52 protein-coding genes and 2 tRNA genes are annotated in these 57,671 nt (G+C 40.2%); 21 read left to right on the top strand and 33 right to left on the bottom strand.

Going from position 1 to position 57,671, the window contains the following annotated elements; translation table 11 throughout:
* Positions 1-3 precede the first annotated feature (3 nt).
* Both H5163_RS16830 and H5163_RS16825 read right to left on the bottom strand, forming a co-directional pair.
* Positions 4-88 (bottom strand) — tRNA-Tyr (locus H5163_RS16830).
* 49 nt (positions 89-137) lie between these two features.
* Positions 138-222: transfer RNA gene (locus H5163_RS16825), tRNA-Tyr, on the bottom strand.
* Between the two features lie 112 nt (positions 223-334).
* On the opposite strand from H5163_RS16825, the gene H5163_RS16820 reads away from it, so the two are divergent.
* From H5163_RS16820 to H5163_RS16810, 3 genes are all read left to right on the top strand, one after another.
* Entirely contained in the window at positions 335-856 is a 522-nt protein-coding gene (locus H5163_RS16820; protein WP_145241410.1) for a VC2046/SO_2500 family protein, read from the top strand.
* Positions 857-1,015: 159 nt separating this feature from the next.
* Positions 1,016-1,318: a DUF6172 family protein gene (locus H5163_RS16815; protein ID WP_145241408.1), complete on the top strand. Its 303-nt coding sequence runs from the start codon at positions 1,016-1,018 to the stop codon at positions 1,316-1,318.
* A 206-nt stretch (positions 1,319-1,524) separates the two neighbouring features.
* Positions 1,525-2,469: a general glycosylation pathway protein gene (locus H5163_RS16810; RefSeq protein ID WP_145241406.1), complete on the top strand. Its 945-nt coding sequence runs from the start codon at positions 1,525-1,527 to the stop codon at positions 2,467-2,469.
* Between the two features lie 45 nt (positions 2,470-2,514).
* On the opposite strand, the gene H5163_RS16805 is transcribed toward H5163_RS16810, so the two are convergent.
* Positions 2,515-4,134 (bottom strand): M28 family metallopeptidase, encoded by a 1,620-nt coding sequence (locus tag H5163_RS16805; RefSeq protein ID WP_182735576.1) that lies wholly within the window; start codon positions 4,132-4,134, stop codon positions 2,515-2,517.
* A gap of 233 nt (positions 4,135-4,367) precedes the next feature.
* On the bottom strand, positions 4,368-4,607 hold the full coding sequence (locus tag H5163_RS16800) for an RNA-binding protein (RefSeq protein ID WP_145241401.1): 240 nt from the start codon (positions 4,605-4,607) through the stop codon (positions 4,368-4,370).
* A 133-nt stretch (positions 4,608-4,740) separates the two neighbouring features.
* On the opposite strand from H5163_RS16800, the gene H5163_RS16795 reads away from it, so the two are divergent.
* From H5163_RS16795 to H5163_RS21195, 3 genes are all read left to right on the top strand, one after another.
* Entirely contained in the window at positions 4,741-5,268 is a 528-nt protein-coding gene (locus tag H5163_RS16795) for a YdcF family protein (protein WP_220493068.1), read from the top strand.
* Positions 5,269-5,455: 187 nt separating this feature from the next.
* The gene (locus H5163_RS16790; protein ID WP_310736653.1) at positions 5,456-7,120 is read left to right on the top strand and encodes an esterase-like activity of phytase family protein; all 1,665 of its coding nucleotides are present in this window, start codon (positions 5,456-5,458) and stop codon (positions 7,118-7,120) included.
* A 623-nt stretch (positions 7,121-7,743) separates the two neighbouring features.
* Positions 7,744-8,055 (top strand): hypothetical protein, encoded by a 312-nt coding sequence (locus tag H5163_RS21195; protein WP_220493532.1) that lies wholly within the window; start codon positions 7,744-7,746, stop codon positions 8,053-8,055.
* A gap of 112 nt (positions 8,056-8,167) precedes the next feature.
* Here H5163_RS21195 and lipA read toward each other — a convergent pair whose 3' ends face one another.
* The 13 genes from lipA to leuS all read right to left on the bottom strand — a co-directional run bounded on the left by lipA (position 8,168) and on the right by leuS (position 20,924).
* On the bottom strand, positions 8,168-9,133 hold the full coding sequence (gene lipA / locus H5163_RS16780; RefSeq protein WP_145240533.1) for a lipoyl synthase: 966 nt from the start codon (positions 9,131-9,133) through the stop codon (positions 8,168-8,170).
* A complete protein-coding gene (lipB, locus tag H5163_RS16775; protein WP_145240535.1) occupies positions 9,130-9,783 on the bottom strand; it encodes a lipoyl(octanoyl) transferase LipB in 654 nt (217 codons plus the stop codon). The genes lipA and lipB overlap by 4 nt, the downstream gene beginning before the upstream one ends.
* 19 nt (positions 9,784-9,802) lie before the next feature.
* Entirely contained in the window at positions 9,803-10,081 is a 279-nt protein-coding gene (gene ybeD, locus H5163_RS16770; RefSeq protein WP_145240537.1) for a DUF493 family protein YbeD, read from the bottom strand.
* Positions 10,082-10,302: 221 nt separating this feature from the next.
* Positions 10,303-11,463 (bottom strand): serine hydrolase, encoded by a 1,161-nt coding sequence (locus H5163_RS16765; RefSeq protein ID WP_145240539.1) that lies wholly within the window; start codon positions 11,461-11,463, stop codon positions 10,303-10,305.
* A 54-nt stretch (positions 11,464-11,517) separates the two neighbouring features.
* Positions 11,518-12,291, bottom strand: coding sequence for a septal ring lytic transglycosylase RlpA family protein (locus H5163_RS16760; RefSeq protein WP_145240541.1), 774 nt, complete (start codon positions 12,289-12,291; stop codon positions 11,518-11,520).
* Positions 12,291-13,397 (bottom strand): rod shape-determining protein RodA, encoded by a 1,107-nt coding sequence (rodA, locus tag H5163_RS16755; protein WP_145240543.1) that lies wholly within the window; start codon positions 13,395-13,397, stop codon positions 12,291-12,293. Before rodA ends, H5163_RS16760 begins: the two co-directional genes overlap by 1 nt.
* A complete protein-coding gene (gene mrdA / locus H5163_RS16750) occupies positions 13,394-15,262 on the bottom strand; it encodes a penicillin-binding protein 2 (protein ID WP_145240545.1) in 1,869 nt (622 codons plus the stop codon). The genes rodA and mrdA overlap by 4 nt, the downstream gene beginning before the upstream one ends.
* 9 nt (positions 15,263-15,271) lie before the next feature.
* Positions 15,272-15,742 carry a 23S rRNA (pseudouridine(1915)-N(3))-methyltransferase RlmH gene (gene rlmH, locus H5163_RS16745; RefSeq protein WP_145240546.1) on the bottom strand — a complete coding sequence of 157 codons (471 nt, stop codon included), beginning with the start codon at positions 15,740-15,742 and terminating at the stop codon, positions 15,272-15,274.
* 36 nt (positions 15,743-15,778) lie between these two features.
* The gene (gene rsfS, locus H5163_RS16740; RefSeq protein ID WP_145240548.1) at positions 15,779-16,096 is read right to left on the bottom strand and encodes a ribosome silencing factor; all 318 of its coding nucleotides are present in this window, start codon (positions 16,094-16,096) and stop codon (positions 15,779-15,781) included.
* Positions 16,097-16,149: 53 nt separating this feature from the next.
* Positions 16,150-16,785 (bottom strand): nicotinate-nucleotide adenylyltransferase, encoded by a 636-nt coding sequence (nadD, locus tag H5163_RS16735; protein WP_182732179.1) that lies wholly within the window; start codon positions 16,783-16,785, stop codon positions 16,150-16,152.
* Positions 16,786-16,801: 16 nt separating this feature from the next.
* Complete coding sequence (gene holA, locus H5163_RS16730; protein WP_145240552.1) at positions 16,802-17,839, bottom strand: DNA polymerase III subunit delta; 1,038 nt, start codon at positions 17,837-17,839, stop codon at positions 16,802-16,804.
* Complete coding sequence (gene lptE, locus H5163_RS16725; protein ID WP_145240554.1) at positions 17,839-18,333, bottom strand: LPS assembly lipoprotein LptE; 495 nt, start codon at positions 18,331-18,333, stop codon at positions 17,839-17,841. The genes holA and lptE overlap by 1 nt, the downstream gene beginning before the upstream one ends.
* A gap of 2 nt (positions 18,334-18,335) precedes the next feature.
* Positions 18,336-20,924, bottom strand: coding sequence for a leucine--tRNA ligase (leuS, locus tag H5163_RS16720; protein WP_145240556.1), 2,589 nt, complete (start codon positions 20,922-20,924; stop codon positions 18,336-18,338).
* Between the two features lie 175 nt (positions 20,925-21,099).
* On the opposite strand from leuS, the gene H5163_RS16715 reads away from it, so the two are divergent.
* The 3 genes from H5163_RS16715 (at position 21,100) to H5163_RS16705 (ending at position 24,527) form a co-directional block, all read left to right on the top strand.
* Positions 21,100-21,558, top strand: coding sequence for a zinc ribbon-containing protein (locus H5163_RS16715; RefSeq protein ID WP_145240558.1), 459 nt, complete (start codon positions 21,100-21,102; stop codon positions 21,556-21,558).
* Between the two features lie 81 nt (positions 21,559-21,639).
* On the top strand, positions 21,640-24,048 hold the full coding sequence (locus H5163_RS16710; RefSeq protein WP_145240561.1) for a Lon protease family protein: 2,409 nt from the start codon (positions 21,640-21,642) through the stop codon (positions 24,046-24,048).
* Positions 24,049-24,050: 2 nt separating this feature from the next.
* Positions 24,051-24,527: an FKBP-type peptidyl-prolyl cis-trans isomerase gene (locus H5163_RS16705; protein ID WP_182735574.1), complete on the top strand. Its 477-nt coding sequence runs from the start codon at positions 24,051-24,053 to the stop codon at positions 24,525-24,527.
* 45 nt (positions 24,528-24,572) lie between these two features.
* Here H5163_RS16705 and H5163_RS16700 read toward each other — a convergent pair whose 3' ends face one another.
* Genes H5163_RS16700 through H5163_RS16690 form a run of 3 tightly spaced genes read right to left on the bottom strand, consistent with a single transcriptional unit; the run spans position 24,573 to position 27,717 of the window.
* Complete coding sequence (locus H5163_RS16700; RefSeq protein WP_220493069.1) at positions 24,573-26,012, bottom strand: sugar porter family MFS transporter; 1,440 nt, start codon at positions 26,010-26,012, stop codon at positions 24,573-24,575.
* A 30-nt stretch (positions 26,013-26,042) separates the two neighbouring features.
* On the bottom strand, positions 26,043-27,152 hold the full coding sequence (locus H5163_RS16695; RefSeq protein WP_145240565.1) for a FecR family protein: 1,110 nt from the start codon (positions 27,150-27,152) through the stop codon (positions 26,043-26,045).
* Positions 27,145-27,717 (bottom strand): RNA polymerase sigma factor, encoded by a 573-nt coding sequence (locus H5163_RS16690; protein WP_145240567.1) that lies wholly within the window; start codon positions 27,715-27,717, stop codon positions 27,145-27,147. Before H5163_RS16690 ends, H5163_RS16695 begins: the two co-directional genes overlap by 8 nt.
* A 516-nt stretch (positions 27,718-28,233) precedes the next feature.
* Between H5163_RS16690 and H5163_RS16685 the strand changes: the two genes are divergently transcribed.
* The 4 genes from H5163_RS16685 to H5163_RS16670 all read left to right on the top strand — a co-directional run bounded on the left by H5163_RS16685 (position 28,234) and on the right by H5163_RS16670 (position 34,656).
* Positions 28,234-31,524, top strand: coding sequence for a TonB-dependent receptor (locus H5163_RS16685; RefSeq protein ID WP_182735573.1), 3,291 nt, complete (start codon positions 28,234-28,236; stop codon positions 31,522-31,524).
* Between the two features lie 78 nt (positions 31,525-31,602).
* Complete coding sequence (locus H5163_RS16680) at positions 31,603-33,159, top strand: tryptophan halogenase family protein (RefSeq protein ID WP_182735572.1); 1,557 nt, start codon at positions 31,603-31,605, stop codon at positions 33,157-33,159.
* Positions 33,160-33,194: 35 nt separating this feature from the next.
* Positions 33,195-33,941, top strand: a complete 747-nt coding sequence (locus H5163_RS16675) for a SapC family protein (RefSeq protein WP_182735571.1) — start codon at positions 33,195-33,197, stop codon at positions 33,939-33,941.
* Complete coding sequence (locus H5163_RS16670; RefSeq protein ID WP_259399830.1) at positions 33,934-34,656, top strand: DUF6445 family protein; 723 nt, start codon at positions 33,934-33,936, stop codon at positions 34,654-34,656. The genes H5163_RS16675 and H5163_RS16670 overlap by 8 nt, the downstream gene beginning before the upstream one ends.
* Positions 34,657-34,821: 165 nt before the next feature.
* Here H5163_RS16670 and H5163_RS16665 read toward each other — a convergent pair whose 3' ends face one another.
* Entirely contained in the window at positions 34,822-35,451 is a 630-nt protein-coding gene (locus H5163_RS16665; protein ID WP_145240576.1) for a response regulator transcription factor, read from the bottom strand.
* A complete protein-coding gene (locus H5163_RS16660; RefSeq protein WP_182735570.1) occupies positions 35,448-36,611 on the bottom strand; it encodes a sensor histidine kinase in 1,164 nt (387 codons plus the stop codon). Before H5163_RS16660 ends, H5163_RS16665 begins: the two co-directional genes overlap by 4 nt.
* 267 nt (positions 36,612-36,878) lie before the next feature.
* Between H5163_RS16660 and H5163_RS16655 the strand changes: the two genes are divergently transcribed.
* The 3 genes from H5163_RS16655 (at position 36,879) to H5163_RS16645 (ending at position 39,551) form a co-directional block, all read left to right on the top strand.
* Complete coding sequence (locus H5163_RS16655) at positions 36,879-37,292, top strand: DUF2141 domain-containing protein (protein WP_145240580.1); 414 nt, start codon at positions 36,879-36,881, stop codon at positions 37,290-37,292.
* Positions 37,293-37,302: 10 nt separating this feature from the next.
* On the top strand, positions 37,303-38,799 hold the full coding sequence (locus H5163_RS16650) for a carotenoid oxygenase family protein (RefSeq protein ID WP_182735569.1): 1,497 nt from the start codon (positions 37,303-37,305) through the stop codon (positions 38,797-38,799).
* A 224-nt stretch (positions 38,800-39,023) separates the two neighbouring features.
* Complete coding sequence (locus tag H5163_RS16645; protein WP_182735568.1) at positions 39,024-39,551, top strand: hypothetical protein; 528 nt, start codon at positions 39,024-39,026, stop codon at positions 39,549-39,551.
* 34 nt (positions 39,552-39,585) lie between these two features.
* On the opposite strand, the gene H5163_RS16640 is transcribed toward H5163_RS16645, so the two are convergent.
* On the bottom strand, positions 39,586-40,098 hold the full coding sequence (locus H5163_RS16640; RefSeq protein ID WP_182735567.1) for a CIA30 family protein: 513 nt from the start codon (positions 40,096-40,098) through the stop codon (positions 39,586-39,588).
* An 87-nt stretch (positions 40,099-40,185) separates the two neighbouring features.
* Here H5163_RS16640 and H5163_RS16635 point away from each other — a divergent pair, with 87 nt between their 5' ends.
* Entirely contained in the window at positions 40,186-40,908 is a 723-nt protein-coding gene (locus H5163_RS16635; protein ID WP_182735566.1) for a hypothetical protein, read from the top strand.
* Between the two features lie 234 nt (positions 40,909-41,142).
* Positions 41,143-44,325: a PDZ domain-containing protein gene (locus H5163_RS16630; protein WP_404936317.1), complete on the top strand. Its 3,183-nt coding sequence runs from the start codon at positions 41,143-41,145 to the stop codon at positions 44,323-44,325.
* Between the two features lie 132 nt (positions 44,326-44,457).
* On the opposite strand, the gene H5163_RS16625 is transcribed toward H5163_RS16630, so the two are convergent.
* From H5163_RS16625 to H5163_RS16610, 4 genes are all read right to left on the bottom strand, one after another.
* A complete protein-coding gene (locus H5163_RS16625; RefSeq protein ID WP_182735564.1) occupies positions 44,458-45,111 on the bottom strand; it encodes an NAD-dependent epimerase/dehydratase family protein in 654 nt (217 codons plus the stop codon).
* A gap of 111 nt (positions 45,112-45,222) precedes the next feature.
* The gene (locus tag H5163_RS16620; RefSeq protein ID WP_182735563.1) at positions 45,223-45,894 is read right to left on the bottom strand and encodes a hypothetical protein; all 672 of its coding nucleotides are present in this window, start codon (positions 45,892-45,894) and stop codon (positions 45,223-45,225) included.
* Entirely contained in the window at positions 45,891-46,634 is a 744-nt protein-coding gene (locus H5163_RS16615; RefSeq protein ID WP_259397362.1) for a hypothetical protein, read from the bottom strand. The genes H5163_RS16620 and H5163_RS16615 overlap by 4 nt, the downstream gene beginning before the upstream one ends.
* A gap of 26 nt (positions 46,635-46,660) precedes the next feature.
* A complete protein-coding gene (locus H5163_RS16610) occupies positions 46,661-47,245 on the bottom strand; it encodes a hypothetical protein (protein WP_145240596.1) in 585 nt (194 codons plus the stop codon).
* Between the two features lie 227 nt (positions 47,246-47,472).
* On the opposite strand from H5163_RS16610, the gene H5163_RS16605 reads away from it, so the two are divergent.
* The gene (locus tag H5163_RS16605) at positions 47,473-48,189 is read left to right on the top strand and encodes an enoyl-CoA hydratase/isomerase family protein (RefSeq protein ID WP_145240598.1); all 717 of its coding nucleotides are present in this window, start codon (positions 47,473-47,475) and stop codon (positions 48,187-48,189) included.
* A 67-nt stretch (positions 48,190-48,256) separates the two neighbouring features.
* Positions 48,257-49,243 (top strand): RDD family protein, encoded by a 987-nt coding sequence (locus tag H5163_RS16600; RefSeq protein ID WP_182735562.1) that lies wholly within the window; start codon positions 48,257-48,259, stop codon positions 49,241-49,243.
* An 85-nt stretch (positions 49,244-49,328) separates the two neighbouring features.
* On the opposite strand, the gene H5163_RS16595 is transcribed toward H5163_RS16600, so the two are convergent.
* The 6 genes from H5163_RS16595 to miaB all read right to left on the bottom strand — a co-directional run bounded on the left by H5163_RS16595 (position 49,329) and on the right by miaB (position 56,122).
* The gene (locus tag H5163_RS16595; RefSeq protein ID WP_182735561.1) at positions 49,329-50,555 is read right to left on the bottom strand and encodes a hypothetical protein; all 1,227 of its coding nucleotides are present in this window, start codon (positions 50,553-50,555) and stop codon (positions 49,329-49,331) included.
* 81 nt (positions 50,556-50,636) lie between these two features.
* Positions 50,637-52,217 (bottom strand): apolipoprotein N-acyltransferase, encoded by a 1,581-nt coding sequence (gene lnt / locus H5163_RS16590; protein WP_145240604.1) that lies wholly within the window; start codon positions 52,215-52,217, stop codon positions 50,637-50,639.
* A complete protein-coding gene (gene corC, locus H5163_RS16585; RefSeq protein ID WP_149980717.1) occupies positions 52,198-53,079 on the bottom strand; it encodes a CNNM family magnesium/cobalt transport protein CorC in 882 nt (293 codons plus the stop codon). The genes lnt and corC overlap by 20 nt, the downstream gene beginning before the upstream one ends.
* Positions 53,080-53,101: 22 nt before the next feature.
* The gene (gene ybeY / locus H5163_RS16580) at positions 53,102-53,560 is read right to left on the bottom strand and encodes an rRNA maturation RNase YbeY (RefSeq protein WP_145240621.1); all 459 of its coding nucleotides are present in this window, start codon (positions 53,558-53,560) and stop codon (positions 53,102-53,104) included.
* A 4-nt stretch (positions 53,561-53,564) separates the two neighbouring features.
* Positions 53,565-54,626 carry a PhoH family protein gene (locus H5163_RS16575; protein WP_145240623.1) on the bottom strand — a complete coding sequence of 354 codons (1,062 nt, stop codon included), beginning with the start codon at positions 54,624-54,626 and terminating at the stop codon, positions 53,565-53,567.
* A gap of 50 nt (positions 54,627-54,676) precedes the next feature.
* Positions 54,677-56,122, bottom strand: a complete 1,446-nt coding sequence (gene miaB / locus H5163_RS16570) for a tRNA (N6-isopentenyl adenosine(37)-C2)-methylthiotransferase MiaB (RefSeq protein WP_145240625.1) — start codon at positions 56,120-56,122, stop codon at positions 54,677-54,679.
* Between the two features lie 253 nt (positions 56,123-56,375).
* Here miaB and H5163_RS16565 point away from each other — a divergent pair, with 253 nt between their 5' ends.
* Complete coding sequence (locus H5163_RS16565; protein WP_182735560.1) at positions 56,376-57,545, top strand: FAD-dependent oxidoreductase; 1,170 nt, start codon at positions 56,376-56,378, stop codon at positions 57,543-57,545.
* The last annotated feature ends 126 nt before the right edge of the window (positions 57,546-57,671 follow it).

The following is a 57,671-nucleotide window of genomic DNA, read 5'->3' as shown; positions in this document are numbered from 1 at the left end:
AAGTGGTGGAGGGAGCTGGATTCGAACCAGCGAAGGCTGAGCCGTCAGATTTACAGTCTGATCCCTTTGGCCGCTCGGGAACCCCTCCACACTAATTTTGTCGCATTTGGCCCCACTTAACTTAGCGGTAAGAAAAGTGGTGGAGGGAGCTGGATTCGAACCAGCGAAGGCTGAGCCGTCAGATTTACAGTCTGATCCCTTTGGCCGCTCGGGAACCCCTCCAATGCAACGGCGCTGATAATAGCAAAGTGAGCATTTAAGTAAAGAAAAAAGCTAAAGAAATATTAAATAAAGCCGATAAATATCTATTACTAACTGCAATCGGCTAAAGTCTATGCAAATCGATGATTTGTTAATCACAGAGAGTCAACTTAACAATCGTCTTGCCAAAAGTGTCTCAGAACACCGTCGTGGCGAGTTTGCATTATTATTGGCAATGCTTTCTCATGACGTGTTAGATTTTAGTCAATTTCATCTCCCTAAAACCCCATTTGATGCACATGCTTCAACACCAACTGAAGCGCAATTACGTGAACAATTAGGGGCAGGGCCTGAGCAAGCATTGGCTCCAGATGAATTTGATATGCTCATTGGTCAACATAATGCACAGCTATTACAACAAGGCAGCATGGCAGATATTCGTTTACGCTCGTGCCTTGCGCCGGAACCATTAGTGATCAGAGATGATAAAAACCATATTCCACTAATGGTGATTGATAATTGCGAACTTGTCGTGCGAAAGCGTCATTTAGATAAAGAAACACAGCTGGATCATCCGCAAATGGATGCGGCTGCATTTTACGATAGCCTTAATAATGCTGAGCTTCATCAACCCTTACACCTTGCCCAAGCGTGATATTAAGCTGTAATAATTATCGGTAAAAATATTTTATTTATTTTAGTGTAAAAAAAGCATCCACAAACTAAATGCAATTGCTATAATGACCCCAAATGGCATTTCCAATTTACTTGGTATTATTGTCATCATCATTAAATCAAGGTAATTAGGAACGTAATGAAGAAAACATTCACGCTGAATCACGAGAAAATCAAATACCCTCGCATGGTAGATGCTGCAAAGCATGAAGTAAAAAAGTATTTGAAAAGAGAGCGTAACAAAACGTTGCCAATTGATGCTGATTACTGGGCATTTGATTGTAAATTTGGTAACACTGCTGAAGATGCACAAGTGGTGCACGTTGCTGAAATTAGCAACTCAATCAGCGAAATTGAAAAACAAGGCTTAGAGTCGTTTTATGTTGAAATCATTGCTAGAGCTGCACAACGTCAAGTGCAAGACTCTGATGATGAAATTTAAAAGTAATTGATTTAATGAAAGAATGGGCTAAGTAGCCCATTTTTTGTGCTTGCAAAAAAGTAAGTCCAGCACTTTATTTTGCACCTGGTTGGTGCGAAATAGATTATTTATTTTATTTAAATAATACAACTAATTGATTTATAAGTTTTTGTAAAGTTGGTTCTGTAATTGCTATTACTTTTAATTATGCAGTTAGGAGCAAACACATGGCAAGAATGAGTTATATCAGTAGCGTCGAACGTTACCAAGAATACCAAACCGTGATCCACGACTTACTTGACTCAGTGCTAGCAAGCTTAGAAGACGGTGTTAAAAAACAACAAGATAATCGTTACTTAATCGCTCAATACCCATTTTTAGAATTACAATACTGTTTAGATAAAAATGGCGTGCAGCTAGGTAATAATGTCTGCTTTAAACGTCAGTATATGAAAACCTTAAATAATCGTGGCGATTCACAGGATTTGAGTGAACGGCCGTATTTTCAAGGTATCCAACAGCAGCAACATACTCGTTTTACGCCGCCCTATATTTCGATCGCGACCAATCACTTATGTATTTCAGCAATAAAATCGTTACATGCTTCATATGGCGAAAATCGCTATTTAGTGATTGATGTATGTCTAACGCAATTAATCGAATTTATTATGGGGGATCGTACTCGCGCCACGATGACGCCATTTTTTAAAGCGGGTTATGGCATTATTGTCAGTTGCTTATTTATCTTAGTGTTATTTTTACTTGGTAGGGTGTTTGGTGATATTTATAGCTTACTGTTTGTCCGCTCTATAGAAAATGATCCGCTCGAACCGTTTACGATCATCATTTTTATCACCCTCGCGTTAGCAATATTTGATTTAGGTAAAACGATTCTCGAAGAAGAAATTTTAATGCATAAAGATATCTTTAGGCACAGTTCAACGCGGCGCACTATCACACGGTTTATTTCAACTATTTTAATTGCAGTGTCTATTGAAGCGTTATTAACGATGTTTAAGGCAGCGCTGGGGCAGTCGCAGTATTTATTACCGGCAATTTATATGATGTTGGCGGTTGTAGGGCTATTGATTGCGCTGGCTATTTATGTGTATTTAGGGGCAAAAGCCGAAACCTTATTATTGAGCGCACAACGCAATAAGAAAGGGCATTAATAAAAATGGGGTAGGCGATGAATGCCTACCCCAACTCAACTTAGTTTATTCTGCGCGGTCTTGGGCGCGACGAGTTTTAAAATCTGAATCGGCTTGCCATTTTGGCCAATCACCGTTGTTTGCCAATTGTGATGCGATATCAACAATTAACTCGATGTCTTGTTTTACACCACCTAATGACCACTGAGCAGAGTAATCATCAGCTTCTTTATGGTATTTATGAGCAATATAATCTGGATCTGTATCACCTAAACTCATAAACAGTAAACCAGGTACGCCTTGTTTAGCTAGTGAGAAGTGATCTGATCGGAAGAATAGGCCGTTTTGTGGCACGGGATCCATTTTTACATGACGGCCTTGTTTGCTTGCGGCTTTGCTAAGGTAGTCTTCCATTTGTGATAAACCTTTACCGTATTGCAGTATGTAATCGGTGCCATCTAGCACATTCATACCATCAATATTTAACAGAGCGACCATCTGCTTGGTAGGGATAAGTTCGCCACTGGCAAATTGCTCTGAGCCAATTAACCCTGTTTCTTCGGCGGTAAAGTTTGCAAAAATAATCGAGCGCTTAAACGGTTTTTGTTTATGCATGTTACTTAATATACGAGCGATTTCAATTGTGGCAGCACTGCCTGAGGCATTATCAACTGCACCATTATAAATTTTTGGCCCGCTATCAGTTTGCTTAGTGCCAAAATGATCCCAATGTGCGCTGACCACAATATATTCATCAGGCGCTTCACTGCCCGTTAATTGCGCAACAACATTGTGTGATTTAGCGTGTGACACTTCGTTTTTAAATGCAAGGTTTGCTGTTAAATTAAGCGCAGTAGCTTTAAAGTCGTCGTTAAGTGCTTGTTGCTTTAATTGTTGATAGCTCAAGTTTGCTGATTTAAATAGCTGCTCGGTTGCATCGAGTGTTAGCCAACCCATTACCGGTAGTTCTGATGCGTTTAGGTTGTTATCCATCAAGGTATATTTTGTGCCTGTATTTGAGCTTTCAACTACGCCCCAAGGATATGCAGCTGGCGCTGTTTCGTGCACAATAAATACTGCGGCTGCGCCTTGGCGAGCGGCTTCTTCGTATTTGTAAGTCCAGCGACCGTAGTAGGTCATGGCGTTGCCGGTAAATAGCGCATCGTTTTGCGTTGCAAACCCAGGATCATTTACTAACACAACAACCGTTTTACCCGTTACATCAATATTTTTATAATCATTCCAATTATACTCGGGCGCATTAATGCCATAACCAACAAATACTACCTCTGAATTACGAACATCAATAAGTGGCTGTAATTGTTTCGTTCGCGCCGTAAAATCTTTTCCAGCGGTAAAGCTCAAGTCGCCAATTTTTAATTGCATGTTTTGATCAGCGGTTACCATCGCCATTTTTACCGGCTGTAAAAACTTATTATTATATGCGCCAGTTAATCCAAGCGCTTGGTATTGGTCACTTAAGTAACCCACAGTTTTTACTTCACCGCGCGTTAATGGACCGCGTCCTTCAAATTCGTCTGAGGCAAGGGTTTTAATATGTTGTTTAATATTGCTTAAATTTACACTGGTTGTATTGTCAAGCGTTGCCTGTTCTTGAGTAGGCTCTGAACAGCCAGTTAAGCCCAATAATAAAGTTATACTGAGTGATTTAAAAAGAGGAGACATAATTGCAGGTTTTTAAGGATACATACTGTGACTATATGGGGTGTCGGTTTTGCTGTCTAGTTTTTTGCCATGAAGCGCAGATATTTTTATAAAATACAATTAGTTGATTTTGGGTACTATGATTTAGTGATTGAATTAAATTTCGTTGGGTGAAAGGGACTGGCGCAGAAGTTGTGTGGGGAAAAGCTAAAAGCCAGCGAAGAGTGCTGGCCTTTTGCAACAAAATAACACGTTTAAGCGTCAGCTTTCTTTACGCGGATCTTGCTTTTATCAACAGTACTTTGATTCAATGCTTTTATTGCTACAGCAGCTTCTGCATCGTTTGGCATTTCTACAAAGGCAAAGCCTTTCGATTGGCCGGTTTCTTTATCTAGTACTAAATTACAATCGGCTACTTTACCGTGTTCAGTAAAAAGTACGCGGATCTCATGTTCAGTGATAGTACGTGATAAGTTTCTAACTAATAGTTTCATAAAGAACCATGTTTTAAAAATAACAGTGTGGATTGTCTCAAGGAAAAGCCGTTTGACCTAATGATTAATTGCAAACCGCAAAAATAGTTTTAAGCTGATAGCCAAAGAATAAAAAACAATTGAGAATCGCGTAATGAGAGCAGCGACGAATAGCGAAATTAAAACGGCACTGATTGTTTTAGGTGGGCCAAATAACAACGATGGTAGTTTATCAGTAATAGCAAAAAGCCGTTGTCAGCGAGCTTATCAAATATACCAAGCAAACCCCTCTGTTAAGGTATTGTGCACCGGCGGGTTTGGCGCACATTTTAATACCACTAACCACGCCCATGGTGAATATACTAAAAGTTACTTAATTGAACTTGGCATACCCGAATCTGCTTTTTTACCGGTGGCACTAAGCCGCTTTACCTTTGAGGATGCGTTACTCACTAAGCCAATACTTATAGCGGAACATATAACCGAAGCCATTTTAGTCAGTTCAGAATTTCATATTGCGCGAGTTCATTATGTATTTAGTCATGTGCAGCCTAATTTAGAGCTAACTCTGGTAAGTGCTAAAACGCCATTGTCAGAGATTAAATTAGCGCAGTTGTATGCCCATGAACGTCAGGCAATGCAGCGTGAGGAAGCGAATGTGCTTAAGCTGCTCAGCGCTTAAATAAGTCCGTTAGTTACTTGTAATCGATTGAAGAGCCTCTTTATTTGATGTTTATTCATAATCAACTATGAATTTGTCATGCAAGTTTCATTGAAAGTTCAAGTTAGTAATTATTAGGCATTAATTGCTGTCATTTTTACTGCTTACTATGACCACTCTAATTATAAAAAGTATAAATGGAGTTGTTGTGAAAAAATTTAAACTAAACCTATCGTTCGTTTTAGTAACAGTATTACTAGGCGCATGTAGTGATGGTAAAGACGGTGCTAATGGGACAGATGGCACGAATGGTAATGGCGGTATAGACGGTGCTGTTGGATTAAACAGCTTAGTTATGCAAACAGAGTTGAATATGGGCGATAGCAACTGTTGGATGGGCGGCATAAAAATTGATTCGGGTTTGGATGCCGACCGCAATGGTGCTTTAGCCACAACAGAGGTTACAAGTACGTCCTTTCTTTGTAACCCTGATAATTTTGGGACTACCGGTGAGCGTCTATCTTATACCGTAATGCGCAACGAACTAGAAAATTATTATTACCCAGGATCTACTTTTGAGGTACGCAATGGTGGTTACGGCTCTGATATGGATGGTCACCCGATGAATACGACACAATTTTATGCTTTAACTGATCGTGGTCCTAATTCTAATTATCGAACCTCTCAAGAGGGCGCACCTCACGGTAATGGTAAGAAGTTCCTAACACCTGACTACACGCCGCGTATTGGTTTATTTGCAGTTCAGTCAACGGGTGATATCGCTAAGATTAAAGATATTTTGCTCAAAGATCGTGATGGTAACAATATTAGTGGCCTACCAAATTCAGCTGCATTAGGTGGAACAGGTGAAGTACCGTATACGACTGATGGCGAAGTTATTCGCGCAGATATGACGCAGCCGTATGACGAAGTTACTAACCCTGCAGTTTATGATGATTATGGTTTGGATGCCGAAGGTTTAGCTGCTTTAAAAGATGGTACTTTCTGGGTTAGCGATGAGTATGGTCCACACATGGTGCATTATGATGCTAACGGTAAAGAAATTGGCCGTATTAATGCATTTACCGCAGACATACGTACAGATGCTATTAATACTGATTACGGTTTGAAGATTAACTTACCAGCAGAGTTTGCTAATCGATGGGCTAACCGTGGTATGGAGGGGTTAGCGATCACACCTGATCAGAAAACATTAGTCGGCATTATGCAATCAAGCTTGGATAATCCGAGTAAAAACCGTACAGATTTAACTCGTATTGTCACTGTTGATTTAGAAACTGGCAATATTTCGCAATATTTGTATCGACAGGTTAAAGGGTCGAATTCTAACTCAGCAATTAAAGCGCTGAGCAACACGAGCTTCTTAGTACTTGAACGTGACGGTGCTTTTTATAACAAAGGTGATGAGACAGCACAAAAGCATGTTTATAAGATTGATATCAGCGGTGCGACCGATTTAGAAGCAGTTGCAGCAATGGGGGATATTGAACAAAATAGCAATTTAGGTTTAATCATTGCAGGTAAAACAATAGAGCAAGTTATAAATGATGCAGTTGATTATGATGCAGGTTGGGCTGAACTAGCTGCAAAGAATATCTTACCAGTGACAAAAAGCACATCGCCAGTTGTTGATATGGTTAACGAAGTTTCTTACCCACATGACAAGATGGAAGGTTTATGGCTTATCGATAATACGCGTTTGGGGGTGATTAATGATGATGACTTTGCTACTTGGTCTGAAGCCACTATTGGAGGGCCGTTAGGGCAAAAGTATTTAGATACTAATAATACTGTCGTTGATGGTAATACCTTGTATATAGTTGATGGTCTGGATTTATCACCTATTCAATAATCATAATGAATTCAAGCCGATTCACGTCGGCTTTTTTTATTACAATTTATAAAGGTTAGTGATGAAACATAAAAGCGAATTTGTCAGTGGTTTGTCATTATTATTAATTTGTAGCGCTGTTAGTGCCGATAATCCTGATGTGATTTCTCGATAGTATAAGGGTTTACTCGAGCCTAGCAAACTCACTTATAGTAATGAGTCGGCTAACGTAGACAGTTATTTTAGTGCATTTAAAGCCATAGTAGAGACGGCAATCTTACGATGTAAATGGCTCATTATCACTTGATAAGAACCGTACAGTTAAGTTTTTCGATACTCTAGGTAGCTGTCAGCTGCAAAATTTAGGTTATTCGTTTCGTGAACGAATCGAAAATGGTAATTCAGAAGTGACATTGAAATTTCGCAGTCGGGATCGCTATACCGCTAATTTCGAAGATTTATCATCAGCGACTAACGGCACCAAGACTAAGCTAGAGGCTGACTGAGGAATAACCAATTCTGATTACCAAGTAGTTTATAGTCATTCAACTAAAGCACCAAATACTCGTAAAATCAATGGCTTTAAAGATATAAATACGCATGACTCTGGCTTTGAATTAGAGTTTAGTTTTAATGATAATTTGATGCTGGCACAAGTCGGCAACTTAACTATTTACGAGCGTGTTTATAAAGGAGCACAAATTGACTTAGGCTCAATTGATGCACAAGTCAGTGTAACACTATGGTACAGCGGTATTCCCTCGGCTGGTCAACAGCTAATCATCGCGCAGCCATCGTTTAAATATGAAGACTTCATGGCTAATTATACGCAAAAAGTAGTGCAACGAGCTTTGATTGCGTTCGATGGTATGAATAGTTTAAGTAGTTGGAACCTCACAGGGGGGCTGACTAAATCACAAGCCGTTTATCAATATAATCCTAGCTTTAGTAATTAAAGACATGCGAGATGAGTGTCGGTATCGATATAAATTGCACGTGATTAAGAAAACAAAAAGCCGTTAGTGATTTAATCCATTACTAACGGCTTTTTCAATTCTGTAAAAATGATTACTTCACTTCTTTACCCGCAGCTTGTTGATCAGCATGGTAGCTTGAACGAACAAATGGACCTGATGCGGCATGAGTAAAGCCAATTTCATCAGCGTACTCTTTAAGCGCGTCAAACTCTGCTGGTGGCACGTAGCGTTTTACAGGTAAGTGATGCTTTGATGGCTGTAGGTATTGGCCAACCGTTAGCATATCGACATTATGCGCGCGTAAATCACGCAGTACTTCTTCGATTTCGCTAATTTCTTCGCCAAGACCAACCATTAGGCCTGATTTAGTTTTCACTTCAGGGTGTGCTTCTTTAAAGCGACGCAGTAATTCTAATGACCATTTGTAGTCAGCACCTGGGCGCGCAAGTTTATATAAACGCGGTGCAGTTTCAAGGTTATGATTGAATACATCTGGTGGCGTTTCTATTAAGATTTCAAGCGCTCGGTCCATGCGACCACGAAAATCAGGCACTAAAATTTCGATGGTGATTTTTGGGTTATACTTGCGAATTTCACGAATACAATCAGCAAAATGTTGTGCGCCGCCATCACGTAAATCATCACGATCCACAGAGGTGATCACCACATAGCTTAACTTCATATCGCGAATAGTAAGAGCCAACTTTTCAGGCTCTGCGGCGTCTGGTGTTAACGGACGGCCATGGGCAACATCACAAAATGGGCAACGACGAGTACAAATTGCGCCTAAAATCATAAAAGTTGCTGTACCGTGATTAAAGCATTCTGATAAGTTAGGGCAAGAGGCTTCTTCACACACTGAATGCAGTCCGTGCTTACGCATGGCTTGTTTAATGCCGTCGATCCGCTCGGTTGATTTAGGTAAGCGAATTTTTAGCCACTCTGGCTTGCGTAACATTTCGTTTTTTTCAGTGGGTAATACTTTTACTGGGATCAACGCCATTTTTTCAGCGTCGCGTAGTTTTACCCCTGGTTCCATCTTGACTGGTTTATTCATTCGTTTTCAAACCCTTCAGTATACTTAACCTGTGTCGCATTAAGTTTTTTAATCATATGTTTTACGAGACCAGCACCTGCTTGCGCAAGGTTTTCTGGGCCGTTCAAGTCGGTTGTTTGCACCATGTTCATACCGGCGTAACCACATGGGTTGATACGTAAAAACGGACTCATGTCCATGTTTACATTCAATGCTAGACCATGAAAAGAGCAGCCACGGCGAACACGAAGTCCTAATGATGCTATTTTGCTATCGTTAACATAAACCCCTGGGGCATCTGCTTTTGCGTAGGCTTTAATACCGTAATCATTGAGTGTATCGATAATACACTCTTCAAGCCATGTGACCAATTCTCGTACGCCAATTTTCAAGCGACGTAAGTTAAATAATACGTACATCATTTGCTGGCCCGGTCCGTGATAGGTTACTTGACCACCTCGGTCAACCTTGATCACTTCAATGTCGCCAGGGGCAAGTAGGTGTTCATCTTTACCTGCTTGGCCTTGCGTGAATACTGGCTCATGTTCAACGAGCCATATTTCATCCGCATCATGCTCAGTTCGAACATCAGTATAGTTTTGCATTTGTTGCCAAATTGGCATGTAACGCTGTTTACCAAGTTGACGGACGATTAAGGTATTTTCGCTCACAGCTTACTCCGCTTAGCGTTTAAAGCATGTGTCGTACGTCATCAATCGCACTTATCACGTTATAAATTTCTTCAATATGAGTGCCGCTGGTCACGGTAACGACTAAGCTAACTGACTCATAATTACCTTTGCTGCTAGGTTTAACTTTTGGAGCATAATCGCCAGGAGCAATAGGTTGTAACTTAGTTAGAATTTGGTCAGTTAAGTTGACGTTTGCCAACCCCATTACTCTAAATGTAAAAGGGCAAGGGTATTCTAAATATTCATCAAATTTAGTATTTTTTACCGGTGTAGCCACGACGTTGACTCCTCATACTTATGTGCGTTTAGTACTATTTTACTAAACAATAAACCGATTAGATAACCTGTTCTCGACCTTTATAGCAATTGAATTAATCGCTTACGTAAGACAATTGGTATTCTGGTTATTTGCGGGTTAGATATGGGGCGCATTCTACCATCTTTAAAGCAAAAAAAAACGCCTTGCTTTGCAAGGCGCTTATATTATTTGGTAGCGTTTTACATTATTTGTAAACGTAGGTAATCATAAATTTTACTAAAGAAGCTACCTTCTTCAACTTCTTCAAGCGTTACCAGAGGATACTGAGCAATTACTTCGCCTTCAAGTTGTAAAGATAAAGTACCTACGGTAGAGCCTTTCGCTAATGGCGCCTCTAAAACTTTATCAAGTTTAAAGTCGGCTTTTAAATTTTTACGTTGGCCACGCGGAATAGTGATCGGCGTATCAACTAAAATGCCTAACGATACATTTTCTTTGTTACCCATCCAAATACGTTGCTCGGCAAAACTGTCGCCGGCTTTGTAAGGTGTGATTGTTTCAAAAAAACGAAAACCATAGTTAAGTAATTTTTTACTTTCTACTTTACGTGCACGTTCACTCGAAGTACCCATAACCACGGCGATTAAACGCATATCATCTTTAGTCGCTGAACTTACTAAGCTGTAACCGGCTTCCGATGTATGACCGGTTTTTATACCATCAACGTTTAAGCTTTCATCCCATAACAGTGAGTTACGGTTGTATTGCTTAATGCCGTTAAAAGTAAATGATTTTTGTGCGTAAACTGCATACTCGTCAGGCACATCACGAATAAGTGCTGCACCTAAGGTGGCCATATCTCGAGGGGTTGTGAAGTGTTCGTTGGTATCTAAGCCATGGCTGTTAATGAAGTGGCTGTTACTCATACCTAATTTCTCAGCATGGGCATTCATTAAGTCTGCAAATGCGCTTTCGCTACCGGCAATATGTTCTGCCATAGCCACACAGGCATCATTACCTGATTGAATAATTATACCGTGGTTTAAATCATCGACAGTGACCTGCTTACCGACTTCGATAAACATTTTTGATGATTCAGGAAAGTTTTTAGCCCACGCTTTTTCGCTCACTGTGACCATATCGGTTGGGGCAATGTTACCCGCTTTGATTTCGGTACCAATGACATAGCTGGTCATCATTTTAGTTAAACTGGCAGGTGCTAGGCGAGTATCAGGTTCACCTTCAGCTATAATTTTACCTGTAGTAAAATCAACAAGAAAATAACCTTTTGCATTAACTTGAGGTGGGGCTGGGATGATTTGGGCGGTCGCAGAAAAAACGGCAGCAGAGCAAACAACGCTACACACACCGCTAATAATTTTGGATTTAATAGATTTCATCATACTCATTAATGGTTAAAGTTAAAGATTCGCGTTTACCTCATTCTAAAGGTGTTATTCACTATAAAGCAAGAACGCGTTTTGAAATTGATCCTGTTTTAATTTTTCAAGTACTTGCTGAGCTTGCTCAGCATTTTTAATTGGCCCTAAACGCAGCCTATAAATAGCATCTTTTTCCACAATATTAGTGGGTAATTGATATTGCTGGCGTAGGGTGTACGCTAATGCTTCAATATTTTCTAAGGTACTGCCTGCAGCGACTTGAATATAACTCAAACGCGCAGTCGAATCGGGCATTGTGATAGCCTCAAGCTTAACCTTGGCTGTACCATGATGATAGTAACCAAGTTTATACGCTGCTGCATAGGATAAATCGATTAAGCGGTCATCATGAAATGGGCCACGATCATTTACACGGACAATCACAGACTTGCCATTACTGGTGTTGGTTACTTTTACAAAGCTTGGTAAGGGTAACGTTTTATGAGCGGCAGTCATCGCGAACATATCATATATTTCGCCATTTGAGGTGTGGTAACCATGAAATTTGCGCCCATACCATGAGGCGATACCTTCTTCGCTATAGCCAGTTTCATCCAGCATCGGAGTATAGTTTTTGCCATTAACGGTGTAAGCGCGGCCAGCACTGGCACTTTTGGTAACTTTAGTGACTATGGCATCTTGCATTTCTAATTCAGTTGGCGCGCGAAGTGGTGCAGAATCATGGCGCATACTATACCGGTCACTGTGATTTATGCCTGAGGAACTACAAGCGCTTAAAACAATCATTAACCATGAACAACTGAACAACTTTAGACAGTAACGCATTACTTTAATAGCATCCTTTTATCAGTTGCGATAGACATAATAATGCCAAATCCAGCCATTAAGGTAACCATCGATGTACCGCCATAACTTATTAATGGCAATGGTACACCCACTACAGGCAGTAACCCTGATACCATGCCAATATTTACAAATACATAAACAAAAAAAGTCAGGGTCAGTGCACCTGCCAGTAATTTACCAAATGCATCTTGGGCATTAACCGCGATATATAAACCGCGACCAATGATGAATAGATACATGCATAATAAAACACATACACCAAAAAGACCAAACTCCTCACTAAGTACAGAGAAGATAAAATCAGTATGGCGTTCGGGTAAAAATTCTAATTGTGATTGGGTGCCTTGCAACCAACCTTTACCTTCAATACCACCGGAGCCGATAGCTATTTTTGATTGAATAATATGGTAACCAGAGCCAAGAGGATCGCTTTCTGGATTGAACAAAGTTAGTACCCGCTGTTTTTGATAGTCATGCATACCGTAATGCCAAAAAGGCCACGCAGCTAAAGCAACCAAAGCGCTCAAAAAGCCGATTAATCGCCAGCTTAGACCAGACAAAAATAATACAAATATCCCTGAACTGGCGATTAAGATAGATGTGCCTAAGTCGGGCTGCTCTTTGATCAGGAGTGTGGGAACCATAACAATGGTAAAACCAACAACTAAGTGTAGTGCTCTAGGCGGTAAATGATTACGGCCAATATACCAAGCCACCATCATAGGCACGGCTATTTTCATTAATTCAGCAGGTTGAAAACGGGTAATACCTAAATCTAACCAGCGCTGAGCGCCTTTGGAGCTGACGCCAAATAACAGCACCGCAACTAGCATCAGTAATCCAGCACAATATAAAGGAATAACTAAACGCTTTAAGGTCGCTGGTGAAAATTGCGCCAAAATAAGCATGCCTAAAATTGCACCGCCCATCCTGGTAATATGGCGGATCATCATTGCCGGGTCTTGACCACTGGCGCTATAAACAACGGTTACACTGCCTGCCATCATTAATAGCAATGCCAGTAGTAGCGGCAAGTCAAGATGCATACGCACCCAGATTGAACGACCATCATGTAGAGTAGTCATGGTGTGTTATTCCTGGCAAGATTAACGGGATTTGCAGCAAAGTAGTAATCCATTAGTTGGCGAGCAATTTGCACACCGCCATGATTGTTTTCTAGAACAACAGAAACAACGATTCTGGGATCCTCATAAGGTGCAAAGCCTACATAGATAGTGTTATCACGTTGACGCTCTTTGAGGGATTTTGCATCGTAGCGTTCACCTTGAGCAATACTGACTATTTGTGCGGTGCCTGTTTTACCTGCTGAATCGTAATTTGTTCCTTTAAATGCTTTGTGAGCGGTACCAGAGGCTTTTTGTACTGTGTTATGCATAGCATCTAAAGCGATTTGCCAATGGTGAGGTTCTTTTAAAAAAATCGGGGGTTTTTCTTCATTATTGATTTGTGTAACTTCATCGTCTTTTTTCACAACTTGTACTAAGTGTGGTGGGTGGTTAATTCCACGGTTCACTAATATATTCATCGCGTTTGCGATTTGTAGGGGGGTTGCGGTCCAATAACCTTGGCCAATGCCAACTGAGATTGTATCGCCACGCCACCATGATTCTTTAAAACGGCCTTCTTTCCATTCTTTTGAGGGCAAAATAGCCGTGGTTTCTTCATGAATATCAATGCCGGTTAAATCACCGTAGCCAAACTGTGCCATAAAATCACTGATTTTTGTGATCCCTAATCGATAAGAGACATCATAAAAGTAGGTATCGCACGACTCTTCAATGGCTTTGTAAACATCAACATGACCATGGCCCCAACGTTTCCAATCTCGCCATTTATGATCAACATTCGGAATTTGAAAGAAGCCAGGATCCCACATTGACGTTTGCTCGGTAACGAGACCTTCTTCAAGAGCAAGAACTGCCATGTGAGGTTTTACCGTCGATGCTGGTGCATAACGTCCTTGTGTGGTTCTATTTATAAGAGGTCGGTCAGGGTTTAATAGGGCTTTATAGTTTTTACTGCTAATACCGTGAACAAATAAGTTCGGATCATAACTGGGATTAGAATACAGCGCTAACACGCCACCGTCTTTAGCGTCCATGACGACTACAGCGCCACGCATATCTTTAAGTGCATGTTGGGCAATCTGCTGCAAGCCAACATCAAGGGTGAGCACTAAATCATTACCTGGTTGCGGAGGAGTCATGCTTAAGGTACGAATGACACGACCACGATTATTGACTTCAACCCGCTGCGAGCCTACTTGGCCATGCAGCAGTTGTTCATAATATTTCTCAATACCGAGTTTACCAATATCATGGGTTGCACGGTAATTAGTACCTTGCTCTTGTGATTCGAGCTGAGCCAGTTCTTTTTTATTGAGTTTAGCGACGTAACCTAACGCATGAGTTAGGGTGTCTGCAAACGGGTAGTAGCGTGCCAAACGTGCTTCGATACTAAACCCAGGGAATTTATACTGATTAACTGAAAAACGCGCTACTTCTTGTTCGTTTAAACGTGCTTTTAATACTTGGCTCTTAAAGCGACGGTTATGCTTTATATCATCAAGAAAATCGTTTTTTTGTTGCTCTGAGATATCAATAAATTGTGTCAGTGCTGACAGTGATGCATCAAGATCGTCAACTTCTTCAGGAATGACTTCTAAATTATAAACCGGTTTATTTTCAGCAAGCAACACACCATTGCGGTCATAAATAAGGCCTCGGTTAGGAGCAATAGGAATAACTTTAATGCGATTGTCGTTAGAACGTGTTTGATAATCTTGGTGATCATCAACTTGAATGGTATATAAATTGGAAAGTAAAACCGCGACTAAAATAGTAACAAATACAAACCCCACAAAGGCGCGACGAGCAAATAGGTTAGCTTCTGCTGAGTGGTCTCTAATTGTGGGTCTGTGTTTGCGCATGAGTAAATGTTACTCGCGATGATACGGGTGGTTATTGTTTAAGCTCCAGCCTCTATATAGACTTTCAGCAACAATAATACGCACCAATGGATGTGGTAGGGTCAAATTTGATAATGACCATTTTTGCTCTGAGGCAGCAATACATTCTGGTGCTAAGCCTTCAGGGCCGCCAATTAGCAAACTTACATCGCGGCCATCCAGTTGCCACTTCTCCATGTCTTTTGCTAATTGGTGAGTATCAAGCGCTTTGCCTGTTACCTCAAGCGTAACAATACGATTGCCTTTAGGGATAGCGGCTAAGGTTTTTTCGCCTTCAATATGCAAAATACGTTTAATATCTGCATTTTTACCACGTTTACCTGCGGGAATTTCAATTAACTCCAGCGCCATATCTTTTGGAAAGCGGCGCTGATATTGTGCAAAACCCGTTTCTACCCACGCTGGCATTTTGGTGCCAACGGCAATCATCTGTATTTTCACGTGTTACATCCAAGCTCTAGTAAAATTAGTGAGCAATTAGCTCCATAGTTTTTCGAGGTCGTAATAGCTACGTGCTTGATCTTGCATTACGTGTACGATTACATCGCCTAAATCAACCAGTGCCCATTCACCATCGCTTTGGCCTTCATAACCTAGAGGCTCTTGACCTGCGTGACGAGCTTCTTTTGCTAAATGATCAGCAATTGACAATACATGACGTTTCGAAGTACCAGAGCACACGACCATAAAATCGGTGATGTCTGAGCTTGCGCTTACATCAATATTAACCACATCACGTGCTTTCATATCGTCAATTTTGTCTATTGCAAAGGCGAGTAGTTGTTTCGTATCCAAGGTGTTATCTCATTTAAAAGTGAATAGCTGTTATTTTATCACGCAACTGGTATTTATTCATCACTTAGATAAAGTTGCTGTGATTGAATATACTGACTCACGCCAGTAGGAAGAAGTTCATTGTAATCTATGGCATTTTTAATCGCCTTGCGAATATCGCTTGAGGCAATAGCCATTTCTTCGCCAGCTAAAAAATATAATTTTCCACCAGCTTGCGTTGTAAGCTCTGCGCTATTACTACATTCTGCGGCTTGTTGGTATGCGAGTAACTCGCCATGGGCAGTGCATTTTAGGCCCGGGCGTTGAAATACCACAATATGACAAAGCTGAGTAATTGTTTGCCACTCAAACCATTTATCTAAGTTATTAAACGAATCCATGCCAATTAAAAATAATAATGGTTGATCTGGAAATTGTATGCGGATCTCTTGCAGGCTTAATAATGAATATGACGGGCCACTGCGATTGAGTTCGCGTAAATCGAGTTGAAAATATGGGTAAGGTGCAATCGCTGCATTGAGCATTGCGATGCGATGCTGCGTACTTATCCCAGGTGCAGTCTTATGAGCTGGAATAGCACAAGGCATAAAGTATAAAGTCGCTAAATTAAAGTGTTTTACACAGTGCTTCGCCATATTTATATGGCCTAAGTGAACAGGGTCGAAGGTGCCACCAAACAGTGCAATCATTATAAACGCCTAATAATTAGTTAAGTGGGTGCGCAGGCAGTGGGATCACCAATGGCTGACAAAACACCAAACAAATATGTGCCAAAGCCTGATAAGGCTTGATTAAATTACCTTGTTTATAGCTGGCATCAAATTGTGCGAGCAACTGGGTGATTTGCTCTAAAGTATGTATCGACAAACGATTAAGTGCTTGTTGAATCGGCCCTTGCTGATTTTTCCAGATGGCTTTTTGTTTAAATAGCGTTGCCAGTTGTTCACCTTGTTGTAAGCCTAATTGTAGGCTTAGTAAGGTATTTGCTTCTTTAGTAATGGTCCATAAGATACTCACAGCTTCAGTGTTATCGCCAGCGAGTTTATTTAATACTTTAATTGCTTGGCGACTATTACCTTGTAGCAGTGCATCACTTAAATCAAAAATATCAAACTTGGCTTGATTAAGTAGGCCTTGTAAAACCTGCTGTTGATCGATCATAGCAGTGCCATGCAATAACGACAGCTTTTCGAGCTCTTGAAAACACGCTAACAAATTACCTTCAGTAGCATCAATTAGGGTGCGTTTGGCATCTGCTTGCATATTGATTTTTAAGCGCTGGCACTGCTCATCAAGCCAACGGCTTAAATGATTGCCGGTCAGGGGGTAGCAGGGTACAAATACGCCCAGTTTATCTAACGACTTAAACCAAGCACTGCGCTGAATATCTTGACTGGCCTTGGCCCCTTTTACAATAAGTACGGTGTCGGGGTTGTTTAGTGCTACGAGCTGTTTAAACGTTTGGCTACCAACAATACCTGGCTTTTGAAAATTAAGGTCTAGCTCGATTAAAGTACGAGCACTAAATAACGACATACTTTGATATTGCGCTATTAGCTCTTGCCAATCAAAACCGGGCATTAAGGTAAATTTAACAACCTCATCAAAACCTTGCTGTTTCGCAATCTGACGAATTTGTTGAGCGCATTGTGCTACTTGAAAGGGTTCTTCACCAAATACTAAATAAAAAGGCTGTAAGCCTTTTTTTAATTCATTGGGTAATTGATTCGCATAACAGCGCATTATAGTTGCGACAGCTCTCTAACAATACGACGACTAGCTTGCATGCGAATTTCATTCAGTAGCAACTCTAACTCTTTTGCTTTTGCTAAAGCGTTATCTGGGTCGTCTTGATAATTACGATAAAGCTCAAAACGTTGTTCAATTGCTTCTTTGCCTGGGCGCTTGAGTAAGTAGCGAACACTATAAGCTAACTCGTACTCGGCAACCTGACCATTTTTAAATAATGATAAGGTTTGGCGTTCAAGACGATCTTTATATAAATACAGCTGAGCGACGTTTTTCTTAGGCGTGTCGAGTAACTCAACTTTGCTCAATGTGAGTTCTTTGCCAAGCATCGCAAATAACGCTGATTTTTCATCATCACCGTTTAAAGTTAAGGTGGCCAAGTCATCAGGCAGACTTGAGGCTTTTTTAAGGTGAAAGCCGCAGCTAGATAACAAAAAACAGACTAGCGCTAAGGCTAGTCCGTTTTTAATGGCATGAATAGCAGCCATAATTAGTTAGCAACCACGTTAAGTAGTTTACCTGGTACGTAAATAACCTTACGGATTGTTACGCCATCAGTGAACTTAGATACGTTAGGTTCAGCAAATGCTAGTGCTTCTACTTGCTCTTTAGTAGCATCAGCTGGCACCGTTAATTTTGCGCGTAGTTTACCGTTAACTTGCACGATGATCAGTTTTTCATCTTCAACAAGGGCAGACTCATCAACTACGGGCCAAGACGCATCTAAAATATCGCCTTCTTTACCCAATTCTTGCCACAATTGATGTGACAAATGCGGCGTAATTGGTGCAAGCATAATTAGCAGCGCTTCAAGCGCTTCGTTGGCAATCGCTACATCTTGTTTGTCAGCTAAAGGTGCTTTTAACAATTTGTTTGAGATTTCCATGATTGCCGCAATGGCAGTGTTGAATGTTTGACGACGTTCAACATCATCAGTCACTTTTGCAATTGCTTTGTGCAGCTCACGACGAAGCACTTTTTGCTCGTTGTTTAATGCTGATTTGTCTAATGCTTGGAAACCAACAGTGTTCACATCAACCGCATATTTCCATACACGTTTAATGAAACGATGTGCCCCTTCAACACCTGAATCAGACCATTCAAGCGTTTGCTCTGGCGGTGCGGTAAACATCATAAATAAACGTACCGTATCAGCGCCGTATTGAGCGATAACTTGTTGCGGGTCGATACCGTTATTTTTTGATTTAGACATTTTGCTCATGCCTGATGAGAATACTGGCTCGCCGTCAACTTTATGCCATGCTTTAGTCACGCGGCCTTTGTCGTCTGTTTCAGTATTTACATCACTAGGGGAAATCCAAATGTCGCCACCTTTTTCATCTTTACGATAAAATGTTTCGGCAAGTACCATGCCTTGGCATAATAAGCGGTCAAATGGCTCATCTGAATTAACTAAGCCAAAATCACGTAATAATTTATGGAAAAAGCGCGAATACAATAAATGTAAAATAGCGTGCTCAATACCACCAATGTATTGGTTTACTGGTAACCAGTAGTTTGCCGCAGCTGGATCTAGCATACCTTTGTCATGGCGTGGACTACAGTAACGTGCGTAGTACCAAGATGATTCCATAAACGTATCAAAAGTGTCAGTTTCATGAAACGCAGGTGCGCCATTAACTGTGGTTTTAGCCCATTGTGGATCTGCTTTGATTGGCGATGTTACACCGTTCATTACCACGTCTTCTGGTAAGCGCACCGGCAGCATATCTTCAGTCGCAGCAAGTTCGTTACCGTTTTCATCGCTTAACATTGGGATTGGTGAACCCCAATAACGCTGACGGCTAACACCCCAATCACGTAAACGGAAGTTTACTTTACGCTCACCAACACCCAGTGCTTCAAGTTTGTCAGCAATAGCCTTAAATGCGCCATCAAAATCAAGGCCATCAAATTCAGCTGAATTTACCAGCACACCTTTTTCAGTGAATGCCGCTTCATTTAGGTTTACTTCAAGATCTGAACCTGCGACAGGTGCAATGACTTGTTTGATGTCTAAACCGTAAGCGGTAGCAAATTCAAAGTCCCGTTGGTCGTGCGCGGGTACGGCCATTACAGCACCTGAGCCATAATGCATTAATACAAAGTTGGCAACCCAAATTGGTACTTGCTCACCGGTAAGTGGGTGAGTAGCAAAAAAGCCCGTTGCGATGCCTTTTTTCTCCATCGTCGCCATATCAGCTTCAGCTACTTTGGTGTTTTTGCATTCATCAACAAAGCGTGCCACAGCGTCGCTATTTTTAGCTGCTTCTTGTGCGATAGGGTGTCCGCCTGCAACAGCAACATAAGTCACACCCATAAAGGTATCAGGGCGAGTGGTATAAACGCTGAATGTTTCGTTGTTATCGGTGCGTTTAAACTCAATATCTAACCCTTCAGAGCGACCAATCCAGTTGCGCTGCATGGTTTTAACTTGCTCTGGCCAATCTTCTAACTTGTCTAAGTCGTCAAGTAGCTCTTGCGCGTAGTCAGTGATTTTAATAAACCACTGTGGAATTTCTTTTTGTTCAACTACAGCACCTGAACGCCAACCGCGACCATCAATAACTTGCTCGTTAGCAAGTACTGTTTGGTCTACTGGATCCCAGTTTACCGTTGACATTTTTTTGTACACTAGGCCTTTTTCGTAAAGCTTAGTGAAGAACCACTGTTCCCATTTGTAATATTCTGGATGGCAAGTTGCGATCTCACGATCCCAGTCATAACCAAAACCTAATTGCTTAAGTTGGGTACGCATGTAATCGATGTTCTCGTAGGTCCATTTTGCTGGCGCAGTTTTATTTTTAATTGCCGCATTTTCAGCCGGTAGACCAAACGCGTCCCAACCCATAGGTTGCATTACGTTTTTGCCTTGCAAGCGTTGGAAACGAGAAACAACATCACCAATCGTGTAGTTACGCACATGACCCATGTGGAGTCGGCCGCTTGGGTAAGGGAACATAGAAAGGCAATAATACTTTTCTTTGCTCTCGTCTTCAGTGGCTTTAAATACTTGGTTTTCTTCCCAGTAGGCTTGGACTTTTGACTCTATGTCTTGCGGGTTATATTGCTCTTGCATCTACGGTTCCAGACTTCTTGCAAACTAATAAAAAATTGCCGTTAGGATACCCCAAAAAAAGCACTAATCACAGCGTCAAATCAGTGGATTTTATATGAAATTAGTTTTCAGGGCAGGTTAACCTATACTTGTGTAAGGTATAGGTTCGCTAAACACAGTTCTGAAGGAGTAAACAATGGCTGATTATAAGACGTGGTTAACAGATTTGAGCACATGGTTAAAAGACGTAAAAGATCATGAGCTAAAAGATGCGATGGATAAGTTTATTGAATCTGAACAAGCGCTAAAAGATTTAGGACAAGAAAAATTAACTTTATACAGTGAATATTTAAAGCGCGATATTGAGCACATCCAAGAGCACGATCAACACTATGGTTCCCTTGCATGGCAAGAGCTTAAAGAGTCTTTGTGGTTTGAACTTTCACATATCGAAGACAAAACTCAACTTGAGTGGCAAGCATTAAATCAAGATTTTAAGCACAATGGGGTATATCACCAAGGCGAATGGATAGCCATGGGCACATTAGTATGTAAGAATTGCCAATATAGTTATGATATTTACCACGCTACGCAAATTACAGCGTGTTCGCAATGTGATGGTATCTACTTTAGCCGCAAGGCACTACAACCTTAAATAGTTAGTGAACAGTGCCTTTTAGTGCACTGATGCCACCTTACAAAATCAACGAATATGTTGGTATAAAAAGAAGTTAGAATGACGAAGAAACTGCTGCCTTTATCTGTGTCGGCCCTTGCGCCGACAATTTCACTTAATCATGTACAAACGTGCATGAACAATCCATATCCTGAAACCTTGACTTTCATCGGTCAACAGCGGGCGCAAAGTGCGCTTGATTTCTCGTTAGGGATGGAATTACCTGGTTACAATGTGTATGTAATGGGGGAGGCCGCGCATGGTCGGTTTACCTTAGTCAAAGATAAACTTCAAGCACACAGCAAAGGCCGGCCAACACCAAATGAGTGGTTATACGTTAATAATTATGACGACCACCGCGAGCCTATCGCAATGTTTTTACAAGCAGGTCAAAGTAAACAGTTAGCTGATGATATTGACTCATTTATTGATGAAGTACTCGACACCTTTCCTGCAGCGTTTGATAACCCAGCGTACCAGCGTAAAAAGAAAAAAATCGACCGTGAATTTAACGACGCTTACGATAGCGCAATTACTGCTGTGGAAATTGCCGCGCTTGAGCAAAGTGTTGCCTTAATTGAAGAAAAAAGTGTGGTTGGATTTGCCCCGCTGATTGATGGCAAACAACTAAGCGATGCTGAATTTGCTGAGCTTGATGATGAATTGCGTGAACAATTTTATGAAGTAATTGAAAAACTCGAAGATGCACTCATTGAGGCACTGATTGAGTTGCCTCGTTGGAAACGTGAATCATCTGAAAAACTCCGTAATTTAAAAAAATCCACCGCAGAGCTGGCTACTAAGCCATTACTAAAAGATCTTGAACATAAATATGCTGCGCACATTGGAGTATTACGCTATCTAAAAGACATCCGCGTGGAAATTATTGATGCGGTACTTGAGTGGCTCGATGATGAAGATGTTAGCGACGAAAACAAAGAAGATTTTGACCGTAAAGGGATGCTTACCGACTTTTTTGCACCTAATATTTTAGTTGAATTTAAAGAAGGTGATGCTGCCCCTGTGGTGTATGAGCCAAATCCTACCTTTGGTAATATTTTTGGCAAAATTGAATATGCTACTTCACAAGGCTCATTGATCACCAGTTATCGATCGATTCAGCCGGGGGCACTGCATCGCGCTAACGGTGGTTATTTGATTATGGACGCTGAAAAAGTGATGGCTAATCCACAAGTGTGGGATGGTTTAAAGCTGTCATTAAAAACTCATCAAATCAAAAATGATTTACCGTATCAAGATAGTGCTGTTGGCAGTAGCTTTACCTTGCGTCCACAGTTGATCCCGCTTGATGTAAAAATTATTTTACTCGGCTCGCGTGAGTTGTATTACACCATCGGTGAATATGACGAAGAGTTTGCTGAGCTGTTTAGAGTGTTAGCCGATTTTGATTATTACCTGCCAAGCAGTGATAAATTACAGTATCAATTTATCACTAAAGTGATTGAGTACTGTGAGCAGACGCTAAAGTGTAGTCTAACTGAGTCAGCGATGGCACGATTACTGAAATTTAGCTACCGCCAAGCAGAACATCACAATAAGCTTTCAGCTCGTTTTGCTGATGTGTTAGAGCTAGTGGCAGAAGCCAGCTTTTATACCAAGCAAGATAACTTAACTTTAATTGATGCCCATCATATTGATGAAGCGATTGAAGGCAAGCAATATCGTACTGGGCAAATTAGCGAAAATATGCTCAGCGATATCAAAGAAGGGCATACCTTAATTGCCACCGACGGTCATGCTGTAGGTAAAGTAAACGGTTTAACAGTATTACACATTGGCGATACTTCTTTTGGTACTCCGGCACGGATCACCGCCACGGTTTACGCTGGTGCGGATGGGGTAATTGACGTTGAGCGCGAAGCTGAGCTGGGTAAAGCCATTCACTCCAAAGGTGTCATGCTACTGACTGGCTATTTAGGTAATAAATATGCGCAGCAATTTAGTTTAACGCTCAGTGCTAATATCGCCATTGAACAAAGTTATGGCTACATTGATGGCGACAGTGCGTCATTAGCTGAGTTGTGTGCGCTTATTTCTGCAATTACTAGCTTACCTATTAGCCAGTCAATTGCACTGACTGGTTCAATTAACCAGCACGGTGACGTGCAAGCCATTGGCGGTGTAAACGAAAAAATTGAAGGGTTTTTTAAGCTTTGCAAAATGCGTGGTTTAACGTCTGCGCAAGGAGTAATAATTCCTAAATCAAATCAAGTAAACTTAGTGCTTGATGACGAGATCCTCAATGCAGTAGAGCTTGGCAAGTTTCATATTTATGCAGTTGAAACGGTTGACCAAGCGCTTAATTTACTGATGGATATTGCAGCAGGCGAGTTGAGCGACGGGCAATATCCTGAAAACTCAGTTAACGGCATTGCCTTAGCCCGTTTAAGTGAAATTGCAGATATCGTTAATGGCGATAACGACGAAAAAGAACACGAGAAAGAATAATCATGATCAACATTATTTTGGCGATTATCATGGCCATTTTATGCTTTTTGATTTTTCAAAATAGCAAAAAAGTAAAGCAACAAGCGGTCGCTAATGCGCAAATCGAAGCCGACTTTTTAGTGGCAAACAGCAAGGTTGAAGGGGTTATTGAGACCGCATCTGGTCTGCAATATAAAGTTGTTAGCAGCAGTGGTAGTGAGGCAAGACCAAGCCCAACTAGCATGGTGAATGTGCATTATCACGGTACTTTGCTAGATGGCAGTGTATTTGACAGTTCTGTTGAGCGTAATAGCCCAATCAGTTTTGGTTTAAATCAGGTAATAAAAGGCTGGACTGAAGGCTTGCAACTGATGAGTGAAGGCGATAAATACACCTTTTATATCCCTCATCAATTAGCTTACGGTGAAAAACGTGTTGGCAGTATTCCTCCAGCCTCTTTACTTATATTTGAAGTTGAATTACTTAAAGTAGAGTCTTAGTTGAAAAAATGGCGAAATAAATACATTCGCCATTTTAAACAACTTTTACATGGCTTCTAGCTTGATACCACGTGTTTCTTTTATATATTTAACAATAAAAAATACGCTAATAAAGGCCGAAATAGCATAAAACCCATAGGCACCAGCTAAACCAATACTACCGAGCATAATCGGGAAGGTCATGGTAATTGTAAAGTTGGCAAGCCATTGCGCACTTGCTGCAACAGCTAAAGCAGCCCCTCGAATACGATTATTGAACATTTCGCCTAATAGTACCCATACAACAGGTCCCCAGCTTAAGCCAAAAAATACCACAAAGAGATTAGCCATGATAAGTGCAAACGTGCCCATACTGTCAGTTAATGCAAGTTTACCTGCCGCATCGAGGCCTGCGCTACCAAAGGTATAAGTTAATGCACTTAAACTAATAAACATACCAATACTACCTACTAGTAATAATGGTTTTCTGCCTACTTTATCGATAAGCGCAATTGCTATAAAAGTAGATAAAATATTGGTAGTACCCGCTAATACATTGATGAATAAAGATTGTGATTCATCAAAACCCGCTGCTTGCCAAAGCTCAGAGCCGTAATAAAAGACCACATTAATGCCTACAAATTGCTGAAAAACAGACAAAGCGATACCAACCCATACAATTGGGTGTATTTTCTTTTTACCGTCAATAAATAAGTCACGAATACTTGGTTTTTTATCGCCATGAAGTGACTGCTTAACATCGTTTATTTGTGATTGGGCATCATCATTAGATATTTTTTTAAATACAGCTTTGGCTTTTTCTAATTGGCCTTGGGCAACTAAATAACGCGGCGACTCTGGTATAAATAATACTCCCAACAGAAATAATCCTGCAGGTACAAGTTCTGCCCAAAACATCCAGCGCCAAGCCGCCAGCTCAAGAATAAAAATACCTTCAGCGCCGTTTGCCGCCGAAGCGATCAGGTAGTTACTTAAAAAAGCAGCAAATAAGCCAAGTACAATCGCTAATTGTTGCAGTGTTGCTAATCGTCCACGCAAAGCCGCAGGTGCGACTTCAGCAATGTAAGCGGGTGCCAATACAGATGCAGCGCCAATACCGAGACCACCAAATAGACGATAAAAAATAAATTCAGCGGAGCTGTCTGCAATGCCTGAACCAAACGCGCTAATGGCAAATATTACTGCAGTGATGATCATAATTGAGCGGCGGCCAAATTTATCAGCAAGCGGGCCCGCAATCAGCGCACCAAGAGCACAACCCAGTAAAACCGACGCAACATTAAACCCTGTTGCGACGCTGCTTGAGTTAAATGTTTTGCCAAGCGCCGACACAGTTCCGTTGATAACCCCGGAGTCAAAGCCAAATAAAAAGCCACCAATTGCTGCAACGCCAGATATAAATATAACGTAAAGTAGAGAATGGGTGTTTGTTGATAAAGAGTGATTCGGGCTATTAATCTTGCCCGACGATAAAGGTGTTGTCATGGTGATATACCTGGTTATTGTTGTAACGAATTATATAGTAGTGTGAGGCGACGCATATTTTAACATGATTTTATCGGGGCTGACTCTTTCATAACTAATATTAAAGTTATTATTAAGCACTTCGAGTAGACCTTTAACGTCGCCAGTTTTGAACATGCCTGCAACGTGTACTTGCTTCAAACGTTCGTCATCAGCAAGCTCAAAGTTAATATTGGTATAGCGGCTAATTTCGGTCATTGCGTCGCTAAGTGATTCGCCTCTGAAAATGATACTCCCTTGACGCCAAGATAAGTTTGCTGCCACATCAATCGCGTCAATTTTTTCAACTTTTTTGGTAATTTCACCCTTAAAGTCTAAATTGAGTTTCTCACCCTTTGATACCGGCGTGGAATGCAGCGATACATCTTTTGCAACTCTAGAAGTGCCATTATTTGAGAGGTTAGGTACAGCGGTTGTATACTGCTGAGCAACTAATACTTTTCCATCGGTAACAATAAGTTCTATTTGTTTATTGTTTACCTCTACATTAAACGCAGTTCCAACGGCTTGGATTATTTTATTACCAGTGACGACACTCAAAGGCCGTGAGGTATCATGTGCGACATCAATATGGATCTCACCACGAAGAAGATTGATTACTCGGGCTGATGGAGTGTATTTAATATGGACAAAACTATTTGTATTGAGTGTTATTTTACTTTGGTCAGGCAAAATAATATCTTTACTTTCTCCAATCGCAGTTTGAAAGTTTAATTGTTTTGCTACTACCGCAGATTTATTCGCTTGGTTAAACAGCGAAAAATTAAATGTTTCTTGAAAAAAGCTAAGCGCAACAGCCAATAAAATGGATGCTGCTATTGCGCCTAACCACACAGGGAGTTTTTGTTGTTGTTTTGATGCTTGTGGAAATAAGTCTGATAAACGACTTAACTCACTCATTTTATCCCACAATTGTGCAACTTCTAGCAGAACCTCAACATTTTTGTAAGAATCTCCAAGCCAAGCTTTAAGTGCTTCTTTTTCATCGCTGCTAAGGTTTCGGTCAAGTTTGGCTAGCCACTCACTCGCTTGATCTAAGCGTTCATCTTCAACTTGATTACTATCTTGGGAAGATTGATGGATCTGATGAATGTTACTCATATTTGCCTCCTGCACTGAGGTTTGCTGAAGGGGCTGGCTCATTATAGGTGCTTTTATTTGATTGACGCATAAACAGCGTACATCTTTTCATGCCTGTTGCAATATGCTTTTCCACGGTACTTTCACTAAGCTCCAATTGTGCAGCTATTTCACGCTGCGAATAGCCATACACTTTTTTTAATACAAATACTTTTCGACACTGTATCGGAAGCAATCTTACTGCTTCACAAAAATTCGAAAATTCATTATCGGTAAGTGTGCTCTCATACATCTCATCTTTGTATTGTTCACACAGAAGTTGCTCAAGCGCTTCCATATTATCAATACCGTCGACCAAGCGTATATTGGCCTGTTTTTGATAATCTAATGCTAAATTACGCGCAGTTTTATAGATAAATGACTTGGGAGAGTTAATATTGTCGCTGTTTTCAATTTTGCATATACGCACATACGTTTCTTGCACAATATCTTCAATTTCATGAGGTGGCACAATTTTAGCCACAACTCGCGAAATGCTTTTTCTTGAGACTAAATAAGCCTTGTGAAGTAGTGTGTCTTTCGTCATTAACGTTTTCTCATCGGATTTAGCTCTGCTGTTATTATTTTTATGCCAATACTTAGTAAGACGATTGAGATAAAAAAATCCACTAGGCAAAAACCATTTAATCGCATTTTTTTAATATAACGTTACCCATTGCCCTTTACCGGTCTATTTCTCGTTTTGCTTAAAGCTTGTAATTACAGTGTTAATTGTACTACAGTTTTTAGCAATCAAGAGTTCGGGTCTTGGCGCTAAGCTACTTAGCATCGTATGGTGCTTCTTTGGTTGTTAAAAAAACAGCGTAAAAATTATCTTAATTTACATCACTAAGTACTTAGATATTTACACCCAAATAGATACTTTAAATACGATTTAAACTTTTTAATTACTTGTTCTAATTGACGATATGCAGCAATTTTAGAAATGGGTTTAGCGGATAAAAACAGCAATTACTTTGCAAGCGAAACATTATTCAAAATTGAATATTTCGCCGTTGTATTTTAGTAATAATAAAAACAAAAAGGCTTAGCAATTTTCAGTATGACTAGTCAAAAATATATATTATTTGTAAATAATCGAAAATATTTATGGGGGAAAATAAAAACTCACTCGTCTTTGTTTTGTGTATGGCGAAAAACCATGCACATGAAATATCAAACATCTCAGCTTCATTTTTGTGTACTGGTTTTGGTTTTTACTTTGTTTAATACAGAGGCTCAAGCAAATACCAAAAATGGCAAGATTATGTTTGATATTCCAAGACAAAGGGCTGATCTATCGCTGATTAATTTTGCAGAGCAAGCTGATATTACCTTGTTGTTTCCGTTGGATAAAATCCAACAGTTGCAGACTAATAATATTACTGGTGAGTATTCAATAATAACTGCATTAAATAGTTTACTTGCAGGGACAGGCTTGCAATCACATGTCAGCGAAGATGGGCAAATATCTATTTCGATAGATCCACGCTTCGAGAGAAATGACAACATGACTAATTATAAAAAAAACGGGGTGGCGAGTGCCGTACTCGCAGTGCTTAGTAGCGTTACACTACCTGCAGTAGCCGATACCGCAGAACAAGGACCTGAAATAATTGAAGTAAGAGGAATAAGAGGATCACTTGGACGCGCAATGGATGCTAAACGTGAAGCGGGTGGAGTCGTCGATTCTATTTCAGCAGAAGATATTGGTAAATTCCCCGATACTAACTTAGCTGAGTCATTGCAACGTATCACCGGTGTTTCGATTGACCGTTCCGGCGGGGAAGGGCAATTAATCACGGTACGGGGATTCGGCCCGCAATTTAATACCGTGTTAGTCAATGGCCGCCAAATGGCATCTGAAAACCAAAGCCGAGCATTTAGTTTTGATACTATCGCGTCGGAGCTGGTAAAGAGTTTAGATGTATTTAAAACATCAACCGCAACAAAGCAGTCAGGCGGTATAGGCTCAACAATCAATGTAAATACCGCTCGTCCATTTGCTATTAATGGCTTTAAAGTAGCCGGCAGCATAAAAGGTATTTATGACGACAATAGTGAAGAAACAACGCCAGAGGTATCAGGATTAATTAGTAATACATTTAATGACGATACCCTAGGTTTGTTATTTGCTGTGTCACGTCAAGAACGTAGAACCCGGTTAAATCAAGCACAAGTAGATGGCTGGTTAGAAAATGTTGGCGTGCCTAAGCCGCAAACACAAAGCGGACAAGCTTATACTGGCAATATTTTTTCTCCCCGTAATTATGATCATAAAGTAACCACAGAGACGCGCACTCGCACCAATGCTAATTTAGTTATTCAATATGCCCCGTCTGATGATGTAGTGATTACTGGCGATGCACTGTATTCTGATTTTGATGTTGAAGCCGATACAACGTCTTATGGACACTGGTTTACTGCACCCAATTTAGAAGGGTTTGGTAATGCTGATGGACCAACTGTTGACGAAAATGGCACGGTGATTGATCTTTATCAAGAAGTCGGGCTTGCAACGGATATGCACGCTAAAAAATTCGATCGTTTAACAAACTCCAGTGCGCTTGGGCTTAATTTACAATGGCACGTAAACGATAATTTAAAAATGAATTTTGATTTAAGTCATTCAAAGGCTGAGCGTGAAGCAAATAATGGCCGAGGTGATCAGTTATCTTTGATTGGTTATGCAAACCGTGTGCGCTTTCAAGTTGATCAAGGGATCTTACCTTATGCGAGTGAGTTTGCATCGGCTGATGACAGTATTTACAGTGGTCAACAGGAGCTAGATGGCAGCGCATATAACCCGGCAATTAGCCCTGATGGGGTCTCAAATCATTTAGATCCGGCAAATAGCCGAGCTCATGTTATGTTGCGTCGTGGCTGGGCGGTCGAAGATACCGTTGATCAATTTCGTTGGGATAGTACATGGTACAACGATGGTTATACGGGTCTTGTAGCCGTAAAATTTGGCGCAATGTATTCATCCGAAACTAAAAGTCTTGAACGTTGGGATAATGAAGGTGTAGGTATACATTGTACTTTCTGTGGTTACCCAGATATGCCTAGTATGGACGGACTCGCACAGTTTGTATTTGATGCCGGCGATGACTTTTTAGATAACGTCAGTGGCAGTGGTCGTATGCCAACATCTTGGCTTGCACATGATGGTGAAGCAAACTTTGCTTATCTTGAGCAATATGCCGCTGCAAATGGGCAGCCAATTAGCTTTGATGCAGTAAAGCGTAATAAGTCATTTGAAATAACAGAAGGCACAATTGCTTTGTATAGCGAATTTGATTTTGAATCAGAGCTTGCGGGTATGCCCTTGTTTGCCTCAGCTGGGTTTAGGTATGAAACGACTGATGTTGAAGTGAACGGAAGCGATGAACCAGTTAACTCATTGTCAATTTTAGATAAAACAGAAATGTTAGCTAATTATGGCAATGTTCAATCTATTTCAGCTAATTCTGACTATGAAGCCATTTTACCTAATTTTAGTCTTAAGCTCGAAATCAATGATGACTTAATTGCCCGTGCTGCGGTATCACAAACAATCACTCGACCGACGCTCGATAGTATGTCACCGGTAACAGTGATAGAAACAACGCGGCAAGGTGGCAATTTAACATCCAGCTCTGGTAATCCAGCGTTAGCTCCTTTTACTTCTGATAACTTAGATCTATCTCTTGAATGGTACTACGGCAATGCAAGTTATGTATCGGCAGGTTATTTTAGAAAAAATGTTGCTAATTTTATTATCAATACCACTGAAGACTTAACCTTTGAACTGCCCGGTGGCGGTCTACTTACTGATCCTTCCACAGGTAATGATGTTGATAGTCCAGATCCAGCAGACACCACGGCGGTGTTTACCAATACCATACCAAATAACAGTGAATCAGCAATTGTTGATGGGTGGGAGGTTGCTCTACAGCATACTTTCGACAATGGCTTTGGTTTTATGGTTAATGCCACTATTGTGGATAGTAACAAAGAGTTAGATGCTGCAGATATTACTCAAGTGTTTGCTCTTACAGGCTTAAGTGATTCATATAATGTGGTAGGTTTTTATGAAAATGATTCTTTTCAAGCTCGCTTAGCTTACAACTGGCGAGACAGCTTTGTGCAATCGTTAAGTCAACTTAATGGTGATGGTGTAACTATTGTAGAAGACTATGCACAGCTTGATGCGAACATTAGTTATGATTTAACAGAACACGTCACAGTCTTTATTGAAGGCATTAATCTAACTCAAGAGTATGTTCACAAACGAGGTCGTTTTGCTAATCAAATGCTACAAATTGAAGACAGCGGTCGACGTTTCATGTTCGGTATTCGCGGTAATTTCTAGGCATTAATCGGGTAAATAAAGTGACTTTTATGTATTGATTAAAAGTCACTTTTAATTGTAATCCACGCGAGTATTAAAATGAAACAACAAGAAAAAAGCATAAACACAGTGATTGTCGTGGGTGGTGGTATTGCGGGTTGGTTAACTGCGGGGCGATTGGCTGCAGAGCATAAGAGTAATACGGACGTTGGCGTCAAGGTCACGTTAGTCGAATCGCCAAACGTACCAATTATTGGAGTTGGTGAAGGTACTTGGCCAACAATGCGCAGCACTTTAATCGCTTTGGGTATTAGTGAAACCGACTTTATCCGTGAGTGTGACGCTAGTTTTAAACAAGGTGCTAAGTTTGCACAATGGGTGGATGGTGGCGAAGATGATTATTATTATCATCCATTGGTTTTACCGCAAGGATTCACTAAAACAGATATGGCAGGATATTGGTTAAACGATAGCGAGCAATCATCATCGTTTTCTAATGCGGTATGTTTTCAAGAAGCACTTTGCGAGCAAGGTCTTGCGCCAAAGACGATCAGAACGCCTGAATATGGCGCTGTCGCCAATTACGCTTATCATCTAGATTCAGCTAAATTTGCAGTGTTTTTACAAAAACACTGCATCGAAAATTTAGGTGTAACCCATATTTTAGCGGATGTTACTAAAGTTAACAGCATCGAAAATGGTGATATAGGTAGTTTAACAACAAAGCAGGCCGGAAATATAAGTGGCGATTTATTTGTTGATTGCAGTGGTTTTTCATCGTTATTGCTCGGAGGTCATTATCAAGTGCCGTTCAAATCCTATCGTGATGTTTTATTCATAGATACGGCTTTAGCAGTACAGGTACCCTATGAAAATGACAGTAGCCCAATCGCTTCACATACCATCTCGACGGCGCAAGAAGCAGGTTGGATCTGGGACATAGGTTTACAACATCGCCGTGGTGTTGGTTATGTGTATTCGAGCAAACACAGCACTGAATCGCAAGCAAGGGCAAGACTTGCCGACTATATAGGCGATAAGATTGATTCACTGACAATCAGAAAAATTCCGATAGAAAGTGGCCATCGCAGTCACTTTTGGCAAAATAATTGTGTTGCTGTTGGATTGTCTGCTGGCTTTTTAGAGCCACTTGAAGCGTCTGCTCTTGTGTTAGTTGAGATGTCAGCGCAAATGATTAGCGAGCAATTGCCACCGACTCGCGAGGTGATGGACATTACAGCGAAACGCTTTAACGATACATTTCTCTACCGCTGGGGGAAAATAATCGACTTTTTAAAGCTGCACTATATTTTGAGTAAGCGCACCGATAATGCGTTTTGGATAGATAATCGCGATCCACAAACGATCCCACAAAGCTTGCAAGATTTAATGCAACTTTGGCAATATCGCGCTCCTGCTGATTATGATTTTGCGAGTAATAATGAAGTGTTTCCTGCTGCAAGCTATCAGTATGTCTTGTATGGAATGGGCTTTAAAAGTGATTACAGCAACTCACCTCACTTATTAAATGATAAAACATTTGCACAGAGTCAATTTGCTAAAAATAAACATATGATTCAGCAAGCAGTTTCAACATTACCTAGTAACAGAGAGTTACTTGATAAAATTAAGCTGCATGGGCTTAGTGCAATTTAATTGTGCTGTGAAATATAAAGAATAAAGAGAACAATATGACTAATTTAGTTGCAATTAATTACAGTGCTCACAAACATTTAAAAATTGATACCGCGAAAACTCAAGAACACAGTGCCACGCAAAATATGCTTCCCGTTGTGGTTGCTGAATTTAGCCAAGTATCTGTGCAACATCCGATCGTACTTGCTAAGAGTGGTGAAACAGGCGAATTTACCTTAACGGCATTATTAGGTTTTGAGCAACATGAAAATTTATTTTCGAAAGACGGTCAATGGCAAGGAGTTTACATACCATTACAGTTACAAAGGCAGCCATTTTTTGTCGGTGATATACAAACTGAAGTAGCGGGAGATTATGCGGTTTGTATAAACTTAGACAGCCCATCGATAGTTCGCGACTCAGCGCAAAATAACGTCAATGACATCCAGGTATTATTTACTGACAGCGGTGAAGATAGTGATTATTTTGTTAAAATGAAACAATGCTTAGGGTATTTATTGCAAGGCGAAATAGAAAATAAAGCACTGATCGACACATTGTTAGCACTTAATTTAGTGCAGCCTCTTTCCCTTGACGTTACCTTTTGCAATAAGCAAAGTTCACGTTTAAACGGTCTATATACGGTAAGTGAAGAGAAAGTAGCGGCACTAGATCCTGAACAAATAGGGCGTTTACATAAAGCACAACAGCTTAAACCAATCTACACGATGATCAATTCATTGGGTCAACTGTATCCACTTATTGAACGTAAAAATCAGCAGTTAGTTAGTGTACATGACTAGTGCTACTTTTTTAAACCCGGCAATGAAAGTTACACGCTTAGTTGTTGGTAATGAGCGCATACCTGTTTTAGTGATTGATGATTTAAGTTTAAACTATAATGAACTCATCGCCTGTGCTTGTAAAAACGTTAATCATAGCTCGGCATTTACTGCATGTAATGGAGATTTATACCCAGGGGTTCGCAAACCATCACCGGCTAACTATAGTGAGCAACTTAAAGAGTTACTCCCTATCTTAAAATCGTCGTTCAATTTTATCGATAGCAATGACATGAAAGTGGTTTTTTCTGCGTTTTCAATTGCCACAACACCGGTAACAAAATTAAGGCCCATTCAAATGTTGCCTCACTTTGATACTCCTAGTGTTAACCAGCTTGCTGCTGTGCATTTTTTATGTGCAAAAGCATATGGTGGAACGTCCTTGTATCGGCATAAAGCATCTGGCTTTGAACGTATAACACAGCAGCGACTCGCACCGTATCGTGCAATGATCAAACAGCAAGCCATTGCTCAAAGGCTCCACGAACGTCCTAGTTATATTTCCAGTGATACAACATTGTTTGAGCAAATAGCCTCACTAGAGGCGAAACCGAATAGGCTTATTGTATATCCAAGTAATGCCTTGCATTCTGGTAATATTAATCCTGATTTAGGACTATCTAGTAATCCATCAACTGGCCGTTTAACCATTAGTAGCTTCCTAGCCTTTGGGTAATAACAAAGGCTAGGAAGCTAAAGTAACCTGAGCGCAGATTTAGTATTTTGATTGAATGGCTAAGTTTGTAGATGTTTAATCTAAAGTAGAAATATAAGTTATATCGTTTGTTTATTGGTAATACTGTAAAATAAACATGTACTTAAAAAGCTTGTGTAAGATAATTCATATAATTTTCGCGCTCAATGCTTTAAGTACTGCGCGGGTTCTATCGCGGGTATTGAGCTTTGCCAGTAAGCTTGATACATGATTCTTAACGGTTCCTTCAGCTAAAAAAATGGCTTGAGCTATTTCTTTATTAGATAGTCCAGCTGCGATCAGTTTTAAAATATCAGTTTCGCGTTCACTCAGCGGTTCAATTTCATTATCCCCAAAGGTCGACAGCTGTGCTGCATTTAGCTGATTTAATAACACTGGCTCTGCTAAGGTTTGTCCGTTGTACACACGATGGACTGCATGATGAAGCTTTTCGGTGTCGACATCCTTGAGTAAGAATCCATTAGCTCCTGCTTGCATTGCATCTACAAATAACTGCGGATCATCAAAAGTTGTTAAGATAATTACCTTGCAATCAAAATGCTGTTTGCGAAGTTGGGTTAGTGCTTCGATACCATTGACGCCAGGCATCCTAATATCCATTAATAGTACATCAATGGGATCAGAGGATAGCTGCTCGCATACTTTGATGCCTGAGTCGAGTTGCCAACAGACGGTAAATTCGTCCGCTAAAGAGAGTAAATTGGCGATCCCCTCGCGGATCAGTGCTTGGTCGTCGACAATGGCTAGTCTGATCATAATGTGTCCTTAAGGGGGAGGGTGACATGTAAGCAAAAACGCTGTGGCGTTTGCTTGATTTCCATACAGCCTTGATATTCACTTACCCGCTCTTTGATTGAGTTTAAACCACAGCCGAAATTCAAATCACTTTGTTGGGATTGCTGATTAATAATATCTAAGGCTAACATTTTGTTGGTCTGTGATAGTCGCACTTCAATGTGTTTAAATTGGCTATGCTTAATCGCATTGGTAATTGCTTCTTGACACACTCTTAATATACATTCGGCTTGCTTATGGGAATGGATCTGCAGCGCATTGTCGATGTTAACAGCAAAATTGTAACCAGGTAACCGATCTGCAATTTCATTGAGTGCTGTTTTTATATCAATATCACCGTCGGTACGAATACTGCGAACCATGTTGCGGATCTCACTCAGTAATGCTTTTGCTAAGTCGCGTGATTGGATCAATGTAGCATGAGAAGAGTCATCTTTTGAGTTGGCTGTTTGCTGTGCGGCAAACTCTAAATTTAAAATTAATGCGGTAAGTTGATGGCCACAAATATCATGCAGGTCACGACTGATCTCAAGGCGCTCACCATGACGAATACTATCGGTTAGTAAACTTCGTGTAGAAGCAAGGTGTGCATTCATCAGTGTTAATGCTTTATTTGTTGCAGCTTCTTTGACGGCAACTTTACTGGCGGCAAACGAAAAAATCTCAAAAGCCAAGTAGACACTACTTAGTGTTAATTCATGCCACAGAGAAATAGCATTTTCTTTACTAAAAAAGAGCACCAGCACAAGTGAGCTATGAGCAGCAACCATCGGGACTAAAGCGTATCTCGATCTAAAAATGAAAGGCAGTTGCCCTGCTATAATCACCAATAAAATATAAATTAATGGGGTGTGTAATATCCAGCCTAATATTAAAGTTGCCAGTATTTGTAAAAATATAAAACAGCTTAAACTGCGAGGATTTTGGTTTACACCATTTGTCAGTGTAATCACTAAAAAGCTTAGTATATACAGCATATAAGCGAGAAAACTGCTTAATAGCGATGTGGCTTGACTAGTTACTAAAGTAAGCGCCATAACTGTGGCGCAGCCTAGTAAGCCCGCTAATGTTAGTTGCCAGTTAATAGGTTTTTTTAGTGTCAATAAAGAGGGCGACTGCATTTCGCTTCCAGCAAAAAAACAAAGTGCTTTAGTTTACGTTAGCTTGTCTTTAAATAGCAATAAAACAGCAATGACTCATTAATTTAAATCAATAAAACAGTATGCGGGTTTTTAAACGCGATGTTAATAAATTTGCTTAATACTAAGACATAAACAAACTAATTTCAAAAAACATGACTTTTGGCACCTGTATTATATGTGGGACTTTTCTACAGTAGCTACATCAGCTTAGCAATAGGTGTTAAGCCACATTAGAAAGAGCTTGTTATGTTTAAAAAATTAGTTTTTACCAGTGCATTTGCAATCAGTAGCTTAGCTGCACAAGCTGCCGAATTAACGGTCGATATTGCGGGGATCACACAGCTTGAAGGTGATATATATGTGGTGCTTTATGACTCAGTCTCTGCTATGGAGTCAAATAAAGCCACGCTAGCATATAAAGGGGCCGTGACTAAGTTACAGACTACAGTAACATTTAGCGATTTAAGCGCCGGTGATTACGCCATTTTGGCTTACCAAGATTTAGATAATAATCAAAAGCTCAATCGTAATATGATTGGTATTCCTAATGAGCCATATGGTTTTAGTAATAATCCTCGTTTAATGGGGCCGCCAAGTTTTGACAAATTACGCTTTGCTGTCGGTGATGTTGATCACACTATTCAAATTTCGATTGATTAAGGATATTGCTATGTTACGTCGTGAATTTTTAAAAAAATCAACATACTTAAGCACATGCGCAATCATCGCTAGCCAATGCCCTGCGGTATTTGGAGCAAATGCAAAGCCACAGCCAAGTCATTCTTCTGCTATACAGTCTTCTTTTTTAGGTTGGCAAGGGGTAACGGATAATATTGATCCACATTTTGAACCTTGGCAAGGTGAGCTACCCGTTCAGTTACAAGGTATAACATTTTTCCGCAATGGCCCGGGTATGCAAGAGCGGGCAGGGCAGCGTTACAGCCATTGGTTTGATGGCGATGGGTTTGTTAATCAATTTAAATTTTCACAGCACGGTGTCACTCATCAAGGAAAATTTACACAAACACAGAAGTTTGTCGAAGAGAGTAAAGCAGGAAGGTTTTTATATAATGGTGCAGGCTCAATAATTACTAATGCAAAACCGGCAAAAAATACCCAAGTATTCAATACTGCAAATACGGCATTGTTACCAATGGCCGGTGAGCTTTGGGCTATGTGGGAAGCGGGTACGCCGTATCGCCTTGATCAAGAAACACTCGCAACCAAAGGACAGGTTGATTTTGGGTCTGAATTAAATGGGGTTCCTTTTTCAGCTCATCCTCATGCTGATAGCGATGGTACGATTTGGAACTTTGGTGATATTTCTTTTACAGGTAAACCTTGCATTGTAGTGTATCAACTGACGGCGCAAGGAGGCATAAAACGCTATAAACTTTTACCACTGCCACATCATAGTTATATTCATGATTTTGCAGTGACAGAGCAGTATTTAATATTTTATTTGCCGCCCATGTTACAGCAACTGGGAGAAACTTATATAGAACGATTTAAATGGCAAAAACAATTAGGCAGTCGGGTATTAGTGGTTGATAAGCATAGTTTGCAAGTAGTTAACCAGATGGAGCTTGAAGCTGGATTTGTTTTTCATTTTGGAAATAGTTGGCAACAAAATAATGAACTAGTTGTTAACTTATGTCTGTATCCAGATGCAACTGTAATGACTGATGTAATGGCTAATATAGACAATCACCAAAATCGTATTGCGCATGAACCAGCTAAAGCAGCGCAGCTTAGGCTTAATCTTGTTACTAACAAGGTATCGATTAACTGGGCTGAACCATATATGGAATTTTTGCAATTTGATAAGCGTTTCGCTGCTAAGTCATCGGCTTTGCAGTATGGCGTAGGAATAAGCAAAAATAATCCACATAAAGAGTTTAATGCAATCACAAGATTGAACACGCAATCAGGCCAAAGTCAAAGTTATAGTTTTGGTGATACAGCCCATGTTGAAGAGCCTTTATTTATAGCCAAAACAAATAGTAATAGAGAAGGGCAAGGTTATATCATTAATACGTGGTTGGATTATGGATCGGCTAAAAGTGGTGTTGCTGTTTTTGATGCGGAGAAAATAGGTCAAGGGCCGTTGGCTTCAATGCAATTACCCTATCATTTACCGCTGGGTTTTCATGGAGCAATAGTATAGCAAAAGCTAATTTACAGTTTGCAAAGCAAGTGTGTTTAATTGTTGCTTGGAATCTAACGGTAAAACTCCTTTGCCAGTGAGTTTAATACCGGCGCTTAGGTGCTTAACCATTAGTAGCTTCCTAGCCTTTGGGTAATAACCAAGGGTAATGTTTTTGCAAAAGAAAGCTAAAGTCTTATTATTTTGTGCCGATATTATTACCAGGATAATTTTAAGGATGAAATATGAAGATCTTACCTGTTATTACTATTCCTGAAGCTCATGGGTTTCAAAGTAAATACGACAAACGACTTGAAGAACAAGCAGCGCAAACAGAACAGCCTGAATATATTTTGTCTGAGTTTTTAGATGCTAAAGCGCAAGAGTATAGCGAAGATGATGTGAATTTTGCTGAACAGTATAACAATTTACAAAAAGTGTATGAAGATTTCGCTCAAAAGATCATCGTGCTACAAGAACAAATTAATAAATTAAAACAAGATCCAATTCAGCGAAATCTCAAGCTTGAAAGCCACAATAGCAACTTTATACAGCTGGAAAAAAATACCGAAGCGCAAAATTTAAAAATAGATCCTGAGCATACTGGTGCGAAAAAATACCGAGATTCTCAACAGCAAGAGCAAATTGATATATCAGTTCAGCAACTTAATGAGCTAAAGTCCAACCACGCAGAAATAAAGAAACAGATGATAGAAATGGTTATCACAGAGCTTAAAAAGCGAGATAACGAAGAATATGATTTTAAAAAATAATTTTAATATTTCCAATATAGCCGCTTAATTTACGCTATTTATGCTCAAAGTTAATATGCGCTAATTCAAGTTTAAAATTACCTTGCTGCTTTTTGGCGATCATAAGGCCCAATTGTTGTACATCTTTGAACGTTAACTCTGGTTGCTGCTCTAAGGTTTTACCACGGTAAGTGAGACTAAAGTCAGTTGGTGAGAATGTAACGACTTGCCATTGATCTTTTATCGTTTCAAATGAGGTTGTATACGCTGGTCCGTCTAGGTACTGACTCGTTCTTAAGCGAAGTTGATACGTTTTACCATCTCCTTTGAACCGTAAAGATATGAGATTGGCGTTTTCTTTATTAGTGTTTATTGTTGTGCGTATTGAAGCAAAGCCTCCATTATTTTCAAGAGAAACGTTGCCTGTAAAAATTAAGCTATTGTCCTTCTCATAAGCTTGGCTGGTCGATAAACCGCCCATTACTGAGTCATTAACTATTTGCCAGTGCAGAGTTAAATCGCCGGAACCTGATAGTAAGAGCAAACTAGTTGTAGGGTTTGTTTTCATTTTTTATCGCAAAGCTTTGTGTTATAGATAAGCTCAATAATACGTATGTTCAGATAAATTGATCACTTTTTTTAAAGTAGGGAAAGCATGAATTCAGATAAATTTTTTAAATGGGTATGGAACTTAAATGGAATTATTTTATTAGTCGGGGTTTTAATTGCTACTGCGTTAATTTCAGTCAAACTTGTTACAACAGTATTTAATGATAACGACGTTGAGCCACCGGCATTAAATTTAGCCGATGACAAAAACGAAGAAGAAAAGTGGCGTTTGGGCTACCCGCGAAGAGTAGGAGAAACGGACTTTTATTATATAGAGCTAGAGTCTGAAAAGTTAACGGTTGAAGCAAGCATTCAAGCTGAATCGGAGGTCCGTGCAATGTTCTCTTCGAAATACAAGCCAACACGCTCAAAAAATGTGATGTTTATCAATGGTAAAACAAACTATGCAAATTGGCTTTTTGATACGACAGATCAGTTGATTACTGATATTTCTCCATTGTATTTATCTGAATTTGATTCGCAGTCAAAAGCGGCGGGTATTGCCTATCATGTTATTAAAAACGATACAAATAACGACGGCCTTTTAAGCAACGAAGATAAAAGCATTTTTGCGTTAAGTAAAATTGATGGCAGTGGTTATAGCGAGGTTCTCACAGGCTTCGACCGCATTCTTGAGCGCGCTGTTAATGAGCAAGGCAATTTGTTTATGTTGTTTATAGACAATGCTGAAGTGTTTTCAATGCTTGTTGATTTAACTACTTTTAAAGTGATTGATAAAAGGCAGCTACCTAAAGTCGGAGGACTATAACTATTACTCATGAGTATTATTTAACCTGACCTCTGATTAAGAGAATTACTAAGACACTGATTATAAATATTGTTCAGGTTATTTACACTCTGTTACAGTTATTCGCCGAACAAAGCTGCAATCCATTTTTATGTTGTTATGATGATATAAAATAACAACATAAGGATGGTTAAGTTGAAATTACGTACTTTTTTAACCGCAATAGCGATTGCGGTTGCGCCTACATTCTCACCCATGGCCGCGGCTTATGATACTCAAGATACGCGATTATTGCGTTTCCCTGATATTCATAAAGAGTCGGTTACTTTTGTTTATGCCGGTGATATTTATATAGCAAATATCAAAACGGGTAAAAGCACGCGCTTAACAGATCACATTGGTTTTGAAACATTCCCTAAGTTTTCTCAAGATGGGAAAAGAATCGCTTTTTCAGCACAGTACAATGGTAGCCGCCAAATATATGTAATGAATCGCGATGGCAGTGATCTAAAGCAGCTGACTTACTATAACGATGTTGGTGTGATGCCGCCTCGTGGTGGCTATGATTATCGTGTCCTTGATTGGACGCCTGATGGTAAACATATAGTGTTTCGAGCAAACCGTACACCTTATGGTAAGCGTGTGGGACGTCCTTACATGGTCCCTGCCGATGGTGGCTTAGAGCAGCCATTGGCTATACCTGAAACGGGTGGCGGCATGTTATCGCCTGATGGTAAGCAATACGTATATACACCAATTGATCGCGAGTTTCGTACCTGGAAGCGCACGCGAGGGGGCCGCGCACAAGATGTATGGATCTATGATTTAGAGCACAACAAGTCTACGCAGTTAACTACCGATAGAGCCACAGATCAGCAGCCTACTTGGGTGCATGACAATATTTATTATGTGTCAGACAGAGCATACACCTTAAACTTATATAAGCATCAAGACGGCAAAGCACCAGTAAAAGTGACCAATCACACGGATTTTGATGTGCTTTGGCCATCGGCAGGCCCTGATGCCATAGTGTATGAGAATGGTGGTTATTTATACCGTTTTGACGATGCAACGCAGCGTGAAGAAAAGCTGACTATTAACGTACAGGGAAATCGTGAATATACCATGCCTTATAGCAAAAATGTGGCTGGTTTTATTGATTCGATGGATGTATCCCATGATGGTAAGCGCGTGGTTTTTAGTGCCCGTGGAGAGCTGTTTTCAGTACCCGTTAAAAATGGCCCAACACGCAATTTAAGCTATACGCCTAAAGGGCGTGAAATTGCCGCTTCGTGGTCACCAAATGGCCGATATATTGCGTATATGAGTGATGAAAGTGGTGAGTACGAAATTTATATCCAAGACCGAGCTAATAACAACAAGGTTAAACAACTGACAACTAATGGCACTATTTGGCGTTTTGACCCTGTTTGGTCTCCGGACAATAAAAAGCTATTGTTTGCAGATCTAAATCACACCTTATGGTGGCTTGATATAAAAACCGGCAAGCAGCATAAAATTGATACCGCCAAGTATGAAGAAGACGGCTTAACTACGTATATTTGGTCACCTAATAGTGAAGATGTTGTATTTGTTAAAAATAACGAAAATCGTTATGCCTCATTATGGCATTATAATTTAAAAGATAAACAAGTTACACGTCTGACCGACGATATGAGCAGTGAACGAAATCCGGCGTTTTCTCCTGATGGTCAGCAATTGTATTTTACTTCAGAGCGCGACTTTAACTTAACTTTTAGTAGTTATGAATTTGACTACATGTTTAATAATGCCACGCGAATTTATGCTGTTGCTGTCAATAGCAAAATCAAACCGCTGAATACGCCACTGACTGATGAAATAAGTATTGTTGACTCGAAAGCGGATAAAGACGATGACAAGTCAGCTAAACCGTTAAGCACTTATATTGAAAGTGATGGTTTTATGGATCGCGTTGTCGCTCTAAATGCTCTGGCCGGAAATTACAGTGCTTTAACTGCTGTAAAAGATGGCGTATTAACACTCTCTGCGGGTGAGCTAAAATTAATACCTATTGCCGTCGATGGCGAAATTGCCACCGTAGCGAAGGGGGTTAATAGCTATAAAATATCAGCGAATGCGCAGCATATCATTGCTCGCTCAGGTGATAATTACAGTGTAATTAAGCCAGCCGCTGAGCAAGATTTAAAAGCCACCCAGTTAGACTTGCAAAATATGATACTAAAAATTGACCCGCAAATAGAGTGGGCGCAAATGTATCGTGAAGGCTGGCGGACATTACGTGATTGGTTCTACGATGAAAATCACCACGGCCAAGATTGGGATGCTATTTTAAAACGCTACCAACCAATGGCTGATGCAATCGCACATCGCGCCGACCTTGACTATGTGCTAAGCGAAATTGCCGGCGAGATTAACTCCGGGCATATTTATGTCAACTCTGGCGATATGCCAACTGCAACACGTTTACAGCATGGTTTATTAGGCGTAGAAATTAGCGCGCATAAATCCGGTTTTGTAAAAATCGAAAATATCTTTAAAGGCGAAAACTGGCACGAGAACTTCCGCTCACCACTCAACGAGCCGGGCGTTAAAGCAAGCGTTGGTGACTATATTGTTGAGGTAAATGGTCGTTCAGTAAAAGATGTGGTTAACTTTTATGAATTACTTGAAAACACCCAAGGTAAATCGGTTGAGTTATTGCTTAGTAAATCCCCGAGCCTGAAAAAAAGTTGGAAGGTAACAGTTAAACCAATCGCAAGTGAAACCGGCTTACGTTATTTACAATGGACGCATAGCCGTGCTGAATATGTAAATAAACTATCCGACGGTCGTATTGGTTATGTACATTTGCCAAACACACATTACGAAGGTAATCGTTCGTTATTTAAAAACTTTTTACCGCAAACTAGCAAAGAAGCAATGATCATAGATGATCGCTACAATGGCGGTGGTTTTATCCCAGAGCATATGATCACTTGGCTGGCACGTAAACCGCTTAACTACTGGAAGCGTCGTGGCGTTGAGCCAACGAAAACACCACAGTTTGCCCATGATGGACCAAAAGCCATGCTGATCAACGGCTACTCCAGTTCAGGTGGTGACGCACTACCGTATTACTTCCGCCAAGCAGGTTTAGGTAAACTAATTGGCACTCGCACTTGGGGTGGGTTAATAGGTATCTCTGGTAACCCAGGGCTTGTGGATGGTGGTTCAGTTATTGCTGCCACCTTTAGAATACTCGACAATGACGGTAACTGGATCATCGAAAATGAAGGCGTAAGCCCAGATATCGAAGTGATTGACCGTCCAGAGCTTATTCAAGCTGGGCAAGATCCGTCGATTGAGCGTGCCGTAAAAGAGCTGTTAAAAGAGCTTAAGGCAAACCCGAAAAAACCCTTGATTGTGCCGCCAGCTCCAACAGAGTTTGGTAAGTAGTAAGGTTAATAGGTATTAAAAACTGAGCCAGCATTTGCTGGCTTTTTTATAGCTTTTTGCGCTGAAGTTCGTATTTAAATTTGTCGGTCGCCATTTATGGTGAAAAGGAACGTATAAGATACGTACTGAATTTTAACTGTTAAATAGTTCATCTAATCTAAAATATTCAACACCATCACCTGATTGTTTACTGATACTACACATTTTTATGGCAACTTGTTTGCCCGTGATAGGGCGATACTTTCTTAAACCAGGCAGCATACATAAAATTGGTAACAATACACTGCCAAGCTTTTCACCAATACGAAATTCGTTATTACGCTCGCCAAGTAATAACGATGGCTGAATAATACTAATGCGTTTAAATGGCAGTTCTTTGACAGTATTTTCAAGTTCACCTTTCATTTGTAAATATGCGTTACCACTATTGGCATTTGCACCACTGGAGGATACTAGCAAGTAATGGTGTACTTCGTGTTTTGCAGCAAGTTCAGCGACTTTTAACTGATAATAAAAATCAACCTTACGCTGAGCGGCTATAGAGCCAGCTGCTTTTTTTGTCGTGCCTAAACATGAAAATAATATATCCGCTTTAAAAAGCGCAGCGTGTTGATCTAAATGGTTAAAGTCCACTACATGATTAACGACTTTGTCACTGTTATAACTAATAGGGCGACGCGTTAGGGTGATAACTTTACTGATATGAGTTGCCACAATTAATTCTTCAACTAAGTGACTGCCCACTAAGCCAGTTGCACCGACAACAATAGCGACTTTATTAAGCATAAGTATCCTCAAGTATTAATTTTATTTGTGAGAACTGGGGGTGATTATAATATCACTTATCAAAAGTCTAATAGTGGCTAAAGTTATAGCTTACTATTAGACTGATAACTATTAGACTTCTTTTTTTAACAAGACGATAGGGGATAAAATATGTTTTATCACTTGTTCATATTTACTGTCATCGGTTAAATCTGGGGCATGAAGATCTAGACCAATTTCAAAGTCATAATTTTTGCCATCAGGAATGTAGTACTGTACGGCAAGGCTTATTACCGGCCTAAATTCGACTGACTTTTGAGGTATTGTTACGATATGTTGCTCAACACCATTCCAATTAGCAGTGCCATCAATAACTTTTATTGAGGTTTCTTGCGGCTGAATAACTAACAGAGTATTAATATTTGGATATGCGCTTTTAACGTTATTAAACGTGTATTGCATTGCTGTTTGTATTAGTTCTAAGTTAAGTTTACCTGTTTTTGTGTTGAAAGCACCGCCTTGTTTCATAATAAAACTATCAAAAAATCTTTGTGCCTGCGGATTTAGGTTAGTTAAATTATATTTTTTTGAGAAGTTGACCACGTTATTGTCAAATGCTTCTCGGTATAATACTTTGCTACCGGTATTGGAGGTTGGCAACCATATATAGGCAAGATCGCTATGGGTAGGTGCGTTGACTAATGTGATTGCACTAATCCTCACTTCAGGATCGCTATTATATTGAATCAGTTTACACCCGACTAAATTTAGTAAAGTCATGATGATTAAAAAAAGCTTCATCATTTTTTTGTTTTCCAAGTGTCAATTGTCTTTAGTGCAAATTGTAACGCGTTGTCTAATTTTGTAGGATCTTTAAATAATTTATCAGCATCTTTAACAATAATTTCTTCATCGCTGTTAAATTGTGCAACTAATTCAATACCCCCAGAACCTGTTGTTAACAGTGTATCGTGTTCATCTCTAATACGGATATATAGTCGGCTCCCAGGAACATAACCTTCTTCGTTCTGAAATAACGATACAAATATATCTCCACCATCAGCGCCGCCTTCAAGGTAAGACTCTTCCTGACCATACCATTTTGCCACATGTCCTAATAGAATACTGTTAGTAAATTCTGCTCTAACAGTATCTACGCCCGCAAATACAAACGCACTTATACCTAATTTAGCTTTTGTTTTAGCAAGCGCTTTTTTCCAGATTTCATTACGTAGGTTTTCATTTTCCTGACCTGTAAGAGGGTCGTACAAATTATCAGCATTGTCTAATAACTGATAATAAAGATCATAAACCTCGCTGGCATCGACTACTTGAAATCCGCGATCTTCAAGTGCTTTTTTTATAGGTGTTTTATAATGATCTGCCAACTGTTGTTCAAAATAACTGAGCTCTTCTTCAACATAAAAACCACCAAGCCCAAGTATCTGATGGTTTGATTTTAGTTGTGCAGTATTCATGTAATTGGGTGAAGAGTTACACCCACTTAATGTTATAAGGATAAAAATAGTATAAATATATCTCATAATAATTCCTGAAAATGAGTGTTAAGTTAAAGTAATTTGATTCCGATTTTAGCGAACGAGGTGAGGGTCAGGTATCTATATTCGCTACCTCCAACTTGCGAACGCCAGTTGATCGTAGTTTTTTTATTATTCAAACCGCTATCAGTATAAAAAATTAGGTATTTTGCCTCGCTTGGCAGAGTAAACTGTGTTTTGTAGTACAGCTTACCGTCCAAACCTAAGATTGTTGGTAAACCATTTTGCCATGCTTCATAGGGTTTGAGGTGTTGAATAATCTGTTTTGACTTATCCAAAAGCAATAACTGAGGATAGACAAGCGTTGCATTTTGAATAAATACGCCATTAGCGTAGCTAAAAACTTGGGCAAAACGACTATCGCTAGGTTTTTCAATTGCAATAAATGGACTTTTCGCATCGCCAAAAAGTCTTACAGGCTGCTTTTTCAAATCAAAATGAATAAACTGCTTTGTTTGTTGCGCTACGAATGTAATATCGTTTAAGTTAATACAACATACCGTGTGATTCTTTAATATTGCGAGATCATTTTTAGCCGAATTCGCGCAGCCTGATAACAATAGAAGTAAGAGCAATACAATTGTTAACTTTTTCATAAGTATTTTAATTATTATTAGTATATAGATAGTATCTAATATGCAATAAGACTGAAATATATAAATTGCTAATATGTGACACAATGTAAATGAAATGAAAGGTGATGAATTTAAACTGGTTTATTACAGGCTCAATGGTTTGTAATTAAACAGATAAACTAAACATCGGTCTGCGTTTAAACGAGCAATAATCTTTTTAAAAAACTATAAAATTGAAGAGGGACTTTATGAGTATTATCTCCTTAACCACTCAACATAACGTTGCGGTGTTAACCTTAACAAACGGCGAAAACCGCCAAAATCCACATTTTGCACATCAACTAAAACAAGCGTTAGCAGAGGTTGTTGAAAACCAAAACCACAAAGCGCTAGTCATCACCTCAAATGATGATAAGTGTTGGAGTTTAGGCATTGATACTGATTGGTTGTTACCTGCTATGCAAGCAAAAAAGGCCGATGAAATACGTGGTTTTATGTACGACATGGACGATGTATTTAAAACCTTACTGCTTTTTCCTATGCCAGTGATCGCTGCCATTAATGGTCATGCTTTTGGTAACGGTGCAATTTTAGCGTGCGCGTGTGACTTTAGATTTATGCGCGGCGATCGCGGCTTTTTTTGCTTCCCTGAAGTGGATTTATCAATCCCATTTTTACCTGGCATGATCGCCTTTGTGAAAAAAGCGATCCCTTACTATCGCTTTAACGAAATGAAACTGACAGGGCGTCGCGTTTCTGGATCAGAGCTTGCAATTGATCACGTTATAGAAAAAGCCTCAACAGACCAAGATAGCCTATTAGCGGACGCAATGGCGTTTGCCGCTGCATTTGATAAAAAGCGCGCCATTTTTGCTGAGCACAAAAAACGTTTACACAAAGAAATAATTCGTGTGATAGATGAAGAAAATAAACCATTTATAGATAATCTAGCCTTGATGGTTTGAGCTATAAGCTGCTCTCAATAACAATCTAAATAAAGATGCTTATTTAATTTTAAGGATAAAGGCGTAAATGAAAGCGAAACAAATAGAACAATTAGCATTAACAGCTGCTGAAACTAAGGAAGTTATTACGCCTTATGCATTTAAAATAGATCAAGCGTTATTGGGACTACCACTTGCTTCACCGACTCGCCGCGCGCTCGCGATGGTAATCGATGTAGCGCTAATTTTTCTCGCGGCTAAGATCAGTGCTGCTGTAATCGCATTTGTAGCTGCAATGGCTTTTTATAAAGGCACAGCGCAAAAATACTTACCAACAATGTCGACTGTTTGGCGAAGAGTATTAAAAATAATAGCTACTAGTATATTATTTATAAGTTCACTCTCAGTGCTTTCAATCGCAATCGATTTTTTTGAGGAGGATACCGCGATTCAAGGGATAAGAATTAAACGCGAAACACCATTAAATGCAGAGGAAAAACAACAGATAAATACTTATTTAATGCAAACAGCACCAAGTCAAAATTGCGATCAGACTTGTCAAAGCAATGCGCTTGCTAATTTAGTTACTCAAGTGCCACAATTGGCTGAAATAGATGAATTTGATAACGATCAGGTTGCCCGATTATTATTGAAAGTAATGGTTGAAGCTGATGAGCAGACTGCTACACCTGAAGACGCACCGGTTAAAGCTGCACCTGTGAATAGTATTTTACAGTGGGGCAAAGGAATCATTCAAGATTTAGGTCTTGGCTTTGGTTGGGCTGCTGTATATTTTACATTATTTTCGCTGCTTTGGCGTGGCCAAACACCGGGTAAAAAAGTATGCAATATCCGAGTTGTCGCACTTAGTGGCGAAGATTTAAGTTTATGGGATGCGTTTGGCCGATACGGCGGCTACGGCGCAGGGTTTGCAACTGGGTTACTAGGTTTTTTACAAGTTTATTGGGATCCGAACCGCCAAGCCATTCAAGATAAAATATCAGCAACTGTGGTTATTAAAGGCAGTATAAATCAGCTAATAAATGAAGAGACAGTTAAAGCGATTGTTAAATAGATAGTTAGACTCTAAGCAAGTTTTATAGAAAGGATTAATATACAGAGCATGCCCTATTTATGAAAAATAGGGCATTTAGGGAGGTTCACAGTCCTAAAAACTCTAAATAAGGCATAATAACATCGATATTTGATTTTATGAGTGCGCTAATACCGGCAAAAAACAGCGCGAATAGTGTACACGCTGAAACATAACTAACATGTTTATAAATCAGACGATAAAACTTGTCCAGAAAGTTCCACATCAAAAATAATGCGCCTATCCAAAACATGGTATCAAGTTTATATAACAGCGCAATTGTGACCACTGCTATTTCACTAATTAAACCGATAAGCTCAGCGCTAAAGCGTAGCCAAGGTTTTTCTTTTAATAAGAAAAAGCTAAGTTGGGAGATCCCCGAAAAATAAGCAAGTGGCAGTAACGTGAGCATACCAAGTTCAAAAGATTGTAGAGGCTGCCTTAGTTCGAGTAAAGGCGCGAACCAATCGGTATAAAATACTAACCAAGCTAATAGAGTTAACGTAAAACTAAGCGCAGTTAAATAAACAGATTGTGCAACGCGTTCATCTTGGCTGCCGACGGTTACTCTGCCTGGAGCAACTAATATCATAAAACCAAAAGTTGATAACAAAGCTAATACACTGCAAAACCCAAATATGCTGTTATCAAATATTAAGGTTAGCGCAGCAAATGTAATTGCTAAGGGCCATCCTACCCATTTAGCTTCTTCTTTATCGTCACTAATACGACTTAGCACTGAATAGCTAATAACGCTGCCTAAAGAGAATCCTGCAACCAGTAACCAATATTCGTAATGTAAAAAAATGAGTGAAAAAATAGACGCGCCGTAAATCAAAAGTTCGTTGAGTAATGGTGGGAAATGTGACATCACTTTGCCAATTAAGGCCAATAATAACAAAGCTGAAATAGCATATAGCGCGGTGGTGAAACTATCAATACGCTGCTCGGTGTCAGATATTGGTGAAAGTTGTTTGCTAATTTGATGGGCATTACCAATCGGTATGTCGGAGGTGTATGTTCCACTGTCTAAGTCAAAATGAAAGTTCGTTTGCGCTTGTTGATGTAAAAAAGTAGATTTTTCAGTATACACATTCTCTGAAACAGCATTTTCAGCTTTTAACTCTAGTAATAACTGATATTGAGCTTGTAACTCATTCTTTGAACTGACTTCATATTGAGCGGCTAAACCCAAGGAGGGGATAATAAGCATCAATACGAACAGAATAAAATGCCTGATTCTGACCATGTGCTGTGTAATTGATTGTTTGCATTGGGTGTTAATTAACAACATACAACTTCCTTGTTATTATGTTTACGACAATTGATGTAGATGAAATATATCAATTGTGTGATTACTTTTTAGTGAATATATTTAACGGTGATTATCTTTATATTTAAATTTTACGATTAATGCTGCGATTGTAATGCTAAAAATAAATAACCACACAGGCAAGTTACCGTATTGACTATAGATGCTGTCGCCTTGGATTAGCTTGATATTAACTTTAAGTGTGTCGGCTTTAAATTGTGGCATGCGGACTTGAATTTGACTGATTGGGTCGTATACGCCGCTGATGCCATTGTTGGTCACACGAATAAGCGGGCGTTGTAATTCAAGGGCACGCATACGGGCTATTTGCATGTGCTGGTGGGGACCGTGGGAGGCACCAAACCAGGCATCGTTACTTACAGTAAATAAAATATCCGAATCATTGTGGTAATTACCACGCACTAAATCAGCAAAAGCGATTTCGTAGCAAATGGCCGGTAATATATTTAAGCCATTAGCACGTAAGTTATTTTGAACTTGGTCGCCGCGAGTGAACGATGACATGGGTAGGTCAAATAATGGCGCGATTGGGCGCAATATATCTTCGAATGGCACAAACTCACCAATGGGTAGTAATTGATGTTTTTGATAACGATTTTTACCTAAGTATTGATAATGACCGTGCTCGTCGCTGTGCTCTTTATTGCCAAGTACAATAAGGGTGTTAAAAATAGTTTTGGTGTCGAGTTGGTAATCAACAATACCGGTGATAAGTGCGGTGTTGTTAAATGACGCTGCGCTATCGAGGCCGGCCAAAAAGCTGTCGGCGAGGGCTTCAATTTCAGGAATAGCTGCCTCGGGCCAGACGATCAAGTCTGCATCCCAGTGGGGGCGAGTCATGTCTTGATATTTACTCATAGTGGTCCAAAACTCACTAGGCTCAAAACGCAGGCTTTGTTTGATATTACCTTGCACTAATAAAGCACTAATGGTTGTTTCGCTGTATTGATTGCTGCGGCTAACAACACCCATACCGCTGATAACAGCGATGATAGCTGCGGTTGCTATCGTTAGTTTAAAGTCTTTTGCAATAATAAGCCTATAGAGTGCAAATGCGATGGCTATGCACACTAACGTTAAGCCAAATTCACCGATCAGCGGCGCTAAAAAGTTAAGTGGGCTATCGGTTTGAGTATAACCAAAGCTTAGCCAAGGGAAGCCGGTGAGTACCACACCGCGTAAGTATTCGGTGACAGCAAAGCCTGAGAGTAATAATAAACCGTAGCTACTAGGGCCGCTGGCAAAGCGTGTGGCAAACATAAAGGCTAAAGCCGGGTAGATAGCTAAATAAGCACATAACAGCACCATCAGTAACACTGAGGCTACCAGTGGCATACCGCCGAAGGTGGCAATGGAGACATGCACCCAACTGATACCTGCGCCAAACCAACCGAGGCCAAATATAAAACCATATTTGGCGGCGCGTTTACTGGCTAGTTTGCCATATTGCTGCCCAGAATTATGTGTGTGGGTACTGTATATCGCTAATGCTAAACAGGCGAACGTGAGGGGCCAAATCTCAAAAGGGGCATAACACAAGGTTAAAAAGAGGCCCGCAACCAGTGCGAGCCATGCTTTTTTATCTTTTGCTAAATGCAGGCAGTTAGTCAGAAGTGTCTTCACTGTCGTTATCATCAGCCTTTGGCACTGTAACCTGTAATTGCAATAATCGACGATTATCGGCATTGGTTACTTTAAATTGTAAGCCATCTATATCAATTATTTCACCACGGCCAGGCATATGCCCAAAGGCGTGTAAAACAGTACCACCGATGGTATCAGCGTCTTGCGTGCTGTAGCCAGTTTTAAAATATTCGTTAAAATCATCAACAGGAGTAAGTGCTTGAACAACAAACACATGCTTTGCAAGTTGACGAATATCTAGTTGCTCTTCTTCGTCGTGTTCATCTTCAATTTCACCGACGATGAGCTCAAGAATATCTTCTATGGTTACTAAACCAGATACACCGCCGTATTCATCAATTACTAACGCCATATGGTAACGCTGTTGGCGAAACTCATTAAGTAGCGTATCAACACGCTTACTTTCAGGCACAACAACGGCTGGGCGTAAATAATCACGTAATGATGGCAGTAGATCATCTTTATTGAGGATCAGTGGTAATAGATCTTTTGCTAGTAAAATGCCTTCAATGTGGTCTTTATCTTCACACACCACTGGAAAACGTGAATGCGTTGAATCGACCATCATTGGAATGAGTTCTTCTAGTGGCGCTTCCACTTCGAGCGTGATCATTTGTGAGCGCGGGATCATAATATCTCGCACTTTTAACTCTGACACACCGAGCACACCTTCGATCATCTCTTTGGTTTCAGGATCAATGACATCCCGAACTTGCGCATCGGCAATTACTTCAGCCAGCTCTTCTCTATTCTGGGGTTCCCCTTGCAACATTTGGGTAATTCTACCCAACCAGGTCTTGCCAGAAGAACCCTGGCTAGTCTGCGAGTTATCGTCGCTCATTGCGTCTACTTGCTCCGTAAATTTAAATATCGTCCCGATATGGGTCTGCTATGCCTAATTCGGCAAGCAATTGCTTTTCAATGCTTTCCATTTCTGTCGCATCTTCATCCTTTATATGGTCAAATCCAAGTAAATGCAAGCATCCGTGGATCACCATATGGGCAAAGTGGTCATGAAATGACTTTTCTTGCTCTATTGATTCAGCTAACACTATGGCTGGGCAAATAACTAAATCACCCACCAAAGGTAGCTCTATACCTGCTGGCGCTTCAAATTCAAACGACAACACATTGGTTGGTTTATCTTTACCACGGTAGTCATTATTGAGTTGTTGGCTTTGCTCTTCATCAGCAATAACAATACTCAGCTCTGATTCATCACGGTATTGACTAAGCACTTTATTAGCCCACAGCGCAAACTGCTCAAGACTAGGCAAGTTATCAAACTCGCAGGCTATTTGTAAATCAAGTTCAGTGTTCACGGCATCACTCTTTAGTCGAAGGTTGCGCTTGCTCTTGGTTTGCGAGCAAGTCTTTAGCACGTTGTTTTTCGGCGCGTTTGAGTCGTTCTGCTTCATCGTTACGTTCGTAGGCTTCAACAATACGTGCCACGACAGGGTGGCGTACCACGTCCTGTGATTGGAAGAAGTTAAAGCTTATTTCGTCTACATCGCTAAGTACTTCAATGGCGTGACGAAGCCCTGAGCGCGCACCACGGGGTAAATCTACTTGGGTAATGTCGCCAGTGATCACTGCTTTTGAATTAAAACCAATTCGGGTTAAGAACATTTTCATTTGTTCAACCGTGGTATTTTGGCTTTCATCTAAAATAATAAAGGCATCGTTAAGTGTGCGACCACGCATAAAGGCAAGTGGAGCGACTTCAATGACATTTTGTTCCATCAGCTTTTCGACTTTTTCAAAGCCGAGCATTTCAAATAAGGCATCGTACAATGGGCGCAGGTATGGGTCGATTTTCTGACTTAAATCACCTGGTAAAAAACCCAGTTTTTCACCGGCTTCAACAGCAGGGCGGGTCAATAAAATACGCCGTATTTCTTGACGCTCTAAAGCATCAACTGCTGCGGCGACAGCTAGGTAGGTTTTACCTGTGCCAGCAGGCCCTATACCAAAGGTGATATCGTGACGAAATATATTCGATACATAATGACCTTGATTGTCGTTACGTGGTTTTATTACGCCACGACGAGTTTTGATCATCACCTCTTTGCCATATTCGTTTAGCTCATCTTGCTCTAATGCATTTGACTCACTAATGGCTAAATGTACGGTATTTGCTTCAATTTCAGTAATAACACCGCGTACTGGCTGAGTTTCGACATATAAGTCTTTGAGGATTTCCATCGCTGCAAACGCGCTGGTGGTTTTACCGGTGATTTTAAAATAGTTATCGCGATGAGTAATTTCAACACCTAAGCGGCGTTCAATGTGTTTGATGTTTTCGTCAAACGGGCCACATAAAGATGAAAGACGTTTGTTGTCGGAGGGTTCTAAATAAATCTCTAATTTTTTTAATTGATTACTCAAAATTGCTTCCTGTTTTGATGTGCCAGCGAGGCTGGCACAGTAAGTTTCGCCTAAGGAACGAAAGTTGCAACACCTAATTCATCAGGGGTGGCTTGCGGCTCTGGTTGTGCTGCTTTACTTAAAATATCAGCAGGAGCAACCGCACGGCGTAAGTTCATTTGGGATTCTGTACGAATTAAGTCACCGCGTAAAGAGTTTGGCAGTGCCTCAGTTATACGTACATCAACAAACTGACCGATCACTGTGTGTGGGCCGATAAAGTTTACTACGCGGTTGTTTTCAGTACGGCCACGTAGCTCCATCGGATTTTTCTTGGATGGACCTTCAACTAGGATGCGTTGTTCAGTATCAAACATTTGACGACTGATCTGTTGCGCCATTTGAGTAATACGGTTTTGTAGTAGGTATAAACGCTCTTTCTTTTCTTGCTCGCTGACATCATCAGGCAAATCAGCCGCTGGCGTACCCGGGCGTGCGCTGTAGATAAAGCTAAAGCTCATATCAAAACCAATATCATTGATAAGGTTCATCGTCGCTTCAAAGTCAGCGGCGCTTTCACCTGGGAAACCAATGATAAAATCTGACGACATACTTAAATTAGGGCGAATTTTACGTAATTTACGAATCGTTGATTTGTACTCAATAGCAGTGTGACCACGTTTCATTAAATTAAGAATACGATCCGAACCGCTTTGTACAGGTAAATGTAAGTGATCGACTAATTCAGGTACGTCGGCATAAGCGTCAATGATGTCTGGTGTAAACTCTACCGGGTGCGACGTGGTGTAGCGAATACGGTCAATCCCGTCGATAGCTGCAACATAACGAATTAAATCTGAGAAGTAACAAATTTCACCATCGTGAGTTTCGCCGCGATAAGCATTTACGTTTTGACCTAGTAGGTTTACTTCACGAACATTTTGCTCTGCAAGTTGAGCAATTTCTAATAATACATCATCAAGCGGGCGGCTGACTTCTTCACCGCGCGTGTAAGGTACTACGCAGAAGGTACAGTATTTAGAGCACCCTTCCATAATAGATACAAATGCAGAAGGACCGTCTGCTTTTGGCTCTGGTAAACGGTCAAACTTTTCAATCTCTGGGAATGAAATATCAACCACAGAGCTGCCTTTGTTACCTTGCACTTGTTTGATCATTTCAGGTAAACGGTGCAATGTTTGAGGGCCAAAAATAACGTCAACAAATGGTGCGCGTTGGCGAATTGAATCGCCCTCTTGTGACGCAACACAGCCACCAACACCGATGATCAGATCGGGTTTGTCATCTTTGAGTAATTTCCAACGGCCTAGTTGATGGAATACTTTTTCCTGCGCTTTTTCGCGAATTGAACAGGTATTGAGTAGGATAACATCTGCATCCCCAGCTTCATCAGTTAACTGGTAGCCGTTGGTTGCATCGAGAAGATCAGCCATTTTCTGAGAGTCGTATTCATTCATCTGACAACCCCAGGTTTTAATATGCAGCTTTTTACTCATTGAAATATAGCCTCGTTTTCAATTCGGTAGTGGCACGGTTGTGCGCTAAACAGGATAAGCGGCACTTTCGCTTACTTAAAGGACGCGTATTTTAGCTGGATACCCGTCTAGATCCAAGTATAGTTTTTATGTTTGTGAATTGAAGTCAAACAAAGTGCGTTTTATGGTTGATTAAGATGAAACTCACTCGCACTTGTAAACAGAAGTACGATACAATCAAGCGCACTGAAAATAACCAAATTAGTGACTAAAAATGATGAAAAACAAGGTTATTGTTGTTGGCGGCGGCATGGTTGGTGCAGCCACAGCAGTTAAACTCGCTAAACAAGGATGCCAAGTAACAGTGATTGAGCAGCAGATAATTGATGCTGATGCTGTATTGGCAAGTGAAAAAGTTGATATTCGTGTATCTGCTATCAATCGTTTTTCAGAAAACTTATTAGATGACTTAGGCGCTATGCCTATTTTACGAGTGCATCGACATGCCCCATATCAACAGCTCGAAGCGTTTGAACGAACGGGCGATAACCTTTTGTTTGATTGTCACGATATTAATACCACTCATTTAGGCCACTTAATTGAAAATAATTTAATTCAAGCGAGTATCTGGCAACAGTTTGCACAGCACAATATCGAAGTGATTGAAACACCTCAATCATTGTCCGCAATTGAGCAAAGCGAACAGCAAGTGACATTGCATTATGGTGAGCAGCAATATACAGCTGATTTAGTTGTTGCTGCAGATGGTGGGCAATCGTTATTACGTCAACAGGCAGGTATTGGTGTTACGGGTTGGCAATATGGCCAGCATTGTATGGGAGTATTAATAAAACTAGACGCTGCGCAACAAGTAAAAACATGGCAGCAGTTTAAGCCCACAGGTCCGGTAGCTTTTTTACCTATGCAGGCGCCATACGCCAATTTAATTTGTTACCACGATGCAAAGCAGTTAAAGCAATGGCAGCAACTCTCAGCAAGCGAATTAAAACAGCAACTGCTTGCACATTTCCCGCCCTTAGCTGGGGACTTTGATATCATAGAGCATGCTGTTTTTCCGTTAGCCCGCCAACATGCCAACAGCTATTCAGATGGCCGTATCGTGTTGGTTGGTGATGCAGCGCATACGATTAATCCGCTCGCTGGGCAAGGGGTTAACTTAGGTTTTCAAGATGTCGTAGCACTTGCTGATATATTAAAAAATGCAGACGATATAGGTGCTGCACAATATCTTAAACAATATGAGCAAACTAGACGCAAAGCAAATTTGTTAATGATGAGTATGATGGACGCTTGTTATTTTGGTTTTTCTAATCAACTAACTCCATTGCAGTGGGCACGCAGTCAGTTTTTGAAAATGGCAAATAAAACCGGACCGGTAAAGCATTGGGTATTAAAATATGCGATTAGCGGTGAAATCAGTTAAGAATTCTCATTTTATTAAAAATATGATTATCATAGCGAATTAAATAGCTAACTAATTTAATGTAATTGGTATTAATAGAATGGCTAGGGTGGGCGAAAGCTCACTCATATAATTTTTTGATAAAAG

It is taken from the genome of Pseudoalteromonas sp. SG44-8 (assembly GCF_014164125.1).
Lineage (GTDB): Bacteria > Pseudomonadota > Gammaproteobacteria > Enterobacterales > Alteromonadaceae > Pseudoalteromonas > Pseudoalteromonas rhizosphaerae.
Note: the sequence above shows the minus strand (reverse complement) of the source record. Positions and strands in the feature narration are given on the sequence as shown.

Bases quoted from the DNA above. Each gene is read 5' to 3' on its own strand.
- H5163_RS16820 (WP_145241410.1), top strand. From the start codon at position 335: ATGCAAATCGATGATTTGTTAATCACAGAGAGTCAACTTAACAATCGT.
- H5163_RS16815 (WP_145241408.1), top strand. From the start codon at position 1,016: ATGAAGAAAACATTCACGCTGAATCACGAGAAAATCAAATACCCTCGC.
- H5163_RS16810 (WP_145241406.1), top strand. From the start codon at position 1,525: ATGGCAAGAATGAGTTATATCAGTAGCGTCGAACGTTACCAAGAATAC.
- H5163_RS16805 (WP_182735576.1), bottom strand. From the start codon at position 4,134: ATGTCTCCTCTTTTTAAATCACTCAGTATAACTTTATTATTGGGCTTA.
- H5163_RS16800 (WP_145241401.1), bottom strand. From the start codon at position 4,607: ATGAAACTATTAGTTAGAAACTTATCACGTACTATCACTGAACATGAG.
- H5163_RS16795 (WP_220493068.1), top strand. From the start codon at position 4,741: ATGAGAGCAGCGACGAATAGCGAAATTAAAACGGCACTGATTGTTTTA.
- H5163_RS21195 (WP_220493532.1), top strand. From the start codon at position 7,744: ATGCTGGCACAAGTCGGCAACTTAACTATTTACGAGCGTGTTTATAAA.
- lipA (WP_145240533.1), bottom strand. From the start codon at position 9,133: ATGAATAAACCAGTCAAGATGGAACCAGGGGTAAAACTACGCGACGCT.
- H5163_RS16765 (WP_145240539.1), bottom strand. From the start codon at position 11,463: ATGAAATCTATTAAATCCAAAATTATTAGCGGTGTGTGTAGCGTTGTT.
- H5163_RS16760 (WP_145240541.1), bottom strand. From the start codon at position 12,291: ATGCGTTACTGTCTAAAGTTGTTCAGTTGTTCATGGTTAATGATTGTT.
- rodA (WP_145240543.1), bottom strand. From the start codon at position 13,397: ATGACTACTCTACATGATGGTCGTTCAATCTGGGTGCGTATGCATCTT.
- mrdA (WP_145240545.1), bottom strand. From the start codon at position 15,262: ATGCGCAAACACAGACCCACAATTAGAGACCACTCAGCAGAAGCTAAC.
- nadD (WP_182732179.1), bottom strand. From the start codon at position 16,785: ATGATTGCACTGTTTGGTGGCACCTTCGACCCTGTTCACTTAGGCCAT.
- holA (WP_145240552.1), bottom strand. From the start codon at position 17,839: ATGCGCTGTTATGCGAATCAATTACCCAATGAATTAAAAAAAGGCTTA.
- lptE (WP_145240554.1), bottom strand. From the start codon at position 18,333: ATGGCTGCTATTCATGCCATTAAAAACGGACTAGCCTTAGCGCTAGTC.
- leuS (WP_145240556.1), bottom strand. From the start codon at position 20,924: ATGCAAGAGCAATATAACCCGCAAGACATAGAGTCAAAAGTCCAAGCC.
- H5163_RS16715 (WP_145240558.1), top strand. From the start codon at position 21,100: ATGGCTGATTATAAGACGTGGTTAACAGATTTGAGCACATGGTTAAAA.
- H5163_RS16710 (WP_145240561.1), top strand. From the start codon at position 21,640: ATGACGAAGAAACTGCTGCCTTTATCTGTGTCGGCCCTTGCGCCGACA.
- H5163_RS16705 (WP_182735574.1), top strand. From the start codon at position 24,051: ATGATCAACATTATTTTGGCGATTATCATGGCCATTTTATGCTTTTTG.
- H5163_RS16700 (WP_220493069.1), bottom strand. From the start codon at position 26,012: ATGACAACACCTTTATCGTCGGGCAAGATTAATAGCCCGAATCACTCT.
- H5163_RS16695 (WP_145240565.1), bottom strand. From the start codon at position 27,152: ATGAGTAACATTCATCAGATCCATCAATCTTCCCAAGATAGTAATCAA.
- H5163_RS16690 (WP_145240567.1), bottom strand. From the start codon at position 27,717: ATGACGAAAGACACACTACTTCACAAGGCTTATTTAGTCTCAAGAAAA.
- H5163_RS16685 (WP_182735573.1), top strand. From the start codon at position 28,234: ATGACTAGTCAAAAATATATATTATTTGTAAATAATCGAAAATATTTA.
- H5163_RS16680 (WP_182735572.1), top strand. From the start codon at position 31,603: ATGAAACAACAAGAAAAAAGCATAAACACAGTGATTGTCGTGGGTGGT.
- H5163_RS16675 (WP_182735571.1), top strand. From the start codon at position 33,195: ATGACTAATTTAGTTGCAATTAATTACAGTGCTCACAAACATTTAAAA.
- H5163_RS16670 (WP_259399830.1), top strand. From the start codon at position 33,934: ATGACTAGTGCTACTTTTTTAAACCCGGCAATGAAAGTTACACGCTTA.
- H5163_RS16665 (WP_145240576.1), bottom strand. From the start codon at position 35,451: ATGATCAGACTAGCCATTGTCGACGACCAAGCACTGATCCGCGAGGGG.
- H5163_RS16660 (WP_182735570.1), bottom strand. From the start codon at position 36,611: ATGCAGTCGCCCTCTTTATTGACACTAAAAAAACCTATTAACTGGCAA.
- H5163_RS16655 (WP_145240580.1), top strand. From the start codon at position 36,879: ATGTTTAAAAAATTAGTTTTTACCAGTGCATTTGCAATCAGTAGCTTA.
- H5163_RS16650 (WP_182735569.1), top strand. From the start codon at position 37,303: ATGTTACGTCGTGAATTTTTAAAAAAATCAACATACTTAAGCACATGC.
- H5163_RS16645 (WP_182735568.1), top strand. From the start codon at position 39,024: ATGAAGATCTTACCTGTTATTACTATTCCTGAAGCTCATGGGTTTCAA.
- H5163_RS16640 (WP_182735567.1), bottom strand. From the start codon at position 40,098: ATGAAAACAAACCCTACAACTAGTTTGCTCTTACTATCAGGTTCCGGC.
- H5163_RS16635 (WP_182735566.1), top strand. From the start codon at position 40,186: ATGAATTCAGATAAATTTTTTAAATGGGTATGGAACTTAAATGGAATT.
- H5163_RS16630 (WP_404936317.1), top strand. From the start codon at position 41,143: ATGGCCGCGGCTTATGATACTCAAGATACGCGATTATTGCGTTTCCCT.
- H5163_RS16625 (WP_182735564.1), bottom strand. From the start codon at position 45,111: ATGCTTAATAAAGTCGCTATTGTTGTCGGTGCAACTGGCTTAGTGGGC.
- H5163_RS16620 (WP_182735563.1), bottom strand. From the start codon at position 45,894: ATGATGAAGCTTTTTTTAATCATCATGACTTTACTAAATTTAGTCGGG.
- H5163_RS16615 (WP_259397362.1), bottom strand. From the start codon at position 46,634: ATGAGATATATTTATACTATTTTTATCCTTATAACATTAAGTGGGTGT.
- H5163_RS16610 (WP_145240596.1), bottom strand. From the start codon at position 47,245: ATGAAAAAGTTAACAATTGTATTGCTCTTACTTCTATTGTTATCAGGC.
- H5163_RS16605 (WP_145240598.1), top strand. From the start codon at position 47,473: ATGAGTATTATCTCCTTAACCACTCAACATAACGTTGCGGTGTTAACC.
- H5163_RS16600 (WP_182735562.1), top strand. From the start codon at position 48,257: ATGAAAGCGAAACAAATAGAACAATTAGCATTAACAGCTGCTGAAACT.
- H5163_RS16595 (WP_182735561.1), bottom strand. From the start codon at position 50,555: ATGTTGTTAATTAACACCCAATGCAAACAATCAATTACACAGCACATG.
- corC (WP_149980717.1), bottom strand. From the start codon at position 53,079: ATGAGCGACGATAACTCGCAGACTAGCCAGGGTTCTTCTGGCAAGACC.
- miaB (WP_145240625.1), bottom strand. From the start codon at position 56,122: ATGAGTAAAAAGCTGCATATTAAAACCTGGGGTTGTCAGATGAATGAA.
- H5163_RS16565 (WP_182735560.1), top strand. From the start codon at position 56,376: ATGATGAAAAACAAGGTTATTGTTGTTGGCGGCGGCATGGTTGGTGCA.